Genomic DNA, 53435 nt, shown 5'->3' on the forward strand with positions numbered 1-53435 from the left:
GGCTACTCGCCCAAGGGTCCCAGCCCGCGCGACGGCATCGCCATCGTCACCGACTTCGAGAAGCTGGTCGCCGCCTCGGGCGAGCCGGGTCCTTACATCCTGGTCGGCCACTCGATGGCCGGCCTGCGGCTGCGCGAATACGCCGGGCGCAATCCGGACAAGGTGGCCGGGATCGTCCTGGTCGACGCCGCCACGCCCGAGGCCGCCCAGAACCCGCAGATGCAGGGCTTCATCAAGACCTTCGCCTCGGTCTCGAAATGGGCCGCGCGCGGGGCTTCGATCGGCCTCTACAAGCCGCTGGTCCACACGCGGTTTGGCGACAAGATCGACCTGCCGCCGGCCGCCAAGGCCGAGAAGGGCTGGGCCTTCGCCAACGGCCGCCACAACCGCACGGCGGCCGAGGAGGTCGGGCTGTGGAAACAGGCCTCGGACCAGGCCGCCGCCCAGCCGGATTTCGATCCGAAGTGGCCGGTGGCCGTGGTCACGGCCGGGCCGGTGGCCGGTCGCGAGCTGCGCAAGGAAATGCAGGCCGCCCCGGCGCGCCGGTCCCAGCACGGCCTGGTCGACCATGTCGAGGCCGCGACCCACACCCTGCTGATCGGCCGCCGCTTCGCCGACCACATCGTCCGCGCCGTCGCCTTCGTGGCCGACGCGTACAAGAAGGGCTGATACAACTTCAGAGAACATTGATTCGGGAGGCGTCCATCGTCAGCGCGGTCAGCCTGGAGGGCGTCAGCAAGACCTACGACGACTTCCACGCCGTGCGGGACGTCAGCTTCGAGGTCCCCGCCGGCCGGATCACCGGCTTCCTGGGCCCCAACGGCGCGGGCAAGACCTCGACGCTGCGCATGATCCTGGGCCTGATGCCGGCGTCGGCGGGGCGGATCACTGTGCTGGGCGCGAACGACGCCACCCGGGTTCGCCAGCGGATCGGCTTCCTCCCCGAGGAGCGCGGCCTCTACAAGCGGATGACCCCGGTCGACGCCATCGCCTTCTTCGCGGGGCTGAAGGGCGTGCCCGAGGCCGAGGGCCGGCGGCGGGCCAAGGCGATGCTGGAGGCCCAGGGCCTGGGTCCCGCCGCCAAGAAGCCGATCAAGGATCTCTCCAAGGGCATGGCTCAGAAGGTCCAGCTGCTGTCGGCCCTGGCGCACGAGCCCGAGCTGGTGGTGCTGGACGAGCCGTTCTCGGGCCTCGACCCCGTCAACCAGCAGAGCCTGGAGGCGATGATCCGCGAGATCGCCGCGCGCGGGGCCACGGTGCTGTTCTCGACCCACGTGATGCAGCACGCCGAGCGCCTGTGCGACAAGGTCGTGCTGATGGCCAAGGGGCGAAAGGTGTTCGACGGCGACGTGGCCGCGGCCCGCTGCGCCGCGCCCCGGGCGCTGGTGCTGGAGGGCGACCTCTCGGCCGCCGACGTCGCGGCCTTGCCGGGCCTGGGGGCCGTGACGTCCGAGCCCTCGCCCGACGGCGGCTGGCGGCACGTCGCCCTTCTGCCGGCGGACGGCGGCGGCCATGAGGCTCTGAAGGCCGCCTTCGCCCGCGACCTGGCGCTGCGACGGTTCGAGCTGAAGGAGCCCAGTCTGCACGACGCCTTCATCGTCCTGACGGGAGGCCAGGCATGAGCCGCCTCTTGAAGATCGCCCGCCGGGAGTACCTGGCCTATGTCCGCACGGTCGGCTTCTGGCTGTCGATCGTGGCGCTGCCGCTGGTGATCGGCGTCACCGCCTCGGCCCCGCTGATGATGATGAAGTCGGCCAAGCCCGAGCGGCTGGCCATCGTCGACCTGACCGGCCAGACCTTCGGGCCCGCCGTCGCCAAGGCCCTGGTCGAGGACCAGAGCCGCGCCAACGCCCGCGCCCTGCGCGCCGCCGCCCTGTCCGCCGCTGGGCCCCAGGCGCAGGAAGCGGTCCGCAAGGCCCAGGAGTGGGGCGGCGACGCGGCCGGCCGCGCGGCGCTGGCCCGCTATAATCCTTCCGCCGCCGCCCGTTTCAAGACGCCGCCGGCCAAGGCCATCGTCCTGCCCGCGCCCGCCGAGGCGCTGGCCGCCGCCACCCCGCGCGAGGCCGGCGTGATCGCCCGGCGCGAGGTCGCCGACAAGCGGCTCGATTCGGTGCTGATCCTCGGCGGCCGCGACGACGCCATCGTCATGGACCTGTGGAGCCGCAATCTCGGCGCGCCGGTGCTGGAGAACGACCTGAAGACCACCGTGGGCGAGATCATGCGCGAGCGCGCCCTGGCCCGCGCCGGCGTCTCGGCGCGCACCCTGAAGGCGGCCGACGGCCTCAGGCCCGCCTTCAACAGCCTGTCGCCCAGGGCCGCCTCGGGCGAGAAGGTGTCCCTTCGCGACCGCCTGCCGGCCATCGTCGGCTTCGCGGCCGGGATGCTGCTGTGGTCGATGATCCTGACCGGGGCCAGCATCCTGCTGAACAGCGTGATCGAGGAGAAGTCGAGCAAGATCCTCGAGGTGCTGCTGTCCTCGGCGTCGGTCACCGAGATCCTGGGCGGCAAGGTCCTGGGCGTGGCCGGCCTGACCCTGACCGTCCTGAGCATCTGGGCCCTGGGCGGCTGGGTCGCCCTGATCAACTTCGCCCCGGGCCTGGCCGGTGACATCCTGGCCGTGCTGCTGGGCAAGGGTCTGGTGTTCTATTTCGGCGCCTATCTGGTCGTCGGCTACCTGATGTACGCGGCGCTGTTCGCCGGGGTCGGGGCGTTCTGCGAGAGCCAGCGCGACGCCCAGACCCTGCTGGGGCCGATTATGATGGTGATGACCATCCCGGTGGTGTTCATGAGCCAGGCGATCCGCGCGCCCGACGCGCCGATCCTGGCCGCCCTGTCGTGGATCCCGCCGTTCACGCCGTTCCTGATGCCGGTGCGCATCGCCGGCGATCCGCCGCTGGTCCAGGTGCTGGGCACGACCGTGCTGATGATCGTGACCCTGGTCGCGATCATGATCTTCTCGACGCGCGCCTTCCACGTGGGGGCGCTGTCGACGGGGAAGGTGGACCTGAAGGGGCTGATCGGCCGGATCGTTCGCAAGCCAGCGGGGTAGGGCCAGAAACGACGAAGGCCGCGCGGATCACCGCGCGGCCTTCGAAATCTTCAGCGATGTGAAGAGAAGCGGGTCCTAGCGGGCCGGCTTCTTCGGCATCGGCAGCAGGCCTTCGCGCTGGGCGCGCTTGCGGGCCAGCTTGCGGGCGCGACGGACGGCTTCGGCCTTTTGGCGCGCGCGCTTTTCCGACGGCTTCTCATAGTGCACGTGCCGCTTCATTTCGCGGAACGAGCCTTCGCGTTGCATCTTCTTCTTCAGGGCCTTCAGCGCCTGATCGACGTTGTTGTCGCGGACGAAAATCTGGACCAGGGGTATCTCTCCATTCGACAGCCCGACCAATATTCCCAAGTCCCTCTTGAGGGGCCGGGCGGGCGAACAAAACCGGGTAACCTGGAAGGGGTGCTCCCAGGCGATGAGGCGGGGCTGATAGCAGAGCGAAGGCGCTCTGTCCATGCGCGACGCGGCCTAAACACCGGTGTAGACTCGGATTTATGAGCCAGACCGCCCGTACATCCGACGAGAGCTCCACTCAAGCTTCGGGCCCGCGAGGGTCAAGCTGGGCCGACGACGCCGAACAGCGCGTCCTGGACGAGGCCGTGCGCCTCGCGCCCAAGGCCGGCTGGAACGCCGGACTCGTCTCACGCGCCCTGGCCGCGGCGGGTTTCAGCGAGGCCGAGGGCCAGCTGCTGCTGCCGGAAGGGGCCCGCGACCTGGCCGCCCTGCTGTCGCGACGCCATGACGCGGCCGCGCTCCAGCGCCTGAAGGCTTTCGATGTCGCGGCCCTAAAGATTCGCCAGCGGATTCGCGAAGGGGTGGTCGCGCGCCTCGATGCGGCCCAGCAGCACGCCGATGTCCTGCGCCCGCTGGCCGCCTTCCTGGCCTTTCCGACCAATCTGGCCCTGGCCCTGCGGCTGACCTGGGACTCGGCCGACGTGATCTGGCGGTGGGCGGGCGACACGGCGACCGACGAGAACCACTATTCCAAGCGGGCGATCCTGTCGGGGATCCTGGTCTCGACCCTGGCCGTCGACCTGGCCTCGGGCCGCGACTCGGCGCTCTCGCACCTGGACGCGCGCATCGACAACGTCATGGCTTTCGAGAAATGGAAGGCGGGCCTCAAGCCCATGGACCTGGCCGGCGAGGTTGTCGGGGCCCTGGCGCGGATGCGGTACGGGAAGTGAGCCAACTCCCGCTTCCCCGGCGAAAGCCGGGGCCCAGCTGGAAAGGGCGCTGGGGTGAGTTCTAGAGCGTCGGACATGAAATCGGAATCGAAGGGATTCCAGGTTTGCGCGAAGCATGATTCACCGTGGTTGGAGGTGGATCATGGGCAAGAGCTATTCGGGTGATCTTCGAGATCGGATCATTGGCTACGTCAGCGCCGGTGGATCACGTCGTGGTGCGGCCAAGCACTTTGGGGTCAGCAACAGTTGCGCGGTGAAGCTGCTGGCGCGGGTGGAGCAGACGGGCTCTTGTGCGCCAGCGCGCCAGGGACGGCCGCCGGGAGACGGCAAGCTGGCGGCGCATCGGTCGTTCCTGATCGAACAGGTCGAAGCCAAGCCGGATATCACCCTGCCGCAACTGGCGGCCTTGCTGGAGGCGCAACGCGGGGTGAGCGCGGATCCCAGTTCGCTGTCGCGGGCGCTTCGCGCGGCTGGGTTCACATATAAAAAAAGCCCTGATGGCCTCGGAGCGCGCACGCGAAGCGGTGCGTGAACGGCGCAGGGAGTGGATCGAGCACCGCCAGCCCGTCATGCGCCAGCAGCCGGCGCGGCTGGTGTTCATTGACGAGACGGCGGTCACCACCAAGATGACCCGGCTGCGCGGCCGCAGCCTGCGCGGTAAGCGCCTGGCGGCCGATGCGCCCTTCGGCCACTGGAGAACCCAGACCTTCATCGCTGGCCTGCGATGCGCGCAGCTGACCGCGCCCTGGGTGCTCGATGGCCCGATGAACCGCGACGCCTTCGACGCCTATGTCGAGACCCAGCTAGCGCCGACGCTCAGCCCCGGTGACGTCGTGGTTCTCGACAACCTCGCCGCCCACAAGGGACCAAGAGCCGTCCAGGCCCTCAAGGCGCGGGGAGCCTGGTTCCTGTTCCTCCCGCCCTACTCGCCCGACCTCAACCCGATCGAGATGGCCTTCTCAAAGCTAAAAGCCCATCTGCGCGGCGCCTGCGCTCGCACCTTCGACGACCTCTGGAGGGCCGTCGGCGACATCTGCAGCCTCTACGAGCCCCAAGAGTGCTGGAACTACTTCAAGGCCGCTGGCTATGCGTCACATTAAACGCACGATGCTCTAGAAGCTCAGAGCCTTTCCCGTCAGCCCTGGTGTTCCGAGATCTGGGTCCCGGCTTTCGCCGGGAAGGCGGATTTGTTCACCCCCCGAACGCGGCGGCCAGGCGGTCGAAGTGGGCCTGCACCGGGCGCGGGGCCTCTTCGTTCGGCGATTCGACGTACATGCGGCGATCCAGGTGGCGGACGCGCTCGTACAGGCGCTCGCTGCGCGTCAGCAGGTTCGTCAGGCCGAAGGGCAGTTCCTCTATGGCCGGCGGCTGGCCGGCGGCCTCCTCGCCCAGGCGATACGATTCGGCGCAGGCGGCTTCCGGCGGCATCTCGCCCTCGCGCACCGCGCGCTGGACCAGCAGCCACGAGGCCACCTGCATCAGGCGGGTGGTCAGGCGCATGCTCTCGGTGGCGTAGCCCAGGGCGGCGTTGCGGGAGAGCACCTTGCTGTCGTGGCGGCCCGCCCCGTCCAGATAGGCGGCGGTCTCCTCGACCAGCTGCATGCCTTCCTCGAAGGTCCGGTCGAACAGTTCCGATCGCGCGAAATCCTGGATCACTCCGGCGCGCCAAGGCGTGTCCGCGAACGCGTTCACTTCGGTCATAGCTACCCAATGCCCCTTCGAAAGGCCGCGAGGACGTCCCGCTCGGCGACGCAGCTGCAATGCTCGTGCCAGACCGAACCGTCCCGTTTCGCGACCCGCCCCCTTTCGAACCGACCGTACGCGTACTGAATCGGGCGTCCGAAAGCGGATGAGCGCTTAAGACGCCAGTAACCTCACCGAAACCTTAAAAAGAGCTTTTAGTCCAGGCGACCAAACAACGCATTGGCCGCGTCGCGACCGGCCTTCTTCTTGGTCAGCTGGGCCTTGGTGCGTTCGATTTCCGCCTGCAGGGCCGCGATCCGGTCCTCCAGTTCCGCGACGCCGTAGGCTTCCAGGTCCTCGTGGGTTGTCTCGTTCAAGGCGCGTCCGCTGAAGGCGCGGGGTTCCGCAGGCTCTTCGAACATCGGCTTTTCTCCTTTTCCGCCGGATATCTGACGCCTACCTAGGCTGCAAGGCAAGCTTTGCGAGGATCCGGGACCATGACCCAGACGATGACGGCGATCGCGATCGAAGGCCGCAAGGGACCCGCCGAGGCCCTCCAGGCGGTCCAGCTGGAGCGTCCCACGCCGGGACCGGGACAGGTCCTGATCAAGGTCGCCGCCGCCGGGGTGAACCGTCCGGATCTGTTGCAGCGCCTGGGCTTCTATCCGCCGCCGCCCGGCGCGCCCACCACCCTGGGGCTGGAGATCGCGGGCGAGGTCGTGGACGGCGCGGGGCGCTGGAAGGCCGGCGACAAGGTCTGCGCACTGCTGGGCGGCGGGGGCTACGCCGAATACGCGGTGGTCGACGCCCGCCATGCGCTGCCGATCCCGAGCGGCCTGGATCCGGTCCATGCCGCGGCCCTGCCCGAGACCGTCTTCACCGTCTTCGCCAACGTGTTCGAGCACGGCGCGCTGAAGGCGGGCGAGACCCTGCTGGTTCATGGTGGGACGTCCGGAATTGGAACAACCGCGATCGCCATGGCCAAGGCGGCGGGCGCCAAGGTCATCGCCACGGGGCGTGGGTCGGACAAGAAGGCCAAGGCGCTCGAGCTGGGCGCCGACATCGCCGTCGATACGAAGGCCGAGGACTTCGCCGAGGTGGTCAAGGCGGCCGGCGGGGCCGACGTGATCCTCGACATGGTCGGGGCCAGCTATTTCGAGAAGAACCTCGACGCCCTGAACACCGGCGGCCGCATCGTCTACATCGCCAGTCTGGGCGGGGCGGTGCTGGAGGTCCCGGTGATGAAGGTCATGCAGAAGCGCGCGGTGATCACCGGCTCGACCCTGCGCCCCCGCTCGGCCGACGAGAAGGCCCGCCTGGCCGCCGAGGTCGAGCGCGTGGCCTGGCCCTGGGTGGCGGCCGGCAAGCTGAAGCCGATCGTCGACGCGACCTTCCCCTTGGCCGACGCCGCCAAGGCCCACGCGCACCTCGAGGCCGGGGAGCACGTGGGCAAGGTGGTGCTGGTGGTCTAGTTCTGCGCGCCCGCCGCAGCGGGAGCGACGGACGGAGCGGGGCTCGGCACCGTGCCGGGCGCGACGATTGGGGTGGTCACTGTCGAGTCCTGGTCGACGAAGGCGGTCAGGCGCTGACCGGATTTGATCTCGACGTCCTTGCCGTGCTTGATCAAGCCGAGCGGTCCGAACAGCACCGTCAGGGTAATGGTGGTGCCGTAGCGTGCGCTGCCCTCGGCGCCTTTCTGGCCGCGCAGGCGTATGCGGGCATTGCCTGCCTTCAGGTAATCGAAGCGAACGTTCAACTCGCCGGGCTTGCCCATCATGCCTTTTTTCTTGGCATGGGTGACCTCGCCGGCCCCACGCAGGCCGGCAGGCAAGGTCGTGCCGTCGGCTAGGGTCACGTCTTCGGCCAGGCTGATCGAGAAGCGGTCGCCCTCGTGGCTGGTCTCGGAAGACAGGCTGTCGTCGAAGCGGATGGAGAGCTCGGTGCCCTCCGGAACCTGCACGGTCGTTTGAGCGAACGCTGGCGCGCACACAAAGATCACACTCGCGGCGCACGCCGCGGTGAAAAACGTTTTCATAGGTGTTCCCCCCATCGGCCTTTCGCCGACGGGCAGAGCTAAGCTGAGCACGCAAGGCTTGTGAACTGGAGATTTCTCGCTCAGAGGGCGAGAGTCCTCAAATCGCGTATCGCGTCGGCCCAGCGGGTCTTGGTGTCGACGGTGACTTTCACGGCCCTGAACATTCAACCCACTCAATAGAAGAGAGCAGGAACCACACAGTCCCCGTTCCCTTTTTCCGAGAACCGGATTATAGCGTTGACCAACATCCCGCCCGGCCGAAAGGCCGGGCGCCGTCATTTCTGGAGGACCGCATGTCCGACATCCTGATGCCCAAGGCGACCGCCGTCTGGTTGGTGGACAACACCTCGCTGAGCTTCGAGCAGATCGCCGATTTCTGCGGCCTGCACCCGCTGGAAGTGCGCGGCATCGCCGACGGCGAAGTGGCGCGCGACATCCGCGGCGCCGACCCGATCGGCAACGGCCAGCTGACCCGCGAGGAACTGGACCGCGCCCAGGCCAATCCCGACTACCGGATGAAGGCCCAGGTCAGCCGTCACGCCGAGCTGCTGAAGCCGGCCAAGAAGGCCCCGCGCTACACGCCGGTGTCGCGCCGCCAGGACCGTCCGGACGCCATCGCCTGGTTCCTGCGCCACCACCCCGAGGTGACCGACGCCCAGATCTCCAAGATCCTGGGCACCACCAAGGCCACGATCGAACAGGTTCGCGCCCGCACGCACTGGAACGCCGCCAACATCAAGCCGGTCGACCCGGTGACCCTGGGCCTGGTCGGCCAGCTGGAGCTGGACGCCCTGGTCAAGAAGGCCGCCGAGAAGAAGGCCAAGGACGACCTGAAGAAGGGCATCGTTCCGGAAGACCCGACCCTGCGCCCCGCGTCGGAAGCCGGCCAGTTCGAGCCGGAGGTCGAGGAAGAGGAAGAAGACTTCCGCGCCCCGCGCGGCGACATCAAGGCCGAGGACGTGTTCGGCAAGTCGACGGGCTATGTCGACGAGGAAGACGAGGAGTAGGATTTTCGTCTCCCCGGCTTTCGCCGGGGGCGGTCTAGGGATCCAGAAAGAACAAAGGCCCCGCTCCTTGCCGGAGCGGGGCCTCGTGTTTTTAGGCTTCTGATTCAAGCCGCTAGTGGAGTCGCGCCCTCAGGCCCTCGATCTCCTCCTTCAGCCGAAGCTTTTGACGCTTAAGCTCCCTAAGCATCGTTCCATCGCTACCGGGTCTACTGGTCTCCTCCTGGATCTTGCGATCAAGGTTCTCGTGACGGGACCCAAGCTCGCGGATACGGGATTCGATGGCCATGGCTCTCGGCTCCTTGCTGTTGGAGAGGAAATTGAACACCCGCTGCGCGAAGCTGTCAGATCACATATGATTGCAATCGGCGGCGCTTGACCTGGCCGCGCTTGCTCCCATGACGGACGAAAATTCACCATGACCGAGGCTTCCAAGACCGTTGATCGTCCAAGAGAAACGGCGCGGCTTGTGGTCGGCGTCACGGGCGCCTCGGGCGTGGTCTATGGCCTGCGGACGCTGGACGCGCTGCGCGAGTTGGGCGTCGAAAGCCACCTGGTGGTGTCCAAATCGGCGGCGCTGACGCTCGCCCAGGAGGCAGGCCTGAGCATGGCCGAGGTCAACGCCAAGGCCGACGTCGTCTATCGCGCCGCCGATGTCGGGGCGGCCATCGCCTCGGGCTCGTTCCGCACCCTGGGCATGATCATCGCGCCCTGTTCGGTGCGGACGATGAGCGAGATCGCCACGGGCGTAACGTCCTCGCTGCTGACGCGCGCCGCCGACGTCACCTTGAAGGAGCGCCGCGACCTGGTGCTGATGGTGCGCGAGACGCCGCTGCACCTGGGCCACCTGCGCACCCTGACCAAGCTGGCCGAGATGGGCGCGATCATCGCCCCGCCGCTGCCGGCCTTCTACGCCAAGCCCGCCTCGATCGCCGAGATGGTCGACCAGTCGGTCGGCCGCGCGCTGGACCTGTTCGACCTGTCCTGGAAGCCGGTGAAGCGCTGGGGCGAGGACTTGCCGTCCATTGGGGAAACGCTGGCCGGCAAGGGCGGCCAAGGGGAAGAGAGTTAACGCCGATGCGGCTGTGGGACTGGGCTCTGGAGGTCTATGCGCGACAACCTATCGCGGAGGCCTGCCTGCACCTGCAGGACGCCCACGGCCAGAACGTTCCCTACCTGTTGTGGGCCGCCTGGATGGCCGGGGAGGGCCGATCGGCCGACCTCAAGGACGCCGCCCGGATGATGCGCGCCTGGGACGCCGAGGTCGGGGCCCCCTGCGCGGCGTGCGCCGGGCGCTGAAGCCGCCGCGTCCTCCGGTCGACGAGGCCGCCAAGGACGCCCTGCGCGACGCGGTGAAGGCCGTCGAGCTGAAGGGCGAGCGCGTCCTGATGGAAAGCCTGGAGGCGCTTTCGGGCCCTTCGGGCGCGCCCACGGACGTCCTGGCGGGCCTGGTCGCCGCCGCGGAAGCGTCCGGTGACCCGCCACGCCGTTCGGCGCTGGAAAAGCTGGCCGCCGCCCTTGCAAAGCCACTCGGTTGAGCGCCTTTACGCGCTGTCAGCCTTTGCTATCTATCACCCGGAGTGGGGCCAATCCGAGACATGTCCATGAACGACGATGATCCGTCGGAAGACACCGACATCGCGATCGAACGTCGCCTCGCCGACCTGCGCGAGGAGCACAAGGACCTCGACGACGCGATCCAGGCGTTGGAGCAGCGCTACCAGCCCGACATGCTGCAGATCGCCCGCCTGAAAAAGAAGAAGCTGGCCCTCAAGGACGAGATCGGCCGTCTGGAAGACCTGCTGACCCCGGACATCATCGCCTAGCGGTCAAGCCGCGCCGTAATCCGCATCCTGGGCCGCTTCCAGCGCGCGGACCGTCTGCAGCAGGCGGCCGGGGGTGATCGGCTTTTCCAGGCGCGCGTCGGCGTGCTGGTCGGCCTTCAGCAGGCGAGAATCACAGGCCGAAGCCATCAGGGTGATCGCTTCGGGGCGCGTGCGACGCACGGCGCTGACCAGCTCGCCGCCGCTCATGCGCGGCATCGAGTGGTCGGTGATCACCAGGTCCGGCGCGAAGCTCTCCAGGGCTTCGAAGGCCTCCTGGCCATCCAGGCACAGAAGGACGTCGAACCCCGCCTCGGTCAGGGTGATTTCGTAGATCATCGAGAGGACGGGATCGTCCTCGGCGATCAGAATTCGCTGCATGCGACCCGCCCCGTCATGCTTAACAGACCATGAACGTGTTACCGCACTCATCGGGTCGCGGTCGCCGTGCGATAAGGTCGCATGACCGGCGGTTGTGAGCTTAGCCTTTGAGCGTATTCACGGTTTTCCGGGGCGACCCGTGAAAACGGCGTCTCAGCCGGCCACGGCCTTGCGCTTGCGGACGAACATCGCCGCGTCGGCCTCGGCCAGCGAGACCTCGGGATCGGCGCCGGGCTCGATCTCGCGCACGCCGAACGAGACGTGCAGGGGCGCCGACCACTCGCCGAACTCGACCGGCCGCGAGCGGATGGCGTCGGCCAGGGTGTGGGCCTTGGCCAGGGCCATCTCCTTGTCGGCCTGGGACAGCAGCACGGCGAACTCGTCGCCGCCCATGCGGCCCACCAGGTCGCTCTCGCGGACATTGGCCAGCAGCCGTTTGGCCACCGCCTTCAGCGCCTCGTCGCCGGCGGCGTGGCCGAAGCGGTCGTTGACGCTCTTGAAGTTGTCCAGATCGAAGAACACCAGGCTGGCCGACGAGCCGTAGCGCTGGGCGAAGGCCGAGACGCGCTTGGTCTCGCGCAGGAAGGCCCGGCGGTTCAGCACCGGGGTCAGGGCGTCCATGTCAGCCAGGCCCTGGGCCTCGTTCAGGCGCAGCTTCAGGACCGAGACCTCGTTGCGCAGGTCGTCGATCTCGCTCATCAGCGTCGTGAGGGCCTCGACCACCTTGGGGGTCAGGTCCGCCTCGGTGAGGCCGAGGAAGGCGGCGCTGTCCGGCGCGGAAACCTCGCGGACCGCGACCTGGGCCCCAGCGCGGACCAGGGCCCGCTTGCGGATGGCGGCGAAGGGTTCTGTCCGGGCGCCGGTAATCTTCATGACCTTACGGGGAATCGATATGGCACAGCTTCAGCATGGTTAACGGGAACCGTGTTCGATGCAATTGGGGGCGCCGATAAGTCGCATACCTAGGGTCACGCTTGCCTGCTCCCGAAGCGCTTTGTGTCGTTTTGGGCTTGCGCCGAGGGAACGGCGCGCATACGGGGCGGCTCTCCTTCGCCCAGCGCCGAGAGGAACGACGCCATGGCCGCCACCACCCCGCCTGTCGCCATCATCATGGGCAGCCGCTCGGACTGGCCGACCATGAAGGGCGCGGCCGACGCCCTGGACGGCCTGGGCGTGACCTGGGAGGCCAAGGTCGTCTCGGCCCACCGCACCCCCAGCGCCTGTTCGACTTCGCCACGGGCGCGCAGGCGGCCGGCTACAAGGTGATCATCGCCGGAGCCGGCGGCGCGGCCCACCTGCCGGGCATGGCCGCCTCGATGACCAACCTGCCCGTGCTGGGCGTGCCGGTGCAGTCCAAGGCCCTGAGCGGCCTGGATAGCCTGCTGTCGATCGTCCAGATGCCGGGCGGCGTCCCGGTGGCGACCCTGGCGATCGGCGAAGCCGGGGCCAAGAACGCCGGCCTGCTGGCCGCCCAGATCCTGGCCCTGTCCGATCCCGCCCTGGCGGGCCGGCTCTCGGCCTTCCGCGCCGCCCAGACCGACAGCGTCGCCGAGAGCGTCGAGGACTAGCACCCCATGGCTGACTTTCCCCTGGTTCCTGGTTCGACCATCGGCATCCTCGGCGGGGGACAGCTGGGGCGCATGCTGGCCCTGGCCGCCGCCCGCCTGGGCTTCGACGTCGTCATCCAGGATCCCGAGGAGAACGCTCCCGCCGGCCGCGTCGCCGCCCGCCAGATCGTCGCCGCCTACGACGACCGCTGGGCGCTCAAGCGCCTGGCCGAGGCCTGCGACGTCGTCACCTACGAGTTCGAGAACGTCCCGGCCGACACGGTGTCGGAGCTGACCGCCCTGGGCGCGATCGTTTCGCCCGGGGCCAAGGCCCTGGCCGCCGCCCAGGACCGGGTGGTCGAGAAGAGCTTCCTGGCCGAGATCGGCGTGCCGACGGTGGCTTTCGCGTCGGTCCACGACAGCGACAGCCTGGTCGCCGCCGTGGCCAAGATCGGCGCCCCGTCGCTGCTGAAGACCCGCCGCGAGGGCTATGACGGCAAGGGCCAGGCCTGGATCCAGAAGGCCAAGGACGCCGAGGCCGCCTTCGACAAGATCGGCCGCCAGGCCGCGATCCTCGAGGCCCCCGCCGACTTCGGTCGCGAGCTGTCGGTGATCGCCGCCCGGGGCCGCGATGGCGAGATCGCCTGCTATCCGGTCAGCGAGAACCACCACGAGGGCGGCGTCCTGCGCCGCACCGTCGCGCCGGCCAAGGTCACCCCGGCCACGCGCGACCAGGCCGAGGCCATCGCCGCCAAGATCCTGACCGCCCTGGACTATGTCGGCGTCATCGGCGTCGAGCTGTTCGAACTGGCCGGCGGCAAGCTGCTGGTCAACGAGTTCGCGCCGCGCGTCCACAACACCGGCCACTGGACCCAGGACGGCTGCGAGGTCGACCAGTTCGAGCAGCACATCCGCGCCGTCGCCGGCTGGCCGCTGGGCCCGACCGCGCCGCACCATCACGTCGAGATGACCAACCTCTTGGGCGCCGACGTCGACGCCTGGAAGAAGCTGGCCGCCGAGCCCGAGACCCGCGTCCACCTCTACGGCAAGGGCGAGGCCCGCCCCGGCCGCAAGATGGGCCACGTCAACCGGCTGCGGTCCCTGAAGGACTGACCGGCGTCGCTGGACTCCTGGGCTCGCCCAGGCGGGCCTTCAGGCGCAGCGCCGGCTTCTCGACCAGGAACCAGGACAGGGCCGCGAACGGCAGGGTCAGGGCCAGCGAGGTCACAAGGTTCAGCTGGTGCTGCGTGGCCAGCCATTGCTGCAGCGGGAAGCTGTAGATGTAGAGGCCGTACGACAGGTCGGCCGGCGGCTTGGGCAGGCGCAGCCGGCCCAGTCCCACGACGGCCAGGGGCAGGGCCAGGAACCAGGCCGGCGTGAGCAGGAAGACGAGGGCGGCGAGCGCGGCCAGGGGGCTTGGTCGCGTCCCGTTCGCCTGCAGGCTGGCCCCGGCCAGGAACAGGAAGCCGTTCAGCGCCGCCAGATAGGCGATCCGTCCCAGGTCGCCCCGCGCGTCCAGGCCGGTGGCGTGCAGGGCGATCGCGGCGATCGCCGCCAGCGCCGTCAGGCTCTCCAGCGCCAGGGGCATGGCCCGCCGCGCGGGGCCCAGGACCGCCAGGCCCAGATAGGCGGTGAACTCCAGCCGCAGGGTCCACAGCGAGCCGTTGACGATCCCGGCCACGGGCGCGGCCAGGAAGACGCCGGGCAGGCCATAGGTCACCGCGTACAGCGACAGGTTCCTGGCGACGTAGCTCCAGGTCTCCGGATCCAGCATATAGGCGGACAGGCCGCGCGTGGTGACCAGCGGGCCCAGCACGAAGGCGGTCAGCAACAGGGCGACCAGCAGGCCGGGCAGGATCCGCAGCGCTCGCCTCGCCAGGAAGGCCATGGGGCGCGGGTCGCGCGCCTGGCTGCCGGCGACCAGATAGCCGCTGATCACGAAGAAGATCCCGACGCCCAACGCGCCCAGGTCCAGGCCCGACCCCAGCATCGACGGTGGCTGCCCGTTCAGCACGCGCGTGTGATGGGCGATCACCAGGATCGCCGCGATCAGCCGTAGATAATCGAAACCGCCCATCGCAAACTCAAGTCGCGCCAAGGGTCACGCTTAGATCGTCCTGGGACGGCCGAGGCAAGGCCCGCGCGAAGGGAGGGCTTGATGTCGCCGGTGCTCGAGACCGAACGGCTGATCCTGCGGGTTCCGACGCAGGCCGATTTTGACGCGGGCTGGGCGGCGTTCCACGGCGATCCCGAATGCATGCGCCATCTGGGCGGGGCCATGCCGCGCAGCATCGCCTGGCGCGCCCTGGCCCAGGTGGTCGGCATGTGGCCGTTGCGGGGCTTCGGGACCTTCTCGCTGATCGAGAAGGCCACTGGCCGCTGGGTCGGCCGCTCGGGACCCTGGCAGCCCGAAGGCTGGCCGGCCCGCGAGGTCGGCTGGATGCTGCATCGCTCGGCCTGGGGCCAGGGCTACGCCACCGAAGCGGCGGAGGCGTCCTTGCGGTTCGTGTTCGACACGCTGGGCTGGACCTCGGTCGCCCACATGATCCATCCGGAGAACCTGGGCTCGCAAGCCGTGGCCGCCCGCATCGGCTCGCGCTTCCTGGAGATGGTCGACCTGCCGCCGCCGATGGATGTGGCGGGCCCGACCCAGATGTGGGGCCAGACGGCGGAGGACTGGCGGGCGAACCGGCCGGCGCCGCGGGCCCCCACCTGACCACGTTCCGCGTGGTCGTCCGCCCCCGCAAGGGGCGGAAGGTGATCCTTCTTCCCCCTCCGGGGGAGGAGCGCCGCAGGCGCGGAGGGGCGCGAGAGTACGAGGTTGGCCGGGACAATCCTCCCCCTAGCGGGGGAGGTGGCGCGAAGCGCCGGAGGGGGGAAGTGCTGGAGAGCCGGCCTCTTCCCCCCTCCGTCGCCGCTACGCGTCGACACCTCCCCCGCTAGGGGGAGGATTTCACGAGGATTGAGCGGGCTCTATCCCCGGAATTCGCGAGATCGAAGCCAACGAAATCAATCGCTTGTCGATTTTCACGTCCTGCTGAATGATCCGCGCTCAGAACCGCCCCCATACTAACTGCACCTGATGGCGCGGAAGGGACGTCCGGCCGGCGATCGAGACGGCTGTCAGGGGTGGTCGAGCGGGAAGCGCTCGCCGGGTTTCTTCGGAAGCTCGTCTTCGCGACGGATCCAGGCGCAGGTTCCCTGAAACATCGGGACGAAGCCCCAGATCCTTCCCTTAGGGGGCGGTGAAGATCAGGCGAACGCGGCAGGTCCGGGCTGAAATCCCCCGGACGGTCCGGATCCGGAGTTCGTCGCTCCGGCCCGCCCGTCGAAGGCCTCTTCCGGAGCGGATCAATACCCCGCGACCCGGAGGCTTTCGGATAACGACCACGCGGAGCGTCCTGGCTTCGTCGAAACGGTATTCACTACTCAAACCTCCGGACGGATGTCCGGCGCTCCGCGTCCCTTTCCATGCCTTCAGCGGCACGCCGCGTGAAGCGGCGGCCTCGTGTCGTCAGGCGTGGCCGTGCTATGGCCGGCTTTCGGATAGGCAGGACCCCCATGACCGAACAGGCGCTCATCGGATTGATCGGCGGCATGAGCTGGGAAAGCTCGGCCCAATACTATCGGCTGATCAACGAGGCCGTGCGCGAGCGGCTGGGCGGCGTGGCTTCGGCGCGGACCCTGATGTGGTCGTTCGACTTCGCCGAGATCGAGCGCCTGCAGCACGCCGGCCGCTGGCCCGAGCTGTCGCGGCGCCTGGCCGACGCGGCCCGGGCCCTGGAGGCCGGCGGGGCCGACTTTCTGGTGCTCTGCACCAACACCATGCACCGCGAGGCCGACGCGATCGAGGCGGCGGTTCACATCCCGCTGCTGCACATCGCCGACCCGACCGGCGCGGCGATCACGGCCGCCGGTCTCTCCACCGTGGGCCTGCTGGGCACGGCCTTCACCATGGAGCACGATTTCTATCGCGGCCGGTTGGAAACGAAGCACGGCCTGACCGTGTTGACGCCCGACGCCGACGACCGCGCCGCCGTGCACCGGATCATCTACGAAGAGCTGGTCGCCGGCCGGGTGCTGGACGCCTCGCGCGAGGTCTACAAGGCGGCGATCGCGCGCCTGGTCGAGCGCGGGGCCCAGGCGATCATCCTGGGCTGCACCGAGATCATGCTGCTGATCGGCCAGGCCGACAGCCCGGTCCCGGTGTTCGACACCACGACCCTGCACGCCATGGCGGCGGTGGATCGGGCCCTCGTTGATCTTAAGGCGGCGGACTTCACCTAGGCGAGCGCGCTGCTAGGGTGCCCGCGTTGTCACGGAGCTTCCCATGCGTCTCGCCCTCGCCCTGACCGCCAGCCTGTCGATCCTGGCGAGCGCGGCGCACGCCCAGAGCGCCTACGACGCCGTGGATCCGTTCATCGGCACGGGCGGCGAGGGCCACACCTTTCCCGGCGCGGTGGTCCCGTTCGGCATGGTGCAGCTGAGCCCCGACACCGACATCCTGCCGTTCAAGCAGAGCTACGCCCGCGCCGCCGGCTACCGGTTCGGCGACCCGACCATCCTGGGCTTCTCGCACACCCACTTCTCCGGCGCGGGCCACTCGGACCTCGGCGACATCCTGCTGACGCCGGTCAGCGGCGAGGCGAAACTGGAGCCGGGCGAGGCCGACAAGCCGGGCTCGGGCTATCGCTCGCGCTACAGCCACGACACCGAGGTCGCCCAGCCGGGCTACTACGCCGTGACCCTGAGCGACAGCCGCGTCCACGCCGAGTTGACGGCGGGCCTGCGCACCGGCCTGCACCGCTACACGTTCCAGAAGGGCGACCGAGCCCAGGTGCTGATCGACCTGCGCAGCTCGATCTACAACTATCCGGGCAAGGTGCTGTGGTCGCGGCTGCGGGTGGCCCCCGACGGCACGGTCACCGGCTATCGCGAGACGCGCGGCTGGGCCCCGGGCCGCAAGCTCTATTTCGCCATCCGCTTCGACAAGCCGCTGGTCGGCCAGGCCTTCCACAACCGCGAGGCGGACGTGCCCTATAAGGGCTTCGCCCAACCGGGCCGCACGCCCGAGGATCGCGCCCAGATCCAGGGCCGCGCCCTGGTCGGGGTGTTCGACTTCGGCCAGTTGGACGGCCCGCTGACGGTGAAGGTGGCGCTGTCCTCGGTCAGCGAGGACGGGGCGATCGCCAACCTGGCCAGCGACGAGCCGGGCTTCGACTTCGACGCCCAGCGGGGCCGGGCCAAGGCGGCCTGGGAGACGGCGCTTTCGGCGATCGACATCGAGGCGCCGGCGCCGATGAAGAAGACCCTCTACACGGCGCTCTACCACACCCTGCTGGCCCCCAGTGTCTTCGCCGACGCCGACGGACGCTATCGCGGGCCAGACGACCAGGTGCATGCGGGACAGCTGGATGGCCGGCCGTTCACCTTCCACTCGACCTTCTCGCTGTGGGACACCTTCCGGGCCGAGCATCCGCTGCTGACCCTGGTCCAGCCGGCCGACTACACCAACGACGTGGTCAATTCGCTGATCGCCTCGCAGCGCCAGAGCCCCTACGGCATCCTGCCGGTCTGGCAGTTCCACGGTCAGGAGACCTGGACGATGATCGGCTACCACGCCGTCCCGGTCATCGCCGACGCCTGGATGAAGGGCATCCGGGGCTACGACGGCAAGGCGGCCCTGGACGCCATGGTCAAGAGCGCGACCTACGCCCCTTACGGCGGCCTCGGCGACTACATGAAGCTTGGCTACGTCCCGATCGACAAGGAGCCCGAGGCGGCCTCCAAGACGGTGGAGTACGCCTATGACGACTGGACCATCGCCAAGGTGGCGGCCGACCTGGGCCAGGGCGAGATCGCCAAGACCTTCGAGAGGCGAGCGTCCTACTGGCGCAACAGCTTCGACCTGAAGACCGGCTTCCTGCGGGCCCGCAAATCGGACGGCGCCTATCGCGAGCCGTTCGACCCGACCGCCATCAACTACGGCTCGGACTACACCGAGGGCAACGCCTGGCAATATTCGTGGTTCGCGCCGCAGGACCTGGGCGGGGTGGTCAAGGCGCTGGGCGGCGACGCGGCGACGGTCAGGAAGCTGGACGCCATGTTCGACTTCGACAATTCCAAGATCGACTATTCGCACGCCGAGGACATCGCCGGCCTGATCGGCCAGTACATCCACGGCAACGAGCCCAGCCACCACGTGGCCTATCTGTACGACTACGCCGGCGCGCCGTGGCGCACTCAGGCCCGGCTGACCCAGATCGTGAACAGCCAGTACAAGCCGACCCCCGACGGGCTGTCGGGCAATGACGACCTGGGCCAGATGTCGGCCTGGCTGATGTTCACGGCGCTGGGCTTCTATCCCGTCACCCCGGCCTCGAACGAATACGCCATCGGCCGGCCGTTCGTGGAGCGGGCGGCGCTGAACCTGCCGAACGGCAAGCGCTTCACGGTGCGGGCGGCCGGACTGTCGGAGGCCGCGCCCTACGTCGGCAAGGTCACCCTGAACGGCAAGCCGCTGACCCGCGCCTACCTCCGGCACGACGAGATCGTCGCCGGCGGCGAGCTGGTCTTCACGATGAGCGCGACGCCGAACAAGACCTGGGCGACGAAGCCGGCCGATCGCCCGGCCTCGATGACGCCGTACCGCTAGTTCGGCTGAGTCGGCTGGGCTGGCGGGGCCGGAACCAGCGCCGGCGGCGGCGCGGCGGCCTCTTCCAGCTCCGACGCGGCGCGGGCGAACTCGGCGGCGAGCGTCTCGTAATAGCCGTTGCGCGGATCGGGCTGCAGTTCGACCACCGGATCGGGCAGCAGCCAGTCGAAGTCGCGGACCGCCAGCGTCTGGTGGGCCGTGACCATGAAGCGCCGCCACAGGGTGGCCGGGATGTCGCCGCCGACGATCCGGTTCATCGGCTTCTCGTCGTCGTTGCCGACCCAGACGCCGGTCACATAGTCGGGGGTGAAGCCGACGAACCAGGCGTCGCGCCAGTTCTGGCTGGTGCCGGTCTTGCCCGCCGCCGGGCGGTCGAAGGCGGCGCGCTTGCCCGTGCCGTCGGTGATCACCTTCTGCATCATCCGCACCATCATGCTGGCGTTGCCAACATCGTAGACCCGGCGCTCGCCGACCGGGGGCTGATGGGCGTAGAGCGGGTGGCCGCCCTGGGTCGAGATCGACTCGATCAGATAGGGCTCAACGCGCACGCCGCCCTGCTGGAAGACCTGGAAGCCCGAGGTCAGCTGCAGCAGCGTCACCTCGTACGAACCCAGGGCCACCGACAGGTCCGGCGCGGGCGGCAGGCTGGTGATCCCGAAGCGCCGCACCAGGTCGCCGATCGCCGCCCCGTCGACCTCCTGGCCCAGCTTCACGGCCACGGTGTTGGTCGAGGTGATCAGGGCCTGCTCGACGGTCATCGGCCCGGCATAGCCGCCGCCATAGTTCTCGGGCGCCCAGTCGCCGATCTTGATCGGCTCGTCGACGCGGATGTCGGTGGGCAGCACGCCGCGCTCGATGGCGGCGGCGTAGATGAACGGCTTGAACGACGAGCCGGGCTGGCGGCGGGCCTGGACGGCGCGATTGAACGGGCTCTCGACATAGCTGGTCCCGCCGACCATGGCGCGGATGGCGCCGTCGGCCCCCAGCGACAGCAGCGCCGCCTGGCTGGCGCCGGATCGGGCGGCCTCGGTGGCCATGGTCTGGCGCACGGCCTCGGCGCCTTCGCGCTGCAGGGCCGGATCGACGGTCAGGCGCACCACCAGGTCCGGGGCGTTCTGGCCGGCGACCTTGACGGCCTCGGCGGTGGCGTAGTCCAGCACCCAGCCGTAGTCGCCCTCGTCCTGCAGGGCCAGGCCGGACAGCCGAGGGGGATCCTCCAGCGCCTCGCGTTCCTGCGCGGCGGTGATCCAGCCCTCCTTGCGCATATTGGCCAGGATCAGGTGCGAGCGGGTCAGGGCGCGCTGCATGTCCTTGTTGAGGGCCAGGCGCGAGGGGGCCTTGGGCAGGCTGGCCAGCAGCGCGGCCTCGGACACGGTCAGCTGGCTGGCGGGCTTGTCGAAATAGGTCTGGGCCGCGCCGTCGATGCCGTAGGTGCCGGCCCCGAAATAGATGCGGTTCAGATAGAGCTCGAGGATCTCGTCCTTGGACAGCACCTGCTCCAGCCGCCAGGCCAGCAGCATCTCCTGCAGCTTGCGCTTGACCACCCGGTCCGGGGTCAGGAACAGACCCTTGGCCAGCTGCTGGGTCAGGGTCGAGGCCCCCTGCACGGTCCGTCCGGCCCGCCAGTTGACCCAGGCGGCCCGGGCGATGCCCGGAACGTCGATCGGGCCGTGCTCGTAGAACCGCCGGTCCTCGGCGGCCAGGAAGGCGCGGGAGACGTGCGGCGGCAGCTCGGCGACGGTGATGCGTCGGCCATAGCGCGGGCCGCGGGTGGCGATCACCTGGCCGTAGCGGTCCTCGAAGCGGATGCCCGGCGCGCGGTTGACGGCGAACAGCGCCTGGCGCGAGGGCAGGGACGGCGTGTCCTTCAGATAGGTCTTCCAGACATAGTACGACCCGGCCCCCGCCGTGATCAGGCCCAGCAGCAGCATGGCCGCCAGCCCGCCCAGGATCCACGACCACAGGCGCGACTTTTTGCGGGCGGCGGCCTGCTTCAGGTCGGCGCGAAACGGCGCTTCCGGCGGGGCCGGAGGGGGGCTTTCTTCGGGGGCGGGCGTCCAGTCGGTCACGATCTTGGGTCAGGCTCCATTTGGTCGCCAACGCGATCGGGTTTAGGACGGCGCCATGACGCTACGCAAACCTTTCTGGGAGACCAAGACGCTCTCCGAGATGACCGTGCCCGAATGGGAGAGCCTGTGCGACGGCTGCGGTCTGTGCTGCCTGGTCCGGTTCGAGGACGAGGACACCGGCGAGATCATCCCGACGCGGGTGCACTGCCAGCTGTTCGACGAGCATCTCTGCCGCTGCAAGGACTATCCGAACCGCAAGAAGACGGTGCCGGACTGCATCAAGCTGACGCCGTACAATATCGAGGAGCTGGAGTGGATGCCGCCCTCCTGCGCCTATCGACGGCTGCACGAGGGCAAGGACCTGCCGCTGTGGCATCCGCTGATCACCGGCGATCCGAACAGCACCCACAAGGCCGGGATCTCGGTGCGCGACCAGACGGTGTCCGAGCTCAGCTTCGTGGACGCCGAGGACGCCATGGACTTCGTCGCGACCGACCTGATGCGCGACCGGGGGGACGACCCCTACGAGCCGGAAGGCGAGGACTGACTAGGCCGGGTCCCACCGCTTCTTCGGCGGCGGAGGCGGGGCGCCCGGGTTGACCAACACCGGCCACCGGGCAAGGGCGAAGATCCAGAGCCCGACGAACAGGCAGCCCGGAATCAGGCCCAGCAGCACCCAGGCGGGGTGCAAGCCGGCGCGCTTGAGAATGATCGCCGCCGGAATGCCGAACAGCGCCAGCACGAACAGGACGATGAACCAGTGGAGGGGGCCGAACGACGCCATGCGTCAATGGAACCCGAAACGCGTACGCTTGCAATCGTCGATTGAGGACTTGCCGGCGACGCGGGTCTCCCCATTTTCGGTGAAGCTTTCACCGGAGCCGCCGCATGACGCTTCTGATCGCCGCCCTGATCGGACTCCTGGCCCTGACCGCCTCGCGTGACCCGGGCGGTCGGCTGTGGCGGAGGCTAGTCGAGGCGCCGGCGCGGGCGCTGAGCGGCCTGACCTGGCGGCACGTGGCCGTGGTCGCCCTCTCGCTGGTTTTCCTGCAACTGTTCGCCCAGCTGGCCATGCCGCATCTGGCGGTGGTTCTGGCGGTCGACGTCGTCGGCTGGATCGACGTGCTCGCCGCGACCCTGATCGTCACGCGGCTGCTGCCCGGATGGCGGGCGCTGAAGGTGGCTGTCCGCCGCGGTCTGGTGACGGCCCATCGGGTTCGCCCCCGCGCGCCGCGCGCCCGAAGGATTCGGCGTCCGGACGCCAAGCCTTCGGACGATCCCGACCCGGCGGGTTGGGCCCCGGCCTTCGCCTGATGTCCAGACACAGAAAAAGCCGGCCCGCGATGCGCGGAGCCGGCTTTTCGTCGCCCTTACGGCGAGAAGGGTGCTTAGGCCTTCTTGCCGGTGAAACCGGCGAACTTGGCGTTGAAGCGCGAGACGCGGCCGCCACGGTCCATCAGCTGGGCGTTGCCGCCCGTCCACGCCGGGTGGGTGCGCGGGTCGATGTCCAGGGCCAGGGTCGCGCCTTCCTTGCCGTAGGTCGAACGGGTTTGATAGTTCGAGCCATCCGTCAGGGTGACGGTGATGAAGTGGTAGTCGGGGTGAATGTCTTGTTTCATGGCGGCGATCCAGTCCGACTAAGCCGGCGAGTGTGAATTTGGGTAAGCGCCATCCAGCACGCGCGGGGTGGCCCTCGAAGACGGGCGGCTATAAAGAACCCGCGCGATTTTGGCAAGGGACTGTTGATGACTGACGCGAACGCCGGCGAGCCAAAGGCCGATGGCCGCCCCGGCGCGGGAGCCGAACTGGTTCAGGGCATGGCCGAGGCCAAGGCCCGGCGGCCCCGCCGCAAGGACATCCGTCCGCTGGTCCACCTGCTGCCGTTCGTCAAGGCGCACAAGGGCGACGGGTTCGCCGCCGCCTTCTTCCTGCTGTTCTCGACGGGCGCGACCCTGGGGCTGACCGCCGCCTTCAAGGAAGTGATCGACCACGGATTCGCCAAGGGCGCGGGCGGCGAGATCAACAGCGCGTTCCTGGGCCTGGGCGCGGTGGCCATGGTGCTGGCGATCGCCACGGCCCTGCGATTCTTCTTCATCACCCGCCTGGGCGAGCGGGTCGTGGCCGATGTGCGCCGCGCGCTCTATGGTCACACCCTGGGCCTGGACCAGCAGTATTTCCTCAAGACCCGCACCGGCGAGGTGCTGTCGCGCCTGACCACGGACGTCTCGCTGATCGAGCAACTGGTCGGCGCCTCGGCCTCGATCGCCCTGCGCAACATCCTCAGCCTAGTCGGCGGCCTCGGCTACATGGCGCTGGTTTCGCCCAAGCTGGCCGGCTTCATCGTCCTGATGGTGCCGGTGATCCTGGCCCCGATGTTCCTGGTCGGCCGCCGCGTGCGCAAGCTGACGGTCACGGCGCAGGACAGGTTCGCCGACGCCGTCGGCTATGCCGGCGAGAGCCTGGACGCCTTGGAGACGGTGCAGGCCTTCGGCCGCGAGAAGGCTTCGGCCGGGCGCTTCGGCGGCGCGGTGGAAGAGGCCTACAAGGCCTCGGTCCGCCGGATCACGACGCGGGCCAGCATGACCGCGATGGTCATCACCCTGGCCTTCGGCGGCGTCACCCTGCTGCTGTGGACCGGCGCGCGTCTCGTCCTGGCCGGCGAGATGACCGGCGGCACCCTGGCCCAGTTCGCCATGCTGGCCGTGATGGCCGCCGGCTCGATCGGGGCCCTGGGCGAGGTGTGGGGCGACGTCCAGAAGGCCTCCGGCGCGATGGACCGCATCGCCGAGCTGCTGAACGCCAGGCCGGACATCGCCGCGCCGCCGGCGCCGACGACCCTGCCGGTCCCGGCCCGGGGCGAGATCGCCTTCGACAATGTGGTCTTCGCCTATCCCGGCCGTCCGGACCTGCCGGCGCTGAACGGCTTCGACCTCTCCGTGAAGCCCGGCGAGACGGTGGCTCTGGTCGGCCCCTCGGGGGCGGGCAAGAGCACGGTGTTGCGCCTGCTGCTGCGCTTCTACGACCCGCAGGGCGGCGGCATCCGGCTGGACGGCGTCGACCTGCGCGACGCCGCGCCGGAAGAGGTGCGGGCGCGAATGGCCCTGGTGGCCCAGGACTCGCCGCTGTTCTCGGGCTCGGCCCTGGACAACATCCGCTTCGGCCGCGAGGACGCCACCGTGGACGAGGTCAAGGCCGCCGCCGAGGCCGCCCAGGCCGCCGGCTTCCTCTCGGCCCTGCCGCAAGGCTTCGACACTCCGGTCGGCGAGCGCGCCAAGACCCTGTCCGGCGGCCAGCGCCAGCGCCTGGCCATCGCCCGCGCCCTGGTTCGCGGGGCGCCCATCCTCCTGCTGGACGAGGCCACCAGCGCCCTCGACGCCGAGAGCGAGCGCCTGGTCCAGCAGGCCCTCGCCACCGCCATGGAAGGTCGCACCACGCTGGTGATCGCCCACCGTCTGGCCACCGTGCTCAAGGCCGACCGGATCGTGGTCATGGACTCGGGCCGGGTGGTCGAGCAGGGCACCCACGCCGAACTCTTCGCCAAGGGCGGCCTCTACGCCCGCCTCGCCAGCCTGCAGTTCGGGGGCGAGGCGGCATGAGGTCTAAAGCGGATCGACATTCAGCAACCCAGCTCGGCTCCTACCCCATTCCCCGTCTCCCCGGCGAAAGCCGGGGCCCAGAGTCATCCAGAGAGGTTGGGGCTGACGCGCCTTTCGCCTCGCCATCCAGGTGAACGCCCGAGGGTTCGATCTGGGCCCCGGCCTTCGCCGGGGAGGGCGGATTTTTGGAAACTCAAAGCTGAATGTCGATTGGCCCTACACGCCCTGCTCGCGCTTGATGACGTCGACATGCTGCAGCTGCAGGCGCAGGGCCTTGATGGCCGGATCATCCTTCGAGGGGCCGTTCGGCTGGGCCTGGGCCCAGTCCAGCAGGACCTCCAGCGCATCGCCGATGCGCCCGATCTGACGGCCGTAGCTGCCGACCTCGGTCAGCACCCGGCTCTCGACTTCGGGCGCCGCCGACTGGCCCAGGTTGACGGTGAACAGGCTGATGTCGCCGAATGTCCAGCTCCACGGATTGATGGTCTGGCTCAGCTGACGCGGGGCGAGGGAGACTTGGAACGCGCTGGGCATGGGAAGTCCTCCAGGGGGAGGCTCCAGCATGCGGCCGGCGTCCTTCTAGCGCCGGCCAAAAACACCGCTTTCAGGTGAAAAGGCCTACTTCGCCAGATCCGCTGGCGTGGTCGGCTCGCTGATCACGCGTTCCATGGCTTTCCAGCGAGCGTCTTGCGACTTGCCGGCGCGATCGACGTGGGCGCGGACCATGTCCTGGCCGATGTTGTAGTTGATCACGTACGACCGGTAGGTCTCGATGAAGGCCACCCGCTTCTCGGCGGCGCCGCGCGAATACAGGCCGTACTTCATCAGCGCCAGGACGGCCTGCTCCTTGGTCATCTTGCCGCCGAGGTAAAGCGCCGCCACGGTGTTGCCGCTGCTGGACAGGGCCGCCTTGGCGTCCTGCAGCTCGCCATAGGCCTTGGCGGTCTTGGGATCCAGGCCGGCCAGGGGATACAGCTTGTCACGCTCGAAGTCGGTCTTGGCCTGGCCGGGGAAGGCCAGCTCGATGCCGAAATTGGCCGAGCCCTCGGCGATCAGCGACTGCGGCGAGAACAGCGGATAGACCGAGAACTCCACCCAGCCCTTGCCCTTTGTCAGCTTCTCTTCCAGCAGGGCGTTCAGCACGTGGTGGCCGGGATAGCCCTCGTGACAGCCCAGGTCCAAGGCGCGACTGATGTAGATCGGCAGGTCGGTGTTGATCTGGATGACGCTGTGGGCACCGCCCTTGTACCAGTTGTAGCCGCTCCAGGGCTTCTTGGTGACGAACTCCAGGTCGAAGCGTTCGCCGGCGGGCAGCTTTATATGTTGCTCGGTCTTGGCCTTGCACGCGGCGATGCCGGCCTGCATCACGGCCTCGACCTTGTCGGTCGGGATCACGTACTTGGTCTGGAAGGCGTCGACCCGGGCGGCCAGATCGCCCTTGCCGGGGACCAGCTTGTCGATGCGGGCCAGGATCGGATCGTAGCTCTTGAGCGGCTTGATGGCCGGGCGGACGCCGAACAGCCCCTGGGCCTCGTCCTGGAAGCTGAACGTGTCGCCGGCGATCATGGCCAGGCGGGTCTGGGCGGCCTTGAGCTGGCCTTTCAGGAACAGCTTGCGGCGGCGCTGGTCGGCGTCGAGGTCCTTGTTCGGAACCTTGGCCAGCAGCAGTTGCAGGCGGTCGGCCTCCTTGCGCAGCACCGAGACCGGACGAGGCGCCAGCTTGGCGGCGCGCTGATATTCCTCGGGCCCGTAATAGGCGTCGACATAGCCGGGCTCACGCTCGCCCGCCTCCAGGGTCAGGCGGACGAAGTCGACGGCGACCCTGTCCAGCAGCTCGGAGCCGGGCGAGGCCAGGGCGGGGGCGGCCAGGGTCACGGCGGCGAGAACCACCAGCGAGGCGGCGGCGTGACGGATCTTCATCGGCTTTTCCCGGCCAGCTTCGAAAGGCGGCACGCTGCACCGTCTCGCCCCCGTTCGGCAATATCGCGGGAGGGATTTTCCCTCGGTCAGCCGCGGGCGGCGACCGCCAGGGCCGGGAAGTCGCTGAACACACCGTCGACGCCCGCGGCGTACAGGGCCTTGAACACCGGGGTCACGTCGCCGTGCTGGGCCAGGAAGGCCGGGCTCTGGGCGTCGCCCCGCCGCAGGGGGGCGGGCAGGAAATAGTTTTCGGCGCGCACGGTCCACGGATGGACGGCCAGTCCGGCGGCGTGGGCGTTCTTCACCAGGTCCGTGGCCGGCAGCAGCACCTGGCCGTCGTTGGGGACCACCAGGTTCCAGTTCGGACCCAGGCCATCGGCGTAGACCGCGACGTCCTTCAGGCCCTGGGCGGTGATCAGGTCGGCGTACTTGACGCCCAGCAGGTCGGCTGGCCCGCCCTCGCCATCGACCAGCAGCACGAGGCGCGCGGCGGTCTTGGCCTTCAGGCGCTTCAGCGTGCCGACCTCGAAACACTGCACGAACACCGGGGCGGTCGCCGCGTTCAGGTCCAGGGCCTTCAGCTTGGCGACCAGGCGGTCCTCGGTCGGCAGGCCGATCGAGGCGAAGTAGGTGGGGTGTTTCAGCTCGGGATAGACGCCGATCGTCCGGCCCGTGCGCTGGGTGCCGGCGCGGGCGATGGCCACGACCTCCTCGAAGGTCAGGATCTGGGCCTGACCGTCGAAGGCGGCGCTGGTCGGACGCAGCTGCGGCAGCCGCTCACGGGCCCGCAGGGTCTTGATCTCGGCCAGGGTGAAGTCCTCGGTGAACCAGCCGCTGATCTGCTGGCCATCGATCGTCTTGGTCGCCTTGCGGTCGGCGAACTCGGGCCGCTTGGCGACGTCGGTCGTGCCGCCGATCTCGTTCTCGTGGCGGGCGACCAGGTGACCGTCCTTGGTCGGGACCAGGTCCGGCTCGATGAAGTTCGCGCCCTGCTCGATGGCGCGATCGTATGACAGGGCCGTATGCTCGGGCCGCTCACCGCTGCAGCCGCGATGGCCGATGACGATGGGTTGCCGGGGGATGGCGCGGGCGAGGCCGGGCAGCAGCGTGCCGGCGAGCGCGGCGGTGGTCATGGCGCGACGAGTGAGCAGGGTCATGGGCGCGGATTTAGCGCCCGGATGTGACGGTTTGGCGAGGGCTTTTCACGCCCCCGCCGCAACAGTCGTTAAGCCGCCCGCAGTCGTTCCAGGATCAGCGGGTAGAGGTCCTGGTTGCTGGCCAGGATCGACTTGCCCTGCACCACGTCGTGGTCGTTCTCGTCGATCGTCGTGACCTTGCCGCCCGACTCCTGGATCATCAGCACGCCGGCGGCGACGTCCCACGGATTGAGGTTGCGCTCCCAATAGGCGTCGAAGCGGCCGGCGGCGACCCAGGCCAGGTCGAGGGCGGCCGAGCCGAAGCGGCGCACGCCGGCGACCTTCTGGCTGACCTGGTGCAGCTCCTTCAGGAACTGGCCGTGGCCCGGCTTGCCGGCGAACGGCACGCCGGTGGCCAGGACGCTCTCGTCCAGGTGACGGCGCGCCGCGACGCGGAGGCGCTTCTCGGCGCCCAGGAACGCGCCCTTGCCCTTTTCGACCCAGAACAGGTCGTGGGTGATTGGGTTGTAGGTGACGCCGGCGACGACGCCCTCGCCCTCGCGCTGCAGGGCGATGTTGACCGCGAAGTGCGGAATGGCGTGCATGAAGTTGGTGGTGCCGTCCAGCGGGTCGACGATCCAGGTATGGGTCTTGTCGGTGCCCTCGATCATGCCGCGTTCCTCGCCCAGGAACGAGTAGCCCGGACGCGCCTTGGTCAGGATCTCGAACAGGGTCTGTTCGGCCTTGATGTCGGCGTTGGTGACGAAGTCGGCCGCGCCCTTCTTGGAGACCTGCAGTTCGGTGACTTCGCCGAAGTCGCGAGCCAGGCCACGGGCGGCTTTCCGGGCCGCGTCGATCATGACGTTCAGGAGGGCGGAAGGCGTGGCCACGGGCGGACTATCCTCAATGAAAGCCGTCGACGCCCGCCGGAAAGTCCGGCGGCGGAACGGTAGGTCGACGGTGTGAAAGAACGGGCGCGGAACCTAGTCGTCCATAGGCGGGAAAGCAAGTTGGCCCTCCGCGCCCGCTCGATCCCTACGGCAGCTCCACCTTCGGCAGGGTGTCCTTGCTCTCGCAGACCAACTTGCCCGCCTTGCCGACCGCGCCGGAGATGTCCTCGATCTTGGCCTCCTTGCGCCAGCCCTTGGGCAGGCCCTTGGAGCCGTCGAAGTCCATGCCGAGGTCCATCCATTTGTCGGCCGCGCAGTCCAGGGCGAAGACCAGGATCGGGCCCTTGCTGGCCGGCCAGTTCTTGTAGGGGCCGTTGGCCTTGCCTTCGGCGATGCGGGTGACGATCAGGCCGGTGGACTGGTCGACGCGGGTGAAGTCCGCGTCGTAATAGGTCTTGGTCTCGCCTGGCGCGAGTTTCCAGGTTTCGGCGGTCGCGGCCGTCGAGACGGCCAGGACCGGTACGCTAAGCAAACACACTACGAGCCGCTTCATGTTCGCGTCTCCCCCTTATCGTTGTTCGCTGGGGAGAGACGCTATGCCTGTGTGCGGCGCGTCACAATATCGCCTTTATTCGACGCTCAGCGCCCGGCCAGGCCCTCGGCGATCGCCGCGTTCAGAGCCGCGACGGCGGCGTCGGGACCTTGCGGATGGGCCCATACTCCGGCCGAGACGGCCAGGAAGTCGGCGCCCGCCGTCGCCAGGGGCGCGGCGTTGGCGGCGGTGATCCCGCCGATGGCGACGCACGGGACCTCCATCGTCTCCTGCCAGATGGTCAGGATCTCGGGCTCGGCGGTGGTCGGGGCGTCCTTGGTCGTGGTCGGGAAGAAGGCCCCGAAGGCGACATAGTCGGCCCCGGCCTCGGCGGCCTCCATGGCCAGGTGCCGGCTGTCATGGCAGGTCACGCCGACCATGCGCTCGCCCATCAGCTTGCGGGCGTCGCGATAGGCCATGTCCGACTGGCCGACATGAACGCCGTCGACCGGCAGGCGGGCGGCCAGGTCGGGACGGTCGTTCAGGATCACCGCCACGTCGCGGGCCTGGGCGATCGGCGCCAGGGCGTCGACGGCGGCCTTGACCATGTCATCCGGCGCGTCCTTCAGGCGAATCTGCAGAGCGGCCACGTCGCCGCCATCCAGCGCCTTGGCCAACTGGCGGCCGAAACCGGCCAGGTCGTCCAGGGCGGGTGGGGTGATCAGGTAGAGGCGGCAAGAAAGCGTCATGGGCCGGGCTTTAAGCCAAATCGGGAACCAGTGCGACCTCTAGCCGCTGCTAACCAGAGTGAGAGTCAGTTGCAAAGTCCGTTGAGACCAGCTAGATGAGAATGACACTCAATCGGGTAGGGCGTTCGTTCCTTGTACGTCTGCAACTGTAACGGCATCCGCGAGCGCGAAGTGCGCGCCGCCATCGACGCGGGGGCGACACGGCCCGCCGAGATCTTTCGTCACAAGGGCTGCCAGGCCCAGTGCGCGAAGTGCGTCTGCGAGATGCGCCAGATGATCCAGGAAAACCGCGAAGCCCTCGCATTCGCGGCCGAGTAACGGCCGAAAAGTCGGTAAATCCGGCCATCGCGAAGCACTCTCACGCTTTTCTGTGAAAGCGCGAAACACTCGCACACATTCAGGTTGAAGCCCGTTCCGGCTTGCCTCAGGTTCCCGCCGAACACGTGAACTCAAGGAGGCCGCCATGCAGGGCGATCCCGGCATCATCCGACTGCTCAACGCGGTGCTCACCAACGAGTTGACGGCGGTCAACCAGTACTTCCTGCATGCGCGGATGTACGACAACTGGGGCTTCAAGCGCCTCGGCAAGATCACCTATGACGAGTCCATTGGCGAGATGAAGCACGCCGACATGCTCATCAACCGCATCCTGTTCCTGGAGGGCCTGCCCAACCTGCAGGACCTGCACAAGCTCAAGATCGGCGAGACCGTGCCGGAGTGCCTGAACAGCGACCTGCAGGTCGAGCTGGCCGGCCGCGAGACCCTGATCCCGGGCATCGTCCAGTGCGAACAGGCCCGCGACTATGTCAGCCGCGAGCTGCTGCGCGTGATCCTCAGCGACACCGAGGAGCACATCGACTTCCTGGAGATGCAGCTGGGCCTGGTGAAGTCGCTGGGCGAGCAGAACTACCTGCAGTCGGCCGTGGGCGAACTGCCGGCCTAGGGCCAGTCGACATTCAGCTTTGAGTTTCCAAAATCCGCTCTCCCCGGCGAAAGCCGGGGCCCAGATCGAACCCTCGGGGGTTCATCGGGGATAGCGAGGCGAAAAGGCGCGTCAGCCTCAACCTCTCTGGATGAATCTGGGCCCCGGCTTTCGCCGGGGAAACGGGGAATGGGGTGGCAATCGCGTTGCTGAATGTCGATCCGCTCTAGAGCGTCGGACATGAAATCGGAATCGAAGGGATTCCAGGTTTGCGCGAAGCATGATTCACCGTGGTTGGAGGTGGATCATGGGCAAGAGCTATTCGGGTGATCTTCGAGATCGGATCATTGGCTACGTCAGCGCCGGTGGATCACGTCGTGGTGCGGCCAAGCACTTTGGGGTCAGCAACAGTTGCGCGGTGAAGCTGCTGGCGCGGGTGGAGCAGACGGGCTCTTGTGCGCCAGCGCGCCAGGGACGGCCGCCGGGAGACGGCAAGCTGGCGGCGCATCGGTCGTTCCTGATCGAACAGGTCGAAGCCAAGCCGGATATCACCCTGCCGCAACTGGCGGCCTTGCTGGAGGCGCAACGCGGGGTGAGCGCGGATCCCAGTTCGCTGTCGCGGGCGCTTCGCGCGGCTGGGTTCACATATAAAAAAAGCCCTGATGGCCTCGGAGCGCGCACGCGAAGCGGTGCGTGAACGGCGCAGGGAGTGGATCGAGCACCGCCAGCCCGTCATGCGCCAGCAGCCGGCGCGGCTGGTGTTCATTGACGAGACGGCGGTCACCACCAAGATGACCCGGCTGCGCGGCCGCAGCCTGCGCGGTAAGCGCCTGGCGGCCGATGCGCCCTTCGGCCACTGGAGAACCCAGACCTTCATCGCTGGCCTGCGATGCGCGCAGCTGACCGCGCCCTGGGTGCTCGATGGCCCGATGAACCGCGACGCCTTCGACGCCTATGTCGAGACCCAGCTAGCGCCGACGCTCAGCCCCGGTGACGTCGTGGTTCTCGACAACCTCGCCGCCCACAAGGGACCAAGAGCCGTCCAGGCCCTCAAGGCGCGGGGAGCCTGGTTCCTGTTCCTCCCGCCCTACTCGCCCGACCTCAACCCGATCGAGATGGCCTTCTCAAAGCTAAAAGCCCATCTGCGCGGCGCCTGCGCTCGCACCTTCGACGACCTCTGGAGGGCCGTCGGCGACATCTGCAGCCTCTACGAGCCCCAAGAGTGCTGGAACTACTTCAAGGCCGCTGGCTATGCGTCACATTAAACGCACGATGCTCTAGAGTGGTCGTTCCATGAAGACGCGGAGGCTCTCGTCGAGTCCCCGCGCCAGATGTTTGCGTCGGATCTCCATGAGGTCTGGCGCTAGTTTTTTGTCGTCGAGGTCGGCGAAGCCCAGGCGTCGGTACCAGGGCGCGTTCCACGGCACGTCGCGGAAGGTCGACAGCGTCAGGCGAGCCAGGCCGTCCGCCCGCGCCCGCTCGGCCACGGCCTCGATCAGGCCCGCGCCGATGCGCCGGCCCGCGAAGGCCGGCAGCACGTCGATCTGCTCGATATAGAGACCGTCTCCCACGGGGCGGAACATCACGAACGCCGCCAGGACGCCGTCCGTCTCGGCGACCAGCAGGCCGCGGATCGCGATGCGCGCGGCCAGCACCGGGGCGGGCGAGGGCTCGTCTTCGGCCAGGGCGTCCATCAGGCCGATGAAGCGCTGGGCCGAGGCGCGCTCCAGCGCGCGCAAGGCCTCGATCTCGGATGTCAGGGCGGGGCGAATGGCGAGGGTCACGCCGCCATGCTGGCCCGAACCGCTCCTCAAGGCCAGGAGGGGAGCGCCAAGCGGATCAGGCGGCGCGCGAGGCGGAGCTGGACGCGCCGGAGGGAATGTCGAACCGCTTGACCAGTTCGCCGAGGCGGGCGGCCTCGCCCTTCAGCGAGTGGGCGGCGGCGGTGGTCTCCTCCACCATGGCCGCGTTCTGCTGGGTCATCTGATCCATCTGGTTGACGGCGGTGTTGACCTCGCGAAGCCCGGTCGCCTGTTCCTGGGCCGCCGTGGCGATCTCGGCCACCAGAGTCGAGATCTCGCTGACGCGGGTGATGATGTTGCCCAGCGCGACGCCCGACTGGTCGACCAGGGCGACGCCGACATCGACCTTGGCGGTGGTGGCGTTGATCAGAACCTTGATCTCTCGGGCGGCGTCGGCCGAACGCTGGGCCAGGGCGCGAACTTCCTGGGCGACGACCGCGAACCCCTTGCCGCTGTCGCCGGCGCGGGCGGCCTCGACCCCCGCGTTCAGCGCTAGGAGGTTGGTCTGGAAGGCGATCTCGTCGATCACCCCGATGATGCGACCGATCTGCGCCGACGCCTCCTCGATCTCGCGCACGGCGGCGACGGCGTCGCGCACCGAGGCCTCGGTCGAGCGAGCCTCGTCGCGGGCGACGTCGACCATCTGGTTGGCCTTGACCGCGCCGTCGGCGGCCTGACGCACCGCGCTGGTGATCTGGCCAAGGGCCGCGGCGGTCTCTTCCAGGCTGGCGGCCTGTTGCTCCGTGCGGCGGGAAAGATCGTCGGCGGCCTGGGCGATCTCGGCCGCCCCGCAATCGACGCCGCGCGAGGCGCCGCCGATGTCGCCCATAGTGGCGTTCAGGGTCTGGGCGGTGGTGTTGAAATCCTGGCGCAGGCGCTCGTAGTCCGAGGCGAAGGCGTTGGTCAGGCGCACGCCCACCTGGCCGTCGGCCAGGCGGCGCAGGCCGTCGGCCAGGCCGTCCAGCGCCTCGCGGCGGCTTTCCTCTTCCGACCGGCGATCGGCCTCGACGGCGGCGCGCTGGCGGTCGGCGTCGCCGCGCGATCGTTCGTCGCGTTCGCGCAACGACTGGCGCTCCAGCAGGCTCTCGCGGAAGACGGCGATGGCCTTGGCCATCTCGCCCAGTTCGTCCTTGCGGTCGGCGAACGGCACGGCGGCGGCGTAGTCGTCATTGGCCAGGCCCGCCATGTAGCGCGTGATCGCCTGCACCGGCCGCACCACGGCGCGGCGCATGGCCCAGACACCGCCGCCGATCACGGCGCCCAACAGCAGCATCAGGCCCGCCGTCAGCGACAGGTCGGTCACCTGGCGATGGTGGGCGTCGGCCTCGACGGCGGCGTTGCCGGCGGCGATGACCGGCACGGCCTTGTCGACGGCGGCGCGGTGGGCGGCGTAGGCGCTGGACATCTCGGCATAGGCGGCGTCGGCGGCGGCTTGATCCTTGGCCTCCAGCGCCGCGACCAACTTGCGGGCGGCGGCCCGCACCCGCAGGGCGGCGACGTCGGAATCGCGCAGCAGGGTCTGGGTCACCTCGGGCGACAGGGTCTGCTTGCGCCAGTAGACGAGGCGGGCGTCGTACTCGCCCGACAGCCGGTCGATCTCCTTGGCCGCGTCGGCGATCTTGTCCGGCGTGCGGGTCAGATAGGCGGTCTGGGCGTCGAGATAGGTCTCGATCACGTACATCGGTGGCGGCAGGATGTCGGCCGTCAGGTCCTTGCCCGCGACGATCTCGTCATAGAGCGGACCACCGATGCGCTGGCTGGAGATGGCCTTCCACGAGCCGGCGGCCAGAAGGATCAGGCCGACCGTCAGCGCGGCGCCGAACAGATTCATCGCCCCGGATAACTTCAGGCGCATGGCTTCGTCCCCCGACACACCACTCGAACAAGAAACTTGCGCGAAGGTCTGCTCTCTTGATGAAGCACACCTTAACCGCGATTACGGGTGCTGCTCAGATTGGGGAATTTGATCGCGATCAGGATCCCCGGAAATACAGCGTCGCGGCGTGGCGGCCGGGCGGCGTCAGGCCGCGCGCGCGCCGAGCCGGCCATGGCCTCGCGAAACGGGCGCCTGAACGGCCTCGCCGGTCTTGAAGCGTTTCATCAGGTCGGACAGCTCGTGAGCCTCGGTGCGCAGATTGGCCGCGGCGGCGGTGGTCTCCTCGACCATGGCCGCGTTCTGCTGGGTCACCTGGTCCATCTGGTTGATGGCGCCGTTGACCTGATTGAGGCCGGTGGCCTGCTCCTGCGACGAGCGGGCGATCTCCGAGATCAGGCCGTCGATCTCGCCGACCTTGCCGACGATGCCGTCCAGCGACGCGCCGCTTTCGCCGACCAGCTTCACGCCGCGATCGACCTGGGCGGTGGAGTTGGCGATCAGGGTCTTGATCTCCTTGGCGGCGTCGGCTGAGCGCTGGGCCAGGGCCCGCACCTCTTGCGCCACGACCGCGAAGCCACGGCCGGCCTCGCCGGCGCGGGCCGCTTCCACGCCCGCATTGAGGGCCAGGAGGTTCGTCTGAAAGGCGATCTCGTCGATCACGCCGATGATCTGGCCGATCTGGGCCGAGGATTTCTCGATCTCGCCCATGGCCGCGACGGCCTGCTGGACGACCGCGCCGGAACGGCCTGCGTCCACGCGGGCGGCCGAGGCGGCCTCCGAGGCGCGGCGAGCGCCTTCGGCGCTGCGCACCACGGTGGCGGTGATCTCGTCCAGGGCGGCGGCGGTCTCTTCCAGGCTGGCGGCCTGCTGTTCGGTGCGGCGGGCCAGGTCGTCCGAGGCGTAGGACACCTCGTCGATGCCGGCCTGCATGGTGGTGGTGCGTTGCGTGATGGTCGAGACGGTGTCGCGCAGGCAGTCGATGGCGGTGTTGAAGTCGGCCTTGATCTGCGCGTAGCGCGGATCCATCGCCGTCTCGATGTGCGCGCTGACGTCGCCGCGCGCCAGGCGGCCCAGGCCCTCGGCCAGCACCGCGACCACGTTGTTGTCCTGGTCGGCCTTCTTGCGGGCGGCCTCGGCGGCGGCGCGCTCCAGCTCGACCTGGGTTATGTCCGAGGCGAACTTGATGACCTTCACCGGCTTGCCGGCCTTGTCGAAGATCGGATTGTAGGAGGCCTGGATCCAGATTTCCGCGCCGCCCTTGCCCAGGCGCTTGAACTTGTCCGAGAAGAATTCGCCGGCGTTCAGGCGACGCCAGAACTCGCGGTAGTCGCCGCTCGACCCATAGTCGCTCTCTACGAACAGGCTGTGATGGCGGCCCTGGATCTCGGGAAGGCCGTAGCCCAGCGTCTTCAGGAAATTGTCGTTGGCCGTGATGATCGTGCCGTCGAGATTGAACTCGATGACCGCCTGGCTGCGGTGAATGGCGGCGATGACCGCTTCCATTTCGGCGATTTTGCTGGCGGCCTTGCTGTCGTCCTGACGCGCCCGGAAGAAGGACATCGGCGATTTCCCCTGGCGAAGGTCCCTATTCGGCCCACCACCCTGGCGGTACCGCTTCCTCGCTTTTCGGCAGCAGGTTGCGTATCGAACTGACAAGAGAGCATTAACGCGCGACAGCCGTGGCGCGAGCTTGAGTTTGAGTTTCATCAATGAAAACAGAGCGAACGGCGTTCTCCGGTTTCGAATGACAGTGTCGCGCGTCAACTCGCCACAGGAAGGGAGCCGGAGACAGGTCGCACCTCTCCGGATGTTTTTCGGCTGGCGCCGCGCGCGGATCACGCCATCATGGCCCGAGGTCCCGCCCATGCTGGAACCAAGGCCCAGCTGGACTGTTTGACCTTGCGAGTTCACGAGGGAGTCCCGCCATGCACATCGCCAACGGAAAGTCGCGCGAGCGCGCCCTGGCCGGTCGCGAAGCTTTCGAGCTCGATCATCGCGAGGGGGTCCATCCCGCCGCGCAGGTCGCGGTCGGCGCGGCCCTGGCCGGCGGGGCGATCATCGCGGCGCTCCTGATGGGCCGCCGTCACGAGCGGGCGCTGGACGACGAGATGTACGCCGTCGAGTTCGCCGAAATGCATGAGCCGGTCGCCCACCAACCCAAGCCGCTGACCAGCCTGCTGCTGCCGCCGCTGTTCATCGCCATGACCCTGTCGGGCCTGCGCACCTGGAATGCGCCGTCCAGCCCGGCCCGCACCCGGGCCCTGACGATCTGGAGCCTGGTGCAGGGCTTCAACGCCCTGTGGCTGGGCCTGGGCGCCAAGCGGGTCGGCGGCCAGCTCGGCGCGGCGACGGCGTCGCTGGCGGCTTCGGCGGCCTATGCGCTGGAAGCGCGCAAGGTTGGGGGCGGGTCGGCGCCGGATCTCGGCTGGCTGGGCATCGCCAACGCCCTGACGGCCCAACTGTGGCGCCGTCCGGTGCTGCGCGCCCCGACTCTTCACTAGCCCCCAGGGTTCAGGGGATCCTCAGCGCGCGGTCCAGGCTGAACTGGCCGCCGCCGCGCGCGATCAGGAACAGCAGCAGGCCCGCCCAGGACAGGTGGGTCGGCCAGGCGTCCGGATAGACGAAGATCTCTATCACCGCCGTCATGCCCAGGAACGCCAGGGCCGATAGGCGGGTGAACAGACCCAGCACCACCAGGATCGAGAACAGGTGCTCGGCATAGGTCGCCGCATGCGCCGCCACGACCGGCGGCAGCAGCGGTACGTGGTACTCGCTCTCGAACAGCGCGTAGGTCCCGTCGGTGATGTGCAGGATGCCGTCGACCTTGGTGCGGCCGGACTGAAAGAAGATCGCCGCCACGCCCAGGCGGGTGACGAGGGCGAGGACATCCTCCGTCAGCACCTTGCGGGCGGTCTGGGCGAAGAGGTCGAAGGGCGCGCGAAGCGAGAGAGCGGTCATAGATCGGTTTCCAGGCGGAGGCCGCCGAACACGCCGTCGGCGATCAGGGCGGCGAACAGAGGGGCAAGCGGAACATTCGGGTCGGCCGCCGCCGCGCGTTCGGCGGCTTCGGCGCTGGTCTGGCCCGCGCGACAGGCGCGCAGGAATTCGGTCTCGGCGGCTCCCGCGACGCGGCTTCGCACCGATCCGTCCCGGCGGACCAGCAGCAGGGTCTCGGGTGATCCTGAAAGGTCGAGGTCCTCGCGGCCCTCGCGGGCGGCAAGCCAGAGGCTGGGCAGGCCCGCCTCGAACGCGGCGAAGCGGACGCTGGGATGCAGGGGCAGTCGGGCCCGCGCCAGCTCATCCGGGGGCAGCGCCGCCAGCGTCTCGGCGGTCAGGATGGACGCCTCGGCCGCGAACAGAGCCTCGGTCCACAGGCGGTCGAGGTGCGCGATCCCGGCCAGGTAGGGCAGGTCCTGGGCCGGCGGGAAACGCTCCAGCCAGGCCGGTAAGGCCTCGCCATAGTCCAACAGGGCCCCGCTGGTCGGCGGCGCCTCGCGGGCGAACAGGGCGGCGGCGGCGCGAAACCAGTCCTCGCCGACCATCGACAGCACGGTCGGGAAGTTGGCCGACAGGGCGTCGACGCAGCCCTTGGCGATGGTGTTGCGGTAGACGGCGAGCCCGGCCTGGCCCTCGCCGGGCGTCAGCCAGGGCGAGAGGGCCGAGGGGCTGCCGGCGAGGGCGGCGACGAAGGCGTCCTGGAAATCCAGTAGCTCAGGCATGCGCGGTCTCCAGCGCCGCAAGCTCGGCGGCGGCGCGGTCGCGCTCAGCCATCAGGATCGCGAAGGCGGGGATGTCGTCGTCGCGCTCGATCAGCGTCGGGCGCGGGCCGATCCGGCGGATCAGCCGGCGATAGAGCGCCCAGACGGGCTCGGCCACCGGCGCGCCGTGCGTGTCGATCAGCAAGGCGGAGCCGCCTTCGTCCGGTCCGTGACCCGCCAGGTGAATCTCGCCCACGGACTCGCCGGGAAGGGCGTCCAGATAGGCCTCGGCCGCGTAGCCCAGGTTGCTGGCGCTGACGAAGACGTTGTTGACGTCGACCAGCAGGCCGCAGCCGGTCTTAATCACGAGGGCTTTCAGGAAGTCGACCTCGTCCAGGTCGTGGCCCTGGAGCGGCAGGTAGAGGGAGGGGTTCTCGATCAGCACGCGGCGGCCCAGCGCGTCCTGCATCCGGCCGATGTTGGCGGCGATGCGGGCCAGGGCGGCCTTGGTGCGGGGAAAGGGCAGCAGGTCGGGCTGGTGCGCGCCGCGATGGGTCGACCAGGCCAGGTGCTCGGACACCACGAACGGCTCGAACCGATCGACCAGGCGCTTCAGGGCGAGGAGGTGCGCGGGATCCGGATCGGCGTCGGCGGCCAAGGACAGGCCTACGCCATGCAGCGACAGCGGCCGGCGCGCGCGGACCGCCTCCAGCGCCGCGAGGCGCGGGCCGCCGGCCGACATGTAGTTCTCGGGATGGACCTCGAACCACAGGCCGTCGGCGTCGCTGGCGAGCGCGTCGGCATAGTGCTGGGATTTGAGGCCGAGGCCGGCGGTGGGGGTCATCACGAGGTTCCCAAAACCCGTCTTCCCGGCGAAAGCCGGGACCCAGATCTCAAAGCGTCTGGGCTGATTGGAAGAGCGCCGAGGTTCTAGAACCCACCCCAGCGCTCCTCCATCTGGGCCCCGGCTTTCGCCGGGGAAACGGAAGTTCCGCTACATCTTCGGGGTCAGCGAGCCCATGCCGTTCGGCGTCTTGATCGTGACGCACGTGCCCTTCTTGACCATCTTCCAGGCGTCGCCCTGGTAGTCGACCTTCGAGGTGCCGGCGCACGAGGTGCCCGCGCCGGCCTTGCAGTCGTTCTCGCCAGCCTTGGCGACGCCGTAGCACTTCTCCTGGTCGCCCTTGGACTTCATGTGATCGTCGGCGGAGGCCATCGAGACGCCCGCCGAGAGGGCGAGGACGGCGGCGAGGGCGGCGGTGGTGGTCGTGCGGTTCATGGGGTTTCTCCTTGGAATGGTTTCGCCAAGGCGGTCTTGCTGGCCGCCCGGTCGATCGGAAGTACGAAGCCACGGCGTGCAAGGTTACACCGATCGGCGAACAAAATTTCGGCGTCGTGTTTCCGGATGGTTCCGGCGCGGCGCGCGGGCGTGTAACCATCCGCCCCTCGCGCGCGAATAGGGGCAGGCGTGACGGATACCGAAACCCGTTTGAAGGCGCTGATGCTGCGCGGGATGGACGGCGACGCCGCCGCCTATCGCCAGTGTCTGGCCGTCCTGGGCGTTCGGCTTCGCGCGTATTTCGCGCGGCGGATGTCCGGCGCGCCCGGTGATGTGGAGGATCTTGTGCAGGAGACGCTGCTGGCGGTGCATCTCAAGCGGTCGACCTGGGACTCGTCCCAGTCGTTCACCGCCTGGGCGCACGCGGTGGCGCGCTACAAGCTGATCGACCATTGGCGGCGGCGGAAGATCCGCCAGACCTTGCCGATCGAGGATCATATCGAATTCCTGGCCGCCGACGAGCCCGAGCCCGGCGTGGGCCTGGAGCTGGATCGCGCCCTGGCCAGCCTGCCCGAGCGGCAGCGGATCCTGGTCTCCGACGTCAAGCTGACGGGCCTCTCCCTCGCCGAGGCGGGCGCCCGCGCGGGCATTTCCGAGGGCGCGGCCAAGGTCGCCCTGCACCGGGCGCTGAAGGCCCTGGCCGAAAGGATGCGCCGTGCGGACGGATGATCTGATCGACGCCCTGGCCCAGGACACGGGGCCGACCCGCGGCCCGCCGCGCCGCCTGGCCATCGTCGCGGCTCTGGGCGCCCTGGCGGCGCTGGTGCTGGTTCTGACCTGGCTGCATACCCGCCATGACCTGATGCAGGCCATGCGCGGCGGCATGTTCTGGATGAAGGCGCTGTACACGGCGCTGCTGGGCGTGGCCGGCTATCTGGCGGTCGAGCGGCTGGCGCGGCCCGGCGGCTCGGGCCGACGGGGCTGGACGCTGGGCCTGGCGGTGCTGGCGATCTGCGTCGCGGCGGGGGTCTGGCAGGCCATGGTCAGCCCGGACATCCAGGCGGCGCTGCGCATGCTGCGCGGGCATTCTTGGCATTCGTGCACGCCTCGGATCCTGATCCTGAGCCTGCCGATGCTGGGCGTCGGCCTGTGGGCGCTGCGCGGCATGGCGCCGACCCGGCCGATCCTGGCCGGCCTCGCCATGGGCCTGTTCTCGGGCGGCGTGGCCGGCACGATCTACGGCCTGCATTGCCCGGAGCACACCTTCACCTTCGTGGCCCTGTGGTACAGCCTGGGCGTGCTGCTGACGGCGGCCTTGGGCGCGATTATCGGGCGGTGGGCGCTGCGCTGGTAGGCGCATCCATCAGGACATCCCCGGGTCTGGGACCGCTACCGATCAAGTTTTGTTCCGTCGCCTTCCGATCGATTGACAAACCGACGTTCCGCCAATGAACTGCCGCCGCATTTTCGCGAATGAGACGCGATAGGCGCTGACGCAACCGCTCCGTGGGGAGGGCGCATGATGATCGACGACACCCTCGCCCCTCCGGCGAGCGGCGGAGGTAAGGGCGCGCCCATCTGGTCGGCCGCGACCTTGCCCTGGCGGCTGACCGAGATCGCCGCCGCCGGCGCCTTGGCCGGCGTGCTGATGGTCCTGCTGTGGCTGACCCCGAGGCCGGACCTGTCGGTCGCCGCGGCCCATCCATTCTTCTGGATCAAGGCGACCTATCCCGCCGCCGTGGCGGCCTGCGCCCTGGCGGCGGCCACGGGGCTGGCGCGCGGACGCCAGAGCGGTGTCGCGATGCTGGCTGTGGCCGGCGCGTTGGCTTTCGCCATGCTGACAGCCGCCGCGATCCAGGCCGCCGGCATGGCGCCGGCCGCCCTGGCGATCCTGATCTGGCCCGACGGCGCGACCTGCCTGGGCGATATCCTCGTCATCGCCGCGCCGATGCTGGTTCTGACCGTTGCCGGCTTGCGCGCGGTCGATCTTCCGCGGCCGGCCCCCACGGGCTTCGCCTGCGGCCTTTTTTCCGGGGGCGTCGCGGCGACGGTCTACGGCTTGCACTGCTGGCAGGGGACCTACGCGTTCGTCGGTCCCTGGTTCACCCTGGCCATGCTGGTCAGCGGCGGGCTCGGGGCCGGCGCGATCAAGCTGCTCGTCCGTCGCCGCCGCTTTCTCGCGGCCGAATAGTATGGGGGCGTAAGGAAAAGGGCCTCCCGGATCGCTCCGGGAGGCCCTTTGTCTTCGATGGCCTTTGTCTTCGCTGGACCGAACGCCTACTCGGCGGCGGCCTTGGCCGCGCCGGCGCCGAACTTGGCGTTCAGCTCGCCGGCGCTGTAGCGCTTGGCCATGGTCGCGGTCGACAGCGGCTTGATCTTGTCGGCGTGGCCAGCCGAGCCGAACTCGACGAAGCGGGCCTGGCAGACCTTGCGCATGGCTTCCTTGGCGGGCTTGAGATAGGCGCGCGGGTCGAACTCGTGCGGCTTCTCGACCAGGATCTTGCGGATCGCGCCGGTGATGGCCATCCGGTTGTCGGTGTCGACATTGATCTTGCGCACGCCGTGCTTGATGCCGCGCTGGATCTCCTCGACGGGCACGCCCCAGGTCTGGGGCATCTCGCCGCCGTACTGGTTGATGATGTCCTGCAGGTCCTGCGGAACGCTGGACGATCCGTGCATCACCAGGTGGGTGTTGGGCAGGCGGCGGTGGATCTCCTCGATCACGTTCATGGCCAGGACGTCGCCGTCCGGCTTGCGCGTGAACTTGTAGGCGCCGTGGCTGGTGCCCATGGCGATGGCCAGGGCGTCGACGCCGGTGGCCTGGACGAAATCGACCGCCTGGTCGGGATCGGTCAGCAGCTCGTCGTGCGACAGCTTGCCCTCGAAGCCGTGGCCGTCCTCGGCCTCGCCCATGCCTGTTTCAAGGGATCCCAGCACGCCAAGTTCACCCTCGACCGAGACGCCGCAGCTGTGGGCCATCTGGACCACCTTGCGGGTGACGTCGACATTGTACTCGTAGGTCGCCGGGGTCTTGGCGTCCTCCATCAGCGAGCCGTCCATCATCACCGAAGTGAAGCCGTACTGGATCGCCGTGGCGCAGGTCGCCGGACCGTTGCCGTGGTCCTGGTGCATGCACACCGGGATGTTCGGATAGATGTCGACCAGGGCGTCGATCATCTTGGCCAGCATGATGTCGTTGGCGTAGTTCCGCGCGCCGCGCGAGGCCTGGATGATCACCGGCGAATTGACGGCCTCGGCCGCCTCCATGATCGCCAGGCCCTGTTCCATATTGTTGATATTGAAGGCCGGAAGTCCGTACTCATGCTCGGCGGCATGGTCCAGCAACTGTCGCAACGTGATGCGAGCCACGTAATTCTCTCCTGCAAGCGTGAAGTGAGGTTGGATCGTTTCTTGTTTTTGGGGCCGTGACGCTTTTGCGTTCTCTGCCCGGGTCAATCTTACACAAGCTGAACGCGGATCTGCACGATCCGCGCCAGCGAAGTCGGTCTTTAGTTCTCGAGCGCGGCGACGCCGGGAAGCGTCTTGCCCTCCATCCATTCGAGGAACGCGCCGCCGGCGGTCGAGACGAAAGTAAAATCGGCCGACACGCCCGCGTGGTTCAGTGCAGCGACAGTATCACCGCCGCCCGCGACAGCCACAAGTTTACCCGATTTGGCCAGGGATGCAGCGTGTTTCGCCGCCGAAACGGTCGCTTCATCGAACGGAGGGACCTCGAAAACACCAAGCGGGCCGTTCCAGATCAGGGTGATGCTTGCGTCCATGGCCGCCAGCAGGCGCTTGGCGCTTTCCGGACCGGCGTCCAGGATCAGGTCGTCAGCCTGCACCCCGTCCAGCGGACGGACAGCCGTTTCAACACCCGGCGCGACCTTCTTGGCCACCACGACGTCGACCGGCAGTAGCAGTTCGCAGCCGGCCTTTTCGGCCTTGGCGATGATCTCGCGGGCGGTGTCGGCCAGGTCCTTCTCGCACAGCGAGGCGCCGACGTCGTGGCCCTGGGCGTACAGGAAGGTGTTGGCCATGCCGCCGCCGATCGCCAGGCGGTCCAGCTTGGCGACCAGGTTGTTCAGCAGGTCGAGCTTGGTCGAGACCTTGGAGCCGCCAACGATGCCGATCACCGGCTTCTTCGGGTTGCCGAGGGCGGCGTCCAGGGCTTCCAATTCGCGCTGCATCGACAGGCCTGGATAGGCCGGCAGCAGCTTGGCCAGGCCTTCGGTCGAGGCGTGGGCGCGGTGGGCGGCGCTGAAGGCGTCATTGACATAGACGTCGCCGTTGGCGGCCAGGGCCTTGGCGAAGTCGGGATCGTTCTTCTCTTCCCCAGCATGGAAGCGCACGTTCTCCAGCAGCGCGACGCCGCCGTTCTCGAGACCGTTGACCACTTCGGCGGCGGCCGGGCCGACGCAGTCGCTGGCGAAGGCGACCGGCTGCTCCAGCAGCTTGGACAGCGGCTCGGCGACGAAGCCCAGGCTCATCTCCGGCACGACCTTGCCCTTGGGACGGTCGAAGTGGGCCAGCAGGACGACCTTGGCGCCTTGCTTGGACAGGTAGGCGATGGTCGGCAGGGCCGCGCGCAGGCGGGTGTCGTCGGTGATCTTGCCGCCGTCGACGGGGACGTTGAAGTCCACCCGGACCAGGGCGCGCTTGCCGGCGAGGTCGGCGGTGTCGAGGGTGCGGAAGGTCATGGGTGGCATCCTGAAAGTCGGTGCGTTTGAACCTCGCCCTTCGACAAGCTCAGGGTGAGGTTCAAAGAGGTCGGCAGTAGTCCTCATCCTGAGCTTGTCGAAGGACGAGGGCGGGCCAAGGAAAACCCCGCTCCTTGTGGGAGCGGGGTTCAGAGGCGTTCCTTAGAGGAACTTCGCCATTTCCAGAGCGGTGTCGCTCATGCGGGTCGCGAAGCCCCACTCGTTATCGTACCAGCTGAGCACGCGGACCAGCTTGCCCTCGATGACCTGGGTCTGGGGCAGGGCGGCCGTCGAGCTGGCGGCGATGTGGTTCATGTCGTGCGAGACCAGCGGGTCCTTGGTCGTGAACAGCACGCCCTTCATCGGGCCGTCGGCGGCGGCCTGCAGGGCGGCGTTGACCTCATCCACCGTGGTGTCGCGCGAGGGCACGACCTTCAGGTCGATGACCGAGACGTTCGGGGTCGGGACGCGGATCGACGAGCCGTCCAGCTTGCCCTTCAGGGCCGGCAGCACCAGGCCCAGAGCCTTGGCGGCGCCGGTCGAGGTCGGGATCATGCTGAGGGCCGCGGCGCGAGCGCGGTAAAGATCCTTGTGCATGGTGTCCAGCGTCGGCTGGTCGCCCGTGTAGCTGTGGATCGTGGTCATGTAGCCACGCTCGATGCCGGTCAGGTCCTGCAGCACCTTGGCCACCGGCGCCAGGGCGTTGGTGGTGCACGAGCCGTTCGAGACGATGATGTCGTCGGCGGTCAGGGTCTCGTGGTTGACCTTGTACACGATGGTCTTGTCGGCGCCGTCGGCGGGGGCCGAGACCAGGACGCGCTTGGCGCCGGCCTTCAGGTGGGCGCTGGCCTTGTCCTTGGCGGTGAAGATGCCGGTGCACTCGAAGGCGATGTCGACGCCCAGGTCCTTGTGCGGCAGCTCTTCCGGATTGCGGATCGCCGTGACCTTGATCTTGCCCAGGCCGACGTCGATCCAGTCCTCGCCCGACGTCACGACGCCCGGGAAGCGGCCGTGGACGCTGTCGTAGCGCAGCAGGTGGGCGTTGGTCTCGACCGGGCCCAGGTCGTTGATGGCGACGACCTCGATGTCGCGACGGCCATGCTCGGCGATGGAGCGCAGGACCAGACGTCCGATGCGGCCGAAGCCGTTGATGGCGACGCGAAGAGCCATGGGTCTTTCTCCGGTTTATGACCGCCGGATCGGATGCGACCGGCGTTCCCTATTTGGGTGCGCGTTTTGCGGGGGATAGAGGCGAAGTCAAGTCCGAGAAATTGAGAACGTCTCGTTGAAAGCTGCTAAGGGCCATGCGTCGCCCAATTGTCGCCCCGCGCGGCTGGCTTAGAGGGCCTCAATCTGTATGTTGCGTTGCATGATGGAAATCCGCCGATGATCCCGGCCGACGGTACGGCCCTCGACCTCGCCGTGCGCCGCCTGGAGCGGGCGGTGAGCTCGCTCGAACAGCGCTTGGCGGCCAAGGCGGCCGAAGGCGCGCGTGCGCCCACGCCCGTCGTCACCGCCGTTTCGGCCGCGCCGGGCCTGTTCGATGACCATGAGCGCGCGCGCCTGATCGCCGACCTGGACGCCGCGCGGGAGCGTGAAAAGGCGCTGGAGGAGGCTGGTGAGCAGGCCTCGGTGGCCCTGGGCCGCGCCATCGCCGAGATCCGCGCCGCCCTGGGCGACGAGCCCGTCGCCAATGACGACCACGACCATGACCACGGCGACGACGAGCGCCAGGACGGCCATGCCGTCTCTCCCGAACAGGACGAGGACCTGTTCGACAATCCCAAATCTGATGGACGAGGGGAGGGCTGACCGATGGCGCAGGTGACGATCCAGGTGAACGGCCGACCCTACACGGTCGGCTGCGAGGACGGCCAGGAGCCGCACCTGACGGAACTGGCCCGCCTGTTCGACCGCCAGGTCCGCCAGGTCAGTTCGGACGTCGGCCAACTGGGCGAGACCCGGCTTTTCCTGATGGGTGCTCTGCTGCTGGCCGACGAGCTGTCGGACATGAAGCTGCGTCTGGCCCACGCCAACGCCGAGATCGCTCGCCTGAACCAGGGCGGCACCAAGGCCGAGATCGCCGCCATCCGCGCCCTCGACGCCGCGGCCGAGAAGATCGAGAAGCTGGCGGCGGAGTAGGGCGCGTCACCGCGCCGCTGGCATTCTGCTCCGCGAACCCCTATCTTGACCCGTGGCGGGTCATGCTGTGGCTCTCGTCGAAGATTTCTTATCCCAGGGACCTTAATCTCTCTATCGGGACCTGTTCCCTCCCGTGGCCGTGGCTGCGGGAATACGGGGCCCACCTGTTACTGACAGGTTCGAGTGGATTGAAACGTCTTCACGGTTCTTCGCGGCGCCGCCACCCTTTCCCCTGAAAAGCGCTATAGACGGGCGATGACCATCGCCGACCCCCTCGCGGCCAAGATCGCGCTGCGCGTCTTCCTGCGGAACCAGCGCAAGCAGCTGGCCCTCGAACATCCCGAAGCCGACTGGATGATCGCCGAGGTGGCGCGCGAGCCCTTGGCGAAGTTGTTCCCTAACCCGCGAGGCAAGGTCGCCGCGCTCTATCACGGCCTGGGCTCCGAGGTGTCGCCGCGCCTTCTGGCCGACCAGCTGGCGGAGGCTGGCTGGGACCTGGCTCTGCCGGCGGTGCTGGACAAGGACGAGGGCGAGATGGTGTTCCGGCGCTGGGACCGCACGGCCCCGCTGGTTCACGACGCCATTGGCCTGCGCGCGCCACCGCCGGAAGCAGCGGTGGTTGCGCCCGACCTGGTGATCGCCCCGCTGCTGGCCTTCCAGGCCGACGGCGTGCGGCTGGGGCAAGGCGGGGGCTACTACGATCGGGCGCTGGAGGACCTGCGGGCGCGAAAGCCGGAGGTCTTCGTGCTGGGCCTGGCCTACAGCGGTCAGCAGGTGGAGAATTTGCCGCACGAGCCGCACGATCAAAGGCTGGACGCCATTCTCACCGAAAAAGAGTATATGGCCGTCAAAGACATGGGCCGCTGAGGCCCGATCCAAGGACTTTCGATGCGTTTCGCTTTCTTCGGCGATGTCGTCGGCAAGTCGGGCCGCGACGGCCTGGCCGACCATCTGCCCGATCTCCGCCGCCGTCTCGGGCTCGAGTTCGTGATCATCAACGCCGAGAACGCCGCGGCCGGCTTCGGCATCACCGAGAACACCGCTCGCGAACTGTTCGAGGCCGGCGCCGACTGCCTGACCCTGGGCAACCACAGCTGGGACCAGCGCGAGGCCCTGACCTATATCGTCCGCGAGCCGCGCCTGATCCGTCCGGCCAACTATCCGATCCTGTCCGACGCCCCGGGGCGCGGCAGCCACCTGTTCCAGACGGACTCGGGCAAGACGGTGTTCGTCATCAACCTGCTGGGCCGCGTCCACATGGACGCCATGGACGATCCGTTCGCCGCCGCCGACCGCGAGCTGGACAAGGCACCGCTGGGCCAGGTGGCGGACGCGGTGATCGTCGACATGCACTGCGAGGCCACCTCCGAGAAGATGGCCATGGGCCACTATTGCGACGGCCGGGCCTCGCTGGTGGTCGGCACCCACACCCACGTCCCGACGGCCGACTGCCAGGTCCTGCCGGGCGGCACGGCCTATCAGACCGACGCCGGGGCCTGCGCCGACTATGACAGCGTGATCGGCAACCAGAAGGACGAGCCGCTGCGCCGGTTCACGACCAAGATCAGCGGCGGCCGCTACCAGCCGGCCTCGGGTCCGGCGACGGTCTGCGGCGTGTTCGTCGAGACCGACGACCGTACGGGCCTGGCGACGCGGGTCGAGCCGATCCGCGTCGGCGGGCGACTGCAGCAGACCATTCCCGAGGTCTAGGGCGCGCGAGCATCCAAGAAGGCTCAGCTTGCGGCTGTCATGGATCGAGTCTCAGATGCGATCCTCAGCCCAACGGAGCTCTCCGATGACCGACGCCGTCTACACCGCCCACGCCCACGCCGTGGGTGGCCGCAATGGAACCGCCAAGGCCGATGACGGCCACCTGGACGTCAAGCTGGCGTTCCCCAAGTCGATGGGCGGCAACGGCGATGGCACCAATCCCGAGTCGCTGTTCGCGGCCGGATATTCGGCCTGCTTCCTGGGCGCGCTGGGCCTGGTGGCCCGCAACCAGGGCGTCAAGCTGGGCGAGCACAGCCTGGACACCGAGGTCGACCTGATCAAGGACGACACCAGTTTCCACATCGGCGTCCGCATGAAGTTGAACGCCCCGGAGCTGGACCGCGAGACCGCCGAAAAACTGCTGCACGCCGCCCATGAGGTCTGCCCCTATTCGAAGGCGACCCGGGGGAATGTCGACGTCCAGTTCTCGGTCGCCTAGGCCTCCGGGAAATATTGGAAGAACGGTTCGGCCTCGGTCAGCACGCGCTGGACCGAAGGCCGGGCCTTCAGCCGTTCCAGATAGGCCAGGCTCAGCGGCCAGCGCTCGGCCAGGGGCTGGACCTTGTTCGCGTAGAACAGCGCCGGCATGGCCGCGCAGTCGGCCAGGCCGAAGTCGCCGCACATCCAGGCCCGGTCGTCGGCCAGCACGCTTTCCAGGTGATCGCAGGCCTTGGCCAGTTGGGCGTAGGCCTCGTCGACTCCAAAGCCGTCCTTGGACTCCTTGGGCCGCAGGCGGTCGGCTACGATCCGCTGCATCGGGTGATGAATGTAGTGGTCGAAGAACCGGTCCCAGAACCGCACGCGCCAGGCGGCGTCCGCGTCGGCCGGCGTGAACCGCACGGGGCCCGGATAGTGAAGGTCCAGATAGTCGAGGATGACGCTGGTCTCGTTGACCGTCTCGTCGCGAGCCCCCTCTGGATGTCCGGTGTCACGCAAGGCCGGCATCTTGCCCATCGGCGACAGCTTCCGGAACGCCTCCCGAACCTCCGGATCGCCCAGGTTGACCGTCACGTTCTCGAAGGCGACGTCGTTCTCATAAAGGCCGATCAGCACCTTCCAGCAGAAGGACGACAGCGGGTGGGCGTGCAGCGTCAGGCTCATCGGGTCGACCTTCAAACACTTAAGTCATTACCTAACTATATCGCCTAAAGTCGTGATGCAAGCCCCGCTGGCCGGCCCTTGGGGGTGACAATACCCGCCCCCGGACGCTAGAAGCGCCCACACTTCATTTTCAGACCAGAGACAGAGCCTCCGAATGGCCGGCCACTCGAAATTCAAGAACATCATGCACCGCAAGGGCCGCGCCGACGCCGCGCGCTCCAAGCTGTTCTCCAAGCTGTCGCGGGAAATCACCGTCGCCGCCAAGGCGGGCCTGCCCGACCCGGCCATGAACCCGCGCCTGCGTCTGGCCGTGAACAACGCCAAGGCCGAAAGCCTGCCCAAGGACGTCATCGACCGCGCGATCAAGAAGTCGCAGATGGGCGACGCGGCCGACTATTCGGAAATCCGCTACGAAGGCGTCGCCGCCGGCGGCGTCGGCATCGTCGTCGAGGTTCTGACCGACAACAAGAACCGCGCCGCCGCCAACGTCCGCTCGTACTTCACCAAGATGGGCGGCAACATGGGCGCCACCGGCTCGGTGACGTTCAACTTCGATCGCGTCGGCCAGATCACCTATCCGGCCAAGGTCGCGTCGGAAGACGACATGATGGAGGCCGCCATCGAGGCCGGCGCCGACGACGTCACCTCGGACATGGACGAGGAAGGCGAAGGCCACACCGTCTACACCGCCTTCGAGGGCTTGAACGAGGTCGCCGCCGCCCTGGAAGCCAAGTTCGGCCCGGCGACCAACACCAAGATCGCCTGGCGGCCCAAGATGCAGGTGCCGGTCACCGGCGACAGCGTCGCCACCCTGATGAAGCTGCTCGACATGCTGGACGAGGACGACGACGTCCAGGCCGTCTACTCGAACGAGGACATCAGCGACGAAGACCTGGCCAAGCTGGGCTGAGTTTCTTGGGGGGAGGTCCGACAGGCCTCCCCCTTCGTGTTTTGTGTTTCAAGAGACCGAGGCCCTGGTGACCTTTTCCGCTCCGAACGCCCTGGCTGTCGTCGACCTGCCGAACCTGCCCAACCACTATCGCGGCAAGGTGCGGGACAATTACGACCTGCCGGACGGTCGCCGGGTGATCGTCGCCTCGGACCGGCTCAGCGCCTTCGACCGGATCTTGTGCGCCGTGCCATGCAAGGGCCAGGTGCTGACCCAGACGGCGCGGTACTGGTTCGACGCCACCGCCGACATCTGCCCCAACCACGTCGTGGCCTATCCGGACCCGAACGTGCTGATCGGCCAGCGGCTGGAAATGCTACCGGTCGAGCTGGTGGTGCGCGGCTACCTGGCCGGGACAACCTCGACCTCGATCCTGACCCTGTACAACAAGGGCGAGCGCCAGATGTACGGCGTTACCCTGCCTGACGGCCTGCGCGCCAACCAGCGCCTGCCGCAGCCGATCCTGACCCCGACCAGCAAGGCCGCCGACGGCGACCACGACGCGCCGCTGTCGCCCGCCCAGATCCTGGAGCAAGGCCTGCTGACCGCCGCCCAGTGGGAGCAGCTCAGCGCCTACGCCCTGGCCCTGTTCGCGCGCGGTCAGGCCCTGGCCGCCGAGCGCGGGCTGATCCTGGCCGACACCAAGTACGAGTTCGGCCTCGACGCCGACGGCGCCATCATCCTGGCCGACGAGATCCACACGCCCGACAGCAGCCGCTTCTGGAAGGCCGCGACCTACGACGCCCGGTTCGAGGCCGGCGAGCGTCCCGACAGCTTCGACAAGGATTTCGTCCGCGCCTGGGTCGCCCAGCGCTGCGATCCCTACAAGGACGAGATCCCGGAAATCCCCGAGGACCTGATCCGCCAGACCTCCGACGTCTATATCGAGGCGTTCGAGACGATCACCGGCCAGACGTTCCAGCGTCCGGCCGCCGACGAGCCCGTACTGGACCGCGTGCGGCATAACCTGGACGCCTACCTGGCCGGCTAGGGAGCCCAGGCGCTTCCCGCTCGTTACAGCCGGCATGGACTGGCTGTCTCCAAAGGACCTCCTCCCCATCCTCGGGGCGGTGATCGCCGGCGGCGTGATCGGCTTCGAGCGCGAGTACCGCAGCCGGCCCGCCGGCCTGCGCACCCACGTCCTGGTCAGCCTAGCCTCGGCTCTGCTGATGCTAGCCGCCGTGCACCAGGTGCGCTGGATGCCGGAAGCCGCCAGCGAGGCCCTGCGCATCGACCCGGTGCGCATGGCGCACGGCGTACTGACCGGCGTCGGCTTCCTGTGCGGCGGGGTGATCTTCCAGCAGGGGGTGTCGGTGCACGGCCTGACGACTGCCGCTTCCCTGTGGATAACTTCGGCGCTCGGCACCCTGTTCGGCGTCGGCCTCTACGACCTGGCGATCCTGGGCACGGTGCTGGCGGTGGCCACGCTCAGCGCTGCCCGCTGGCTGGACCGCACCGTGCCGCAGAAGAACTTCACCGAGATCAGCGTCCGCTCCCGTCGCGAGACGCCGCTGGACGAGCCGGAGTTGCGCGCCCTGTTGGCCGAGTACGACCTGAAGGGGACTAGGCTGAACCACTGTCTGCGCGATGGCGGGACGGTGTTCGAGCTGGCTGGCCCATTCTCGGGCAAGGGCGCGCTGCGCCTGCGCGAGGTGGCGCACCGGCTGCGAGACGACCCGCGTGTCGTCGAGTTCGACATCCTTCCGAGGAAGGACTGAGCTTCTCGCCGTCACACCGCCCGGCTAGACTGGACGCATGGTTCTGCGGGTTCACATCGACACCGATTGCGGCGTGGACGACGCCCTGGCTCTGGCCTTGCTGGCCCGCTCGCGGCAGGCCGTCGACGTGGTTTCGGTCTCGGCCGTGTTCGGCAACACCTACGTGGATCAGGCGGCGGCAAACGCGCGGGGCGTGCTGCGCCTCGCCGGCTGCGGAGCCGAGGTCTATATCGGCGCCGGCGCGGGCCTGGCCAAGCGCCGGGTCGAGCGCATGCGGCCGGCTCACGGCGTCGACGGTCTGAACGGCAGCGGCTTCTCACAGCGTTGGAAGCTGCCCGAGCTGGAGCGCGGCCATTCCGCCAACTTCCTGGCCTTCGCCGCGCGTCGAAAACTGAGCGGCCTGTTCCTGGGACCGCTGACCAACCTGGCTAAGGCCTCGCTGGAGGATCCCGCCGCCTTCCGCGACTGGCGCCCCACGATCATGGCCGGCGCCTTCGCGGTCGAGGGCAAGGCCGCCGGCGGGGCGGATTTCAACACCTGGAGCGATCCGGAAGCCCTGCAGCGCACGCTGGAAGCCCGCGCCACGCCGCGTCTGATGCCGCTGGACGTCACCTCTCGCGTGACGATCACCGCCGACGACTTGGCCAAGGGCGCGGTCTGCTGCGGCTCGCCGCTGTCGGCGCGCCTGACCAAGGCGGCGGGACCCTATATCGCCTTCCACCAGCAGGTCTGGGGCGGCGAGGGCTGTCGGCCGCACGACGCCGTGGCCGCCGCCAGCCTGGTCGCGCCGGAGCTCTTCACGTTCGAGCCGGCCCGGCTGCGGGTGATCGTCGACGGCGAGCGCCTGGGCCGCGTCGAACGCGTCGACGGTGTCCCCAACGCCGAGGTCTGCACGGGATTGGATGCGGACGCGGTCAAACGCCTGATCCTGGGCGGCCTGTTCGGCTGGAGCGCCGTCGCGGCGGCCTGACCTGCCCTTTTTGCAACCGGGGCGTATCGGGTGTGTTCAAACTTCGGCCCGAGCGGCGACCGAGGTCGAGAGAGTGCGTATGCTCACCCCAACGACACCGCGAACGCGCCTATGGGGCTTGGCCCTGAGCCTGGTGGTCCTGGCCGGCTGCTCTCCAGATCCTGACAAGGAAGCCCAACGCCAGATCGCCGACGGTCGCGCGTTGACGGCGCTGAGGCAGCACTTCGAGGCGCGCCGGCAATGCGCGCCCGTCCTGAC

At 68.5% G+C, this 53435-nt stretch carries 61 protein-coding genes, 1 other RNA gene and 2 pseudogenes (2 of these 64 running past the window's edge); 36 read left to right on the forward strand and 28 right to left on the reverse strand.

Annotation, left to right across the window (positions count from 1 at the left end):
* The 3 genes in view from MZV50_RS04410 to MZV50_RS04420 are tightly spaced (at most 35 nt apart) and all read left to right on the forward strand, a layout consistent with a single transcriptional unit that may run on beyond the window.
* Nucleotides 1-669 carry the 3' portion of an alpha/beta fold hydrolase gene (locus tag MZV50_RS04410; RefSeq protein ID WP_252633192.1) on the forward strand. The gene continues 288 nt to the left of window position 1, outside the view, so only the last 669 of its 957 coding nucleotides appear in the window; its start codon lies off the left edge, out of view; its stop codon occupies nt 667-669.
* Between the two features lie 35 nt (nt 670-704).
* Entirely contained in the window at nt 705-1622 is a 918-nt protein-coding gene (locus MZV50_RS04415) for an ABC transporter ATP-binding protein (RefSeq protein ID WP_252635177.1), read from the forward strand.
* Nucleotides 1619-3049: an ABC transporter permease gene (locus MZV50_RS04420; RefSeq protein WP_252633193.1), complete on the forward strand. Its 1431-nt coding sequence runs from the start codon at nt 1619-1621 to the stop codon at nt 3047-3049. The genes MZV50_RS04415 and MZV50_RS04420 overlap by 4 nt, the downstream gene beginning before the upstream one ends.
* A gap of 75 nt (nt 3050-3124) precedes the next feature.
* On the opposite strand, the gene rpsU is transcribed toward MZV50_RS04420, so the two are convergent.
* Nucleotides 3125-3358 carry a 30S ribosomal protein S21 gene (gene rpsU, locus MZV50_RS04425; protein ID WP_198576648.1) on the reverse strand — a complete coding sequence of 78 codons (234 nt, stop codon included), beginning with the start codon at nt 3356-3358 and terminating at the stop codon, nt 3125-3127.
* 182 nt (nt 3359-3540) lie between these two features.
* Between rpsU and MZV50_RS04430 the strand changes: the two genes are divergently transcribed.
* Nucleotides 3541-4230 carry a COQ9 family protein gene (locus tag MZV50_RS04430; protein WP_252633194.1) on the forward strand — a complete coding sequence of 230 codons (690 nt, stop codon included), beginning with the start codon at nt 3541-3543 and terminating at the stop codon, nt 4228-4230.
* Nucleotides 4231-4372: 142 nt separating this feature from the next.
* Nucleotides 4373-5330, forward strand: a protein-coding gene (locus MZV50_RS04435) for an IS630 family transposase (RefSeq protein ID WP_252629765.1) whose coding sequence is annotated in 2 segments (ribosomal slippage) — nt 4373-4698 and nt 4697-5330 — 960 coding nt in all. Because the reading frame shifts where the segments join, the coding sequence is not laid out codon by codon here.
* Nucleotides 5331-5421: 91 nt separating this feature from the next.
* Here the strand turns inward: MZV50_RS04435 and rcdA are convergent.
* Both rcdA and MZV50_RS04445 read right to left on the reverse strand, forming a co-directional pair.
* Nucleotides 5422-5931: a protease adaptor protein RcdA gene (gene rcdA, locus MZV50_RS04440; RefSeq protein WP_252633195.1), complete on the reverse strand. Its 510-nt coding sequence runs from the start codon at nt 5929-5931 to the stop codon at nt 5422-5424.
* A gap of 197 nt (nt 5932-6128) precedes the next feature.
* Nucleotides 6129-6335, reverse strand: a complete 207-nt coding sequence (locus MZV50_RS04445; RefSeq protein WP_252633196.1) for a DUF1192 domain-containing protein — start codon at nt 6333-6335, stop codon at nt 6129-6131.
* A gap of 75 nt (nt 6336-6410) precedes the next feature.
* On the opposite strand from MZV50_RS04445, the gene MZV50_RS04450 reads away from it, so the two are divergent.
* Nucleotides 6411-7385, forward strand: coding sequence for an NAD(P)H-quinone oxidoreductase (locus tag MZV50_RS04450; RefSeq protein ID WP_252633197.1), 975 nt, complete (start codon nt 6411-6413; stop codon nt 7383-7385).
* On the opposite strand, the gene MZV50_RS04455 is transcribed toward MZV50_RS04450, so the two are convergent.
* Complete coding sequence (locus MZV50_RS04455) at nt 7382-7948, reverse strand: hypothetical protein (protein ID WP_252633198.1); 567 nt, start codon at nt 7946-7948, stop codon at nt 7382-7384. The two genes, MZV50_RS04450 and MZV50_RS04455, sit on opposite strands and share 4 nt — an antisense overlap.
* A 293-nt stretch (nt 7949-8241) precedes the next feature.
* Here MZV50_RS04455 and MZV50_RS04460 point away from each other — a divergent pair, with 293 nt between their 5' ends.
* The gene (locus tag MZV50_RS04460) at nt 8242-8955 is read left to right on the forward strand and encodes a DUF1013 domain-containing protein (protein WP_252633199.1); all 714 of its coding nucleotides are present in this window, start codon (nt 8242-8244) and stop codon (nt 8953-8955) included.
* A 112-nt stretch (nt 8956-9067) separates the two neighbouring features.
* Here MZV50_RS04460 and MZV50_RS04465 read toward each other — a convergent pair whose 3' ends face one another.
* Nucleotides 9068-9241 carry a YdcH family protein gene (locus tag MZV50_RS04465; protein ID WP_252633200.1) on the reverse strand — a complete coding sequence of 58 codons (174 nt, stop codon included), beginning with the start codon at nt 9239-9241 and terminating at the stop codon, nt 9068-9070.
* Between the two features lie 129 nt (nt 9242-9370).
* Here MZV50_RS04465 and MZV50_RS04470 point away from each other — a divergent pair, with 129 nt between their 5' ends.
* From MZV50_RS04470 to MZV50_RS04480, 3 genes and pseudogenes are all read left to right on the forward strand, one after another.
* Nucleotides 9371-10024 (forward strand): UbiX family flavin prenyltransferase, encoded by a 654-nt coding sequence (locus tag MZV50_RS04470; RefSeq protein WP_252633201.1) that lies wholly within the window; start codon nt 9371-9373, stop codon nt 10022-10024.
* Nucleotides 10025-10029: 5 nt separating this feature from the next.
* Nucleotides 10030-10490 (forward strand): annotated as a pseudogene (locus MZV50_RS04475) (TIGR02444 family protein).
* A 60-nt stretch (nt 10491-10550) separates the two neighbouring features.
* Nucleotides 10551-10778, forward strand: coding sequence for a YdcH family protein (locus MZV50_RS04480; protein ID WP_252633202.1), 228 nt, complete (start codon nt 10551-10553; stop codon nt 10776-10778).
* A 3-nt stretch (nt 10779-10781) separates the two neighbouring features.
* Here the strand turns inward: MZV50_RS04480 and MZV50_RS04485 are convergent, their stop codons facing one another.
* Both MZV50_RS04485 and MZV50_RS04490 read right to left on the reverse strand, forming a co-directional pair.
* Nucleotides 10782-11156 (reverse strand): response regulator, encoded by a 375-nt coding sequence (locus tag MZV50_RS04485; protein ID WP_252633203.1) that lies wholly within the window; start codon nt 11154-11156, stop codon nt 10782-10784.
* A 153-nt stretch (nt 11157-11309) separates the two neighbouring features.
* Nucleotides 11310-12029 carry a GGDEF domain-containing protein gene (locus tag MZV50_RS04490; RefSeq protein ID WP_252633204.1) on the reverse strand — a complete coding sequence of 240 codons (720 nt, stop codon included), beginning with the start codon at nt 12027-12029 and terminating at the stop codon, nt 11310-11312.
* A 204-nt stretch (nt 12030-12233) separates the two neighbouring features.
* Between MZV50_RS04490 and purE the strand changes: the two are divergent.
* Nucleotides 12234-12724 (forward strand): annotated as a pseudogene (gene purE / locus MZV50_RS04495) (5-(carboxyamino)imidazole ribonucleotide mutase).
* Nucleotides 12725-12730: 6 nt separating this feature from the next.
* Nucleotides 12731-13816, forward strand: a complete 1086-nt coding sequence (locus MZV50_RS04500) for a 5-(carboxyamino)imidazole ribonucleotide synthase (RefSeq protein WP_252633205.1) — start codon at nt 12731-12733, stop codon at nt 13814-13816.
* Here the strand turns inward: MZV50_RS04500 and MZV50_RS04505 are convergent.
* Nucleotides 13788-14780 carry an acyltransferase family protein gene (locus tag MZV50_RS04505; RefSeq protein WP_252633206.1) on the reverse strand — a complete coding sequence of 331 codons (993 nt, stop codon included), beginning with the start codon at nt 14778-14780 and terminating at the stop codon, nt 13788-13790. The genes MZV50_RS04500 and MZV50_RS04505 overlap by 29 nt on opposite strands.
* Nucleotides 14781-14861: 81 nt before the next feature.
* Here MZV50_RS04505 and MZV50_RS04510 point away from each other — a divergent pair, with 81 nt between their 5' ends.
* From MZV50_RS04510 to MZV50_RS04525, 3 genes are all read left to right on the forward strand, one after another.
* A complete protein-coding gene (locus MZV50_RS04510) occupies nt 14862-15419 on the forward strand; it encodes a GNAT family N-acetyltransferase (protein ID WP_252633207.1) in 558 nt (185 codons plus the stop codon).
* Nucleotides 15420-16264: 845 nt separating this feature from the next.
* On the forward strand, nt 16265-16990 hold the full coding sequence (locus MZV50_RS04520; RefSeq protein ID WP_252633208.1) for an aspartate/glutamate racemase family protein: 726 nt from the start codon (nt 16265-16267) through the stop codon (nt 16988-16990).
* A 43-nt stretch (nt 16991-17033) separates the two neighbouring features.
* The gene (locus MZV50_RS04525; protein WP_252633209.1) at nt 17034-19358 is read left to right on the forward strand and encodes a GH92 family glycosyl hydrolase; all 2325 of its coding nucleotides are present in this window, start codon (nt 17034-17036) and stop codon (nt 19356-19358) included.
* Here the strand turns inward: MZV50_RS04525 and pbpC are convergent.
* Nucleotides 19355-21427, reverse strand: coding sequence for a multimodular transpeptidase-transglycosylase PbpC (pbpC, locus tag MZV50_RS04530; RefSeq protein WP_436792206.1), 2073 nt, complete (start codon nt 21425-21427; stop codon nt 19355-19357). The genes MZV50_RS04525 and pbpC overlap by 4 nt on opposite strands.
* A 55-nt stretch (nt 21428-21482) precedes the next feature.
* Between pbpC and MZV50_RS04535 the strand changes: the two genes are divergently transcribed.
* Nucleotides 21483-21974, forward strand: a complete 492-nt coding sequence (locus MZV50_RS04535) for a YcgN family cysteine cluster protein (protein ID WP_252633210.1) — start codon at nt 21483-21485, stop codon at nt 21972-21974.
* Here MZV50_RS04535 and MZV50_RS04540 read toward each other — a convergent pair whose 3' ends face one another.
* Nucleotides 21975-22211: a hypothetical protein gene (locus tag MZV50_RS04540; protein WP_252633211.1), complete on the reverse strand. Its 237-nt coding sequence runs from the start codon at nt 22209-22211 to the stop codon at nt 21975-21977.
* A gap of 104 nt (nt 22212-22315) precedes the next feature.
* Here MZV50_RS04540 and MZV50_RS04545 point away from each other — a divergent pair, with 104 nt between their 5' ends.
* Nucleotides 22316-22741: a hypothetical protein gene (locus MZV50_RS04545; protein ID WP_252633212.1), complete on the forward strand. Its 426-nt coding sequence runs from the start codon at nt 22316-22318 to the stop codon at nt 22739-22741.
* A 74-nt stretch (nt 22742-22815) separates the two neighbouring features.
* Here the strand turns inward: MZV50_RS04545 and rpmE are convergent, their stop codons facing one another.
* Nucleotides 22816-23046, reverse strand: coding sequence for a 50S ribosomal protein L31 (gene rpmE, locus MZV50_RS04550; RefSeq protein ID WP_252633213.1), 231 nt, complete (start codon nt 23044-23046; stop codon nt 22816-22818).
* A 123-nt stretch (nt 23047-23169) separates the two neighbouring features.
* Between rpmE and MZV50_RS04555 the strand changes: the two genes are divergently transcribed.
* Nucleotides 23170-25023 (forward strand): ABC transporter transmembrane domain-containing protein, encoded by a 1854-nt coding sequence (locus MZV50_RS04555; RefSeq protein ID WP_252633214.1) that lies wholly within the window; start codon nt 23170-23172, stop codon nt 25021-25023.
* A 216-nt stretch (nt 25024-25239) separates the two neighbouring features.
* Here MZV50_RS04555 and MZV50_RS04560 read toward each other — a convergent pair whose 3' ends face one another.
* The 6 genes from MZV50_RS04560 to thiE form a co-directional block, all read right to left on the reverse strand.
* Nucleotides 25240-25557 (reverse strand): hypothetical protein, encoded by a 318-nt coding sequence (locus tag MZV50_RS04560; RefSeq protein WP_252633215.1) that lies wholly within the window; start codon nt 25555-25557, stop codon nt 25240-25242.
* Nucleotides 25558-25641: 84 nt separating this feature from the next.
* Nucleotides 25642-26943: a hypothetical protein gene (locus tag MZV50_RS04565; protein ID WP_252633216.1), complete on the reverse strand. Its 1302-nt coding sequence runs from the start codon at nt 26941-26943 to the stop codon at nt 25642-25644.
* Between the two features lie 86 nt (nt 26944-27029).
* Entirely contained in the window at nt 27030-28100 is a 1071-nt protein-coding gene (locus tag MZV50_RS04570; protein WP_252633217.1) for a glycerophosphodiester phosphodiesterase, read from the reverse strand.
* A 68-nt stretch (nt 28101-28168) separates the two neighbouring features.
* The gene (locus MZV50_RS04575; protein WP_252633218.1) at nt 28169-28969 is read right to left on the reverse strand and encodes an inositol monophosphatase family protein; all 801 of its coding nucleotides are present in this window, start codon (nt 28967-28969) and stop codon (nt 28169-28171) included.
* Between the two features lie 145 nt (nt 28970-29114).
* Nucleotides 29115-29522: a hypothetical protein gene (locus MZV50_RS04580; protein ID WP_252633219.1), complete on the reverse strand. Its 408-nt coding sequence runs from the start codon at nt 29520-29522 to the stop codon at nt 29115-29117.
* 86 nt (nt 29523-29608) lie between these two features.
* Entirely contained in the window at nt 29609-30250 is a 642-nt protein-coding gene (gene thiE, locus MZV50_RS04585) for a thiamine phosphate synthase (protein ID WP_252633220.1), read from the reverse strand.
* Nucleotides 30251-30382: 132 nt separating this feature from the next.
* On the opposite strand from thiE, the gene MZV50_RS04590 reads away from it, so the two are divergent.
* The 3 genes from MZV50_RS04590 (at nt 30383) to MZV50_RS04600 (ending at nt 32437) form a co-directional block, all read left to right on the forward strand.
* Nucleotides 30383-30568 (forward strand): (2Fe-2S)-binding protein, encoded by a 186-nt coding sequence (locus MZV50_RS04590; protein ID WP_223393076.1) that lies wholly within the window; start codon nt 30383-30385, stop codon nt 30566-30568.
* Between the two features lie 145 nt (nt 30569-30713).
* Nucleotides 30714-31193 carry a bacterioferritin gene (gene bfr, locus MZV50_RS04595; RefSeq protein WP_223393077.1) on the forward strand — a complete coding sequence of 160 codons (480 nt, stop codon included), beginning with the start codon at nt 30714-30716 and terminating at the stop codon, nt 31191-31193.
* Nucleotides 31194-31479: 286 nt separating this feature from the next.
* Nucleotides 31480-32437, forward strand: a protein-coding gene (locus MZV50_RS04600) for an IS630 family transposase (RefSeq protein ID WP_252629765.1) whose coding sequence is annotated in 2 segments (ribosomal slippage) — nt 31480-31805 and nt 31804-32437 — 960 coding nt in all. Because the reading frame shifts where the segments join, the coding sequence is not laid out codon by codon here.
* A gap of 12 nt (nt 32438-32449) precedes the next feature.
* Here MZV50_RS04600 and MZV50_RS04605 read toward each other — a convergent pair.
* The 3 genes from MZV50_RS04605 to MZV50_RS04615 form a co-directional block, all read right to left on the reverse strand.
* Nucleotides 32450-32956: a GNAT family N-acetyltransferase gene (locus MZV50_RS04605; protein ID WP_252633221.1), complete on the reverse strand. Its 507-nt coding sequence runs from the start codon at nt 32954-32956 to the stop codon at nt 32450-32452.
* Nucleotides 32957-33011: 55 nt separating this feature from the next.
* Nucleotides 33012-34829: a methyl-accepting chemotaxis protein gene (locus MZV50_RS04610; RefSeq protein WP_252633222.1), complete on the reverse strand. Its 1818-nt coding sequence runs from the start codon at nt 34827-34829 to the stop codon at nt 33012-33014.
* Nucleotides 34830-34994: 165 nt separating this feature from the next.
* On the reverse strand, nt 34995-36410 hold the full coding sequence (locus MZV50_RS04615; protein WP_252633223.1) for a methyl-accepting chemotaxis protein: 1416 nt from the start codon (nt 36408-36410) through the stop codon (nt 34995-34997).
* Nucleotides 36411-36775: 365 nt separating this feature from the next.
* On the opposite strand from MZV50_RS04615, the gene MZV50_RS04620 reads away from it, so the two are divergent.
* The gene (locus MZV50_RS04620) at nt 36776-37351 is read left to right on the forward strand and encodes a tryptophan-rich sensory protein (RefSeq protein ID WP_252633224.1); all 576 of its coding nucleotides are present in this window, start codon (nt 36776-36778) and stop codon (nt 37349-37351) included.
* A gap of 10 nt (nt 37352-37361) precedes the next feature.
* Here the strand turns inward: MZV50_RS04620 and MZV50_RS04625 are convergent, their stop codons facing one another.
* From MZV50_RS04625 to MZV50_RS04640, 4 genes are all read right to left on the reverse strand, one after another.
* Nucleotides 37362-37808, reverse strand: coding sequence for a DoxX family protein (locus MZV50_RS04625; protein ID WP_252633225.1), 447 nt, complete (start codon nt 37806-37808; stop codon nt 37362-37364).
* Complete coding sequence (locus MZV50_RS04630) at nt 37805-38569, reverse strand: HvfC/BufC N-terminal domain-containing protein (protein WP_252633226.1); 765 nt, start codon at nt 38567-38569, stop codon at nt 37805-37807. Before MZV50_RS04630 ends, MZV50_RS04625 begins: the two co-directional genes overlap by 4 nt.
* A complete protein-coding gene (gene bufB / locus MZV50_RS04635) occupies nt 38562-39392 on the reverse strand; it encodes an MNIO family bufferin maturase (protein ID WP_252633227.1) in 831 nt (276 codons plus the stop codon). Before bufB ends, MZV50_RS04630 begins: the two co-directional genes overlap by 8 nt.
* Before the next feature lie 150 nt (nt 39393-39542).
* Entirely contained in the window at nt 39543-39827 is a 285-nt protein-coding gene (locus MZV50_RS04640) for a BufA1 family periplasmic bufferin-type metallophore (protein WP_252633228.1), read from the reverse strand.
* A gap of 189 nt (nt 39828-40016) precedes the next feature.
* Between MZV50_RS04640 and MZV50_RS04645 the strand changes: the two genes are divergently transcribed.
* From MZV50_RS04645 to MZV50_RS04655, 3 genes are all read left to right on the forward strand, one after another.
* Nucleotides 40017-40556, forward strand: coding sequence for a sigma-70 family RNA polymerase sigma factor (locus tag MZV50_RS04645; protein WP_252633229.1), 540 nt, complete (start codon nt 40017-40019; stop codon nt 40554-40556).
* The gene (gene nrsF, locus MZV50_RS04650) at nt 40543-41181 is read left to right on the forward strand and encodes an anti-sigma-F factor NrsF (protein ID WP_252633230.1); all 639 of its coding nucleotides are present in this window, start codon (nt 40543-40545) and stop codon (nt 41179-41181) included. Before MZV50_RS04645 ends, nrsF begins: the two co-directional genes overlap by 14 nt.
* A 168-nt stretch (nt 41182-41349) precedes the next feature.
* On the forward strand, nt 41350-42018 hold the full coding sequence (locus MZV50_RS04655; protein WP_252633231.1) for an NrsF family protein: 669 nt from the start codon (nt 41350-41352) through the stop codon (nt 42016-42018).
* A gap of 86 nt (nt 42019-42104) precedes the next feature.
* Here MZV50_RS04655 and fba read toward each other — a convergent pair whose 3' ends face one another.
* From fba to gap, 3 genes are all read right to left on the reverse strand, one after another.
* Nucleotides 42105-43196, reverse strand: coding sequence for a class II fructose-bisphosphate aldolase (gene fba / locus MZV50_RS04660; RefSeq protein ID WP_252633232.1), 1092 nt, complete (start codon nt 43194-43196; stop codon nt 42105-42107).
* A gap of 140 nt (nt 43197-43336) precedes the next feature.
* Complete coding sequence (locus MZV50_RS04665; protein ID WP_252633233.1) at nt 43337-44527, reverse strand: phosphoglycerate kinase; 1191 nt, start codon at nt 44525-44527, stop codon at nt 43337-43339.
* Between the two features lie 162 nt (nt 44528-44689).
* Complete coding sequence (gene gap, locus MZV50_RS04670) at nt 44690-45697, reverse strand: type I glyceraldehyde-3-phosphate dehydrogenase (RefSeq protein WP_252633234.1); 1008 nt, start codon at nt 45695-45697, stop codon at nt 44690-44692.
* A gap of 216 nt (nt 45698-45913) precedes the next feature.
* Here gap and MZV50_RS04675 point away from each other — a divergent pair, with 216 nt between their 5' ends.
* The 6 genes from MZV50_RS04675 to MZV50_RS04695 all read left to right on the forward strand — a co-directional run bounded on the left by MZV50_RS04675 (nt 45914) and on the right by MZV50_RS04695 (nt 48878).
* Nucleotides 45914-46339: a DUF4164 family protein gene (locus tag MZV50_RS04675; protein WP_252633235.1), complete on the forward strand. Its 426-nt coding sequence runs from the start codon at nt 45914-45916 to the stop codon at nt 46337-46339.
* Between the two features lie 3 nt (nt 46340-46342).
* The gene (locus MZV50_RS04680) at nt 46343-46669 is read left to right on the forward strand and encodes a cell division protein ZapA (protein ID WP_252633236.1); all 327 of its coding nucleotides are present in this window, start codon (nt 46343-46345) and stop codon (nt 46667-46669) included.
* A 59-nt stretch (nt 46670-46728) separates the two neighbouring features.
* Nucleotides 46729-46891: non-coding RNA, 6S RNA (ssrS, locus tag MZV50_RS26665), on the forward strand.
* 33 nt (nt 46892-46924) lie between these two features.
* A complete protein-coding gene (locus tag MZV50_RS04685) occupies nt 46925-47536 on the forward strand; it encodes a 5-formyltetrahydrofolate cyclo-ligase (RefSeq protein ID WP_252633237.1) in 612 nt (203 codons plus the stop codon).
* 21 nt (nt 47537-47557) lie between these two features.
* Complete coding sequence (locus MZV50_RS04690; RefSeq protein ID WP_252633238.1) at nt 47558-48379, forward strand: TIGR00282 family metallophosphoesterase; 822 nt, start codon at nt 47558-47560, stop codon at nt 48377-48379.
* 85 nt (nt 48380-48464) lie between these two features.
* The gene (locus MZV50_RS04695) at nt 48465-48878 is read left to right on the forward strand and encodes an organic hydroperoxide resistance protein (protein WP_252633239.1); all 414 of its coding nucleotides are present in this window, start codon (nt 48465-48467) and stop codon (nt 48876-48878) included.
* Here the strand turns inward: MZV50_RS04695 and MZV50_RS04700 are convergent.
* Entirely contained in the window at nt 48875-49540 is a 666-nt protein-coding gene (locus MZV50_RS04700; RefSeq protein WP_252633240.1) for a glutathione S-transferase family protein, read from the reverse strand. The two genes, MZV50_RS04695 and MZV50_RS04700, sit on opposite strands and share 4 nt — an antisense overlap.
* A 154-nt stretch (nt 49541-49694) precedes the next feature.
* Here MZV50_RS04700 and MZV50_RS04705 point away from each other — a divergent pair, with 154 nt between their 5' ends.
* From MZV50_RS04705 to MZV50_RS04725, 5 genes are all read left to right on the forward strand, one after another.
* Nucleotides 49695-50450 carry a YebC/PmpR family DNA-binding transcriptional regulator gene (locus tag MZV50_RS04705; RefSeq protein WP_252633241.1) on the forward strand — a complete coding sequence of 252 codons (756 nt, stop codon included), beginning with the start codon at nt 49695-49697 and terminating at the stop codon, nt 50448-50450.
* A 67-nt stretch (nt 50451-50517) separates the two neighbouring features.
* The gene (locus tag MZV50_RS04710; RefSeq protein ID WP_252633242.1) at nt 50518-51480 is read left to right on the forward strand and encodes a phosphoribosylaminoimidazolesuccinocarboxamide synthase; all 963 of its coding nucleotides are present in this window, start codon (nt 50518-50520) and stop codon (nt 51478-51480) included.
* Nucleotides 51481-51514: 34 nt separating this feature from the next.
* Nucleotides 51515-52207, forward strand: a complete 693-nt coding sequence (locus MZV50_RS04715; RefSeq protein ID WP_252633243.1) for an MgtC/SapB family protein — start codon at nt 51515-51517, stop codon at nt 52205-52207.
* Nucleotides 52208-52244: 37 nt separating this feature from the next.
* Entirely contained in the window at nt 52245-53177 is a 933-nt protein-coding gene (locus MZV50_RS04720; RefSeq protein ID WP_252633244.1) for a nucleoside hydrolase, read from the forward strand.
* Between the two features lie 79 nt (nt 53178-53256).
* Nucleotides 53257-53435: the start of a hypothetical protein gene (locus MZV50_RS04725; RefSeq protein WP_252633245.1), read on the forward strand. Its footprint extends 466 nt past the window's final position; only the first 179 of its 645 coding nucleotides appear in the window; its start codon is at nt 53257-53259; its stop codon lies off the right edge, out of view.

Origin of the sequence: Caulobacter segnis, assembly GCF_023935105.1 — a bacterium.
Lineage (GTDB): Bacteria > Pseudomonadota > Alphaproteobacteria > Caulobacterales > Caulobacteraceae > Caulobacter > Caulobacter segnis_B.

Coding starts and splice junctions, on each gene's coding strand:
- MZV50_RS04430 (WP_252633194.1), top strand. CDS start 3,541: ATGAGCCAGACCGCCCGTACATCCGACGAGAGCTCCACTCAAGCTTCG.
- rpmE (WP_252633213.1), bottom strand. CDS start 23,046: ATGAAACAAGACATTCACCCCGACTACCACTTCATCACCGTCACCCTG.
- MZV50_RS04695 (WP_252633239.1), top strand. CDS start 48,465: ATGACCGACGCCGTCTACACCGCCCACGCCCACGCCGTGGGTGGCCGC.
- MZV50_RS04545 (WP_252633212.1), top strand. CDS start 22,316: ATGACGCTTCTGATCGCCGCCCTGATCGGACTCCTGGCCCTGACCGCC.
- thiE (WP_252633220.1), bottom strand. CDS start 30,250: ATGACGCTTTCTTGCCGCCTCTACCTGATCACCCCACCCGCCCTGGAC.
- MZV50_RS04505 (WP_252633206.1), bottom strand. CDS start 14,780: ATGGGCGGTTTCGATTATCTACGGCTGATCGCGGCGATCCTGGTGATC.
- MZV50_RS04570 (WP_252633217.1), bottom strand. CDS start 28,100: ATGACCCTGCTCACTCGTCGCGCCATGACCACCGCCGCGCTCGCCGGC.
- bufB (WP_252633227.1), bottom strand. CDS start 39,392: ATGACCCCCACCGCCGGCCTCGGCCTCAAATCCCAGCACTATGCCGAC.
- MZV50_RS04685 (WP_252633237.1), top strand. CDS start 46,925: ATGACCATCGCCGACCCCCTCGCGGCCAAGATCGCGCTGCGCGTCTTC.
- MZV50_RS04615 (WP_252633223.1), bottom strand. CDS start 36,410: ATGTCCTTCTTCCGGGCGCGTCAGGACGACAGCAAGGCCGCCAGCAAA.
- gap (WP_252633234.1), bottom strand. CDS start 45,697: ATGGCTCTTCGCGTCGCCATCAACGGCTTCGGCCGCATCGGACGTCTG.
- MZV50_RS04565 (WP_252633216.1), bottom strand. CDS start 26,943: ATGAAGATCCGTCACGCCGCCGCCTCGCTGGTGGTTCTCGCCGCCGTG.
- MZV50_RS04580 (WP_252633219.1), bottom strand. CDS start 29,522: ATGAAGCGGCTCGTAGTGTGTTTGCTTAGCGTACCGGTCCTGGCCGTC.
- MZV50_RS04460 (WP_252633199.1), top strand. CDS start 8,242: ATGTCCGACATCCTGATGCCCAAGGCGACCGCCGTCTGGTTGGTGGAC.
- MZV50_RS04720 (WP_252633244.1), top strand. CDS start 52,245: ATGGTTCTGCGGGTTCACATCGACACCGATTGCGGCGTGGACGACGCC.
- MZV50_RS04535 (WP_252633210.1), top strand. CDS start 21,483: ATGACGCTACGCAAACCTTTCTGGGAGACCAAGACGCTCTCCGAGATG.
- MZV50_RS04485 (WP_252633203.1), bottom strand. CDS start 11,156: ATGCAGCGAATTCTGATCGCCGAGGACGATCCCGTCCTCTCGATGATC.
- MZV50_RS04470 (WP_252633201.1), top strand. CDS start 9,371: ATGACCGAGGCTTCCAAGACCGTTGATCGTCCAAGAGAAACGGCGCGG.
- bfr (WP_223393077.1), top strand. CDS start 30,714: ATGCAGGGCGATCCCGGCATCATCCGACTGCTCAACGCGGTGCTCACC.
- MZV50_RS04465 (WP_252633200.1), bottom strand. CDS start 9,241: ATGGCCATCGAATCCCGTATCCGCGAGCTTGGGTCCCGTCACGAGAAC.
- MZV50_RS04655 (WP_252633231.1), top strand. CDS start 41,350: ATGATCGACGACACCCTCGCCCCTCCGGCGAGCGGCGGAGGTAAGGGC.
- MZV50_RS04450 (WP_252633197.1), top strand. CDS start 6,411: ATGACCCAGACGATGACGGCGATCGCGATCGAAGGCCGCAAGGGACCC.
- MZV50_RS04680 (WP_252633236.1), top strand. CDS start 46,343: ATGGCGCAGGTGACGATCCAGGTGAACGGCCGACCCTACACGGTCGGC.
- MZV50_RS04445 (WP_252633196.1), bottom strand. CDS start 6,335: ATGTTCGAAGAGCCTGCGGAACCCCGCGCCTTCAGCGGACGCGCCTTG.
- rcdA (WP_252633195.1), bottom strand. CDS start 5,931: ATGACCGAAGTGAACGCGTTCGCGGACACGCCTTGGCGCGCCGGAGTG.
- MZV50_RS04620 (WP_252633224.1), top strand. CDS start 36,776: ATGCACATCGCCAACGGAAAGTCGCGCGAGCGCGCCCTGGCCGGTCGC.
- MZV50_RS04480 (WP_252633202.1), top strand. CDS start 10,551: ATGTCCATGAACGACGATGATCCGTCGGAAGACACCGACATCGCGATC.
- MZV50_RS04525 (WP_252633209.1), top strand. CDS start 17,034: ATGCGTCTCGCCCTCGCCCTGACCGCCAGCCTGTCGATCCTGGCGAGC.
- MZV50_RS04510 (WP_252633207.1), top strand. CDS start 14,862: ATGTCGCCGGTGCTCGAGACCGAACGGCTGATCCTGCGGGTTCCGACG.
- MZV50_RS04540 (WP_252633211.1), bottom strand. CDS start 22,211: ATGGCGTCGTTCGGCCCCCTCCACTGGTTCATCGTCCTGTTCGTGCTG.
- MZV50_RS04630 (WP_252633226.1), bottom strand. CDS start 38,569: ATGCCTGAGCTACTGGATTTCCAGGACGCCTTCGTCGCCGCCCTCGCC.
- MZV50_RS04705 (WP_252633241.1), top strand. CDS start 49,695: ATGGCCGGCCACTCGAAATTCAAGAACATCATGCACCGCAAGGGCCGC.
- MZV50_RS04665 (WP_252633233.1), bottom strand. CDS start 44,527: ATGACCTTCCGCACCCTCGACACCGCCGACCTCGCCGGCAAGCGCGCC.
- MZV50_RS04690 (WP_252633238.1), top strand. CDS start 47,558: ATGCGTTTCGCTTTCTTCGGCGATGTCGTCGGCAAGTCGGGCCGCGAC.
- MZV50_RS04700 (WP_252633240.1), bottom strand. CDS start 49,540: ATGAGCCTGACGCTGCACGCCCACCCGCTGTCGTCCTTCTGCTGGAAG.
- MZV50_RS04500 (WP_252633205.1), top strand. CDS start 12,731: ATGGCTGACTTTCCCCTGGTTCCTGGTTCGACCATCGGCATCCTCGGC.
- MZV50_RS04560 (WP_252633215.1), bottom strand. CDS start 25,557: ATGCCCAGCGCGTTCCAAGTCTCCCTCGCCCCGCGTCAGCTGAGCCAG.
- MZV50_RS04625 (WP_252633225.1), bottom strand. CDS start 37,808: ATGACCGCTCTCTCGCTTCGCGCGCCCTTCGACCTCTTCGCCCAGACC.
- MZV50_RS04420 (WP_252633193.1), top strand. CDS start 1,619: ATGAGCCGCCTCTTGAAGATCGCCCGCCGGGAGTACCTGGCCTATGTC.
- MZV50_RS04520 (WP_252633208.1), top strand. CDS start 16,265: ATGACCGAACAGGCGCTCATCGGATTGATCGGCGGCATGAGCTGGGAA.
- MZV50_RS04490 (WP_252633204.1), bottom strand. CDS start 12,029: ATGAAGATTACCGGCGCCCGGACAGAACCCTTCGCCGCCATCCGCAAG.
- MZV50_RS04455 (WP_252633198.1), bottom strand. CDS start 7,948: ATGAAAACGTTTTTCACCGCGGCGTGCGCCGCGAGTGTGATCTTTGTG.
- MZV50_RS04715 (WP_252633243.1), top strand. CDS start 51,515: ATGGACTGGCTGTCTCCAAAGGACCTCCTCCCCATCCTCGGGGCGGTG.
- MZV50_RS04610 (WP_252633222.1), bottom strand. CDS start 34,829: ATGCGCCTGAAGTTATCCGGGGCGATGAATCTGTTCGGCGCCGCGCTG.
- MZV50_RS04675 (WP_252633235.1), top strand. CDS start 45,914: ATGATCCCGGCCGACGGTACGGCCCTCGACCTCGCCGTGCGCCGCCTG.
- MZV50_RS04640 (WP_252633228.1), bottom strand. CDS start 39,827: ATGAACCGCACGACCACCACCGCCGCCCTCGCCGCCGTCCTCGCCCTC.